This window comes from Paraburkholderia sp. GAS199 (assembly GCF_050436585.1).
Classification (GTDB): domain Bacteria; phylum Pseudomonadota; class Gammaproteobacteria; order Burkholderiales; family Burkholderiaceae; genus Paraburkholderia.
On sequence record NZ_JBNDMM010000005.1, the window covers coordinates 55,272 to 112,942 of the forward strand.

Genomic DNA, 57,671 nt, shown 5'->3' on the forward strand with positions numbered 1-57,671 from the left:
GGTCTGTCGCAGTCCACCGTGTCGGCGCATCTCGCCGCTTTGCAGCGCGCGGGACTGATCAGTTCGACACGGGTCGGGCAATGGGTGTTTTTCAAGCGCAACGAGGCCGTGATTCAGGCGTTTCTCGAGCATATGAACTCGCAACTCTGAGCACGGCTGCACGCGTTTCGTCCGCCATTTCGCGCATTTCATCACGCTGTCTTTCGTGGCCCGGGCTCGCGCCCGCCAACCAAGGTGAACATTTATGCCGACTCTTTTCGATCCGCTGCAAATTGGCGATATCACGCTGTCCAATCGCATCGTCATGGCGCCACTGACGCGTCAACGCGCTGAAGAAATCCGCGTGCCGAACGCGCTGATGGCGAAGTATTACGCCGAGCGCGCCAGCGCCGGCCTCATTCTCAGCGAAGCCACGTCGGTCACGCCGCAAGGCATCGGCTACGCGGACACGCCGGGCATCTGGTCGCAGGAACAGGTGGACGGCTGGAAGCTCGTCACGCGGGCCGTGCATGACGCCGGCGGCAAGATCTTCCTGCAGTTGTGGCACGTGGGCCGCATTTCCGATCCGGTGTTCCTCAACGGCGAACTGCCGGTCGCGCCGAGCGCGATCGCCGCGCAAGGCAACGTGAGCCTGGTGCGTCCGGAACGCGCGTTCGTCACGCCGCGCGCGCTCGAACTCGACGAAATCGCCGGTGTGGTCGACGCGTTCCGCCAAGGCGCGGAAAACGCCAAGGCAGCCGGCTTCGACGGTGTCGAAGTGCACGGCGCGAACGGCTATCTGCTCGACCAGTTCCTGCAGGACAGCACCAATCAGCGCACCGACGCATACGGCGGCCCGATCGAAAATCGCGCCCGTCTGCTGCTCGAAGTCACGGACGCCTGTATCGACGTGTGGGGTGCAAGCCGCGTCGGCGTTCATCTGGCGCCGCGTCGCGACGCGCACAACATGGGCGACTCCGCGCCGGCCGAAACCTTCGGTTACGTGGCGCGCGAACTCGGCAAACGCAAGATCGCTTTCATCGCCGCACGCGAAGCGCTCGGCGACGACCGTCTGGGCCCGCAACTGAAAAAAGAATTCGGCGGCGTCTATATCGCCAACGAAGCCTTCACGCCGGAAAGCGCGCAGCAAGTGCTCGACGCAGGCGAAGCCGATGCCGTGGCATGGGGCAAGCTGTTCATCGCGAATCCGGATCTGGTGCGCCGCTTCGCCACGAATGCGCCCTTGAACAAGCCGAATCCGGCAACGTTCTACGCACGCGGTGAAACCGGTTACGTCGACTATCCGGCGCTGGAAACGGCCGAACAATCGGCGCAATAAGCGGCATCGGCAGACAGCGGACAAACCGCACGAAACGTGCGGCGTCAGCGGAGGGTCGAGCCCGGCACGAAGCCGCAACACAATAACGGCTGCACCGGGCCAGATAGAAGTACGCGGCGGGCGTGAGCGGATTGAAATATCCACTCACGCACGCCGTTTTTTTTTTGCGCTCGCATTTGCAGGGCACATCACACGGCGCATCACACGGCGCACTCACAGCAGATCGCGTCGCATGAAGACGCGCTTCGATTCGTCGAGTCCACGCGCGATGTGCGCATCGCGCCGCGCGATCAATGTTGCGTCGAGTTCATGTTCTTCGATGTCGCGAAAGCCGAGCCGCCGATAATACGGCGCGTTCCACGGCACAGCGCGATAAGTGGACAAAGTGAGTTGCGTCACCCGCTGCGCAAGCGCCGTTTGCGCCACGCGTTCGATGAGCGCCGCGCCGATTCCCTGGCCGGCGTGCGTGGTGAGCACGTCGAGTTCCTGCACGTAAAAGCAGGTGGCCTCCGGCTCGAACATCACGAAGCCGACGCAGATTTCGCCCTGAGCCACCGCCACGATAATTTCGCGCGCCGCAATCTTGCGGCCGACGAGCTCGAGCGCCATCGGCGGCGCATCGGCAATGCCCACCATGCCGACTTCGGCGAACCGCTGACCGGCTTCGAATTCGATTGCACGGATGGTCTGCGCCTCGCCGGGCGCGGCAAAACGGAACGTGATGGACAAAGCGCATTGCATGAGCGTGCGGAATCGGCAAACATGAAGCTTCGATATTGACATCACCGTGACGAAATAAACAGGTGTGCGCGCCGTCACAGGACTAAACTGCTGAACATCTGAATTTCCTTCGACACGCAATGGATCTGATGCATGTCCTGCAGGTCGCGCTGCATTTCGACCGGCACCTGAGCGGTTTGATCGTGCAATACGGCACGGCCGTCTACGCGATGCTGTTTCTCGTGATCTTCGTCGAGATCGGTTTCCTGCCGCTGTTCTTTCTGCCGGGCGATCCGCTCATTTTCATCTGCGGCGGTCTCGCCGCCACCGGCGCGCTGAACGTGTGGCTCGTCGTGCCGGTGCTGTTCGCGGCCACCGTGGCGGGCAGCATCGTCGACTACGCGATCGGGCGTGCCATCGGCGAGAAGGTCTATACCGCCAACTATCGCTGGCTCGACAAACAGGCGCTGCGACGCGCGCATGCGTTTTACGAAGCGCGCGGCGGCCTGACCTTTCTCGCGTCGCCGTTCATCGCCGTGGTGCGAACCTTCGCGCCGTTCGTCGCTGGCGTCTCGCGCATGACGTTCGCGCGCTTCGTCGCCTTCGTGAGCGCCGGTGCGGCGTTGTGGATCGTCTCGCTGGTGGCCGCCGGTTACCTGTTCGGCAACGTGCCGCTGGTGCGCGACCACATGAGTTCGATCGTGCTGCTAGGCGTCGGACTCGGCGTCGGCTCGCTGGTGTTGAGCGCGCTCTGGCGTTTCGTCAGCCGGCGCCTGCGTGCACATTGAGTGCATAGCTGACACATACCGGCCGCGCATTTCACCGCCTGTTCTGCGGCCTTTTTACATCACTGGCCGGCATGCGCCGAGCGCGCCTTCTGCGCGAGCAGCGCTTCGATGGCCGCTTCGTCGGTGGATGACGCCGGCGTGAACACGACCATGCTGAGTCCCTCTGCGCTGTCGACGGCGAAGGCCGAATATTCGAGCGTCAGCGGACCGGCCTGCGAATGCACCATGCGCTTTCGTCCGACCCAATGGCTGCGCACGTCGTTCTCGGCCCACAACTGCCGGAAGTCGGCGCTGGTCGCGAGCAGTTCGGCGGTCAGCGATTCCGCTTCCGGGCTGCCGCCCGTACGCGCGATATCGATGCGAAAGACCGCTACCGCAAGACGCGCGCTCTCTTCCCAGTCGGGCTGGCACTCGCGCAGAAGCGGGTCGCCGAACACGCGCCGCAACACATTGCGCTCGCGCGCCGGCACTGCCGCATAGTCGCCCAGCACGGCCACCGCCGCCGCGTTCCAGGCCACCACGTCCCACGTCGGCGTCTTGATGATCGCCGGGCTGCATTTCATGCCGTCCAGCACGCGCTGCAAAGCGGGCGTGACCGGCGGCGGCGCGACCGGACTGAGCGGCGGCGGCCGCTGCTGCGCGAGCAGAAACAGCAGTTCGCGACCGGCCGCGTCGAGTTCGAGCGCGCGGGCGAGCCGCTCCACCACCTCGCTCGACGGCGGCCCGCCGCGTCCCTGTTCCAGCCACGTGTACCAGGCCACGCTGACGTTGGCGCGCGCCGCCACTTCCTCGCGCCGCAGACCCGGCGTCCGGCGACGGCTGCGCGCCTCGGGCGCCGGCTGCAAACGCGAGCGGCGGTCGCGCAGAAAGCTGCCGAGCGACAGACAGTCCGATGCGACGGGCGGGTCCTGCAGGGTGTTAACTGTCATAACCGTATACGCTCCCAGCTTTTACTGTGCCTGGCGGTCCGGGACAATCGGCATTCATCGCTCATGGGTAGCTCATCTTCAAAGGAGTTCGGAATGCGTGTATTCGTCACTGGAGCCACGGGCTTCATCGGTCAGGCCATCGTACACGAGCTTGGCTCGGCCGGTCATACGGTACTTGGACTGGCTCGCAACGACGCCGCAGCCGATGCGCTGACGCGCGCGGGCATCGAAGTACATCGCGGCGAGTTGTCGGACACGGCCAGCCTCGCCGCCGCCGCGCGCGTTTGCGACGGCGTGATCCACACGGCGTTCATCCACGATTTCAGCGCTTTTCAGGCCTCGGTGGAAACCGACCGGCTCGCGGTCGCGGCACTCGCCGAGGCGCTGAACGCGTCCGGCAAGCCGCTCGTCATCACGTCCGGAACGGCCCTGCTCGGACACGGCCGCGACGGCACGGCGACCGAACACGACGCGGCCATCAGCGGCGCGCCGCGCTCCGCGTCGGAAGAAATCGTGCTGGCCGCCGCCGGCCGCGGTGTGCGCTCGAGCGTCGTGCGTCTGGCGCCCTCCGTGCACGACGCGGGCGATTACGGCTTCGTGCCGCGGCTGATCGACATTGCCCGCCGCACCGGATTCGCGGCCTATATCGGCGACGGCGAAAACCGCTGGCCCGCCGTGCATCGGCTGGACGCGGCGCGCCTTTACCGGCTGGCGGTGGAAAAGGCGCCGGCCGGTTCGCGTCTGCACGGCACGGGCGAAGCGGGCATTCCGATGCGCCAGATTGCGGAGACGATCGGTGCCGGACTCGGCCTGCCCACGCGCAGCCTCACCGAAGATCAGGCAGCCGCGCACTTCGAGTGGCTGGCCCGTTTCGTCGCGATCGACAATCCGACCTCGAGCGCGCTGACCCGCGAATCGCTAGGCTGGCAACCGCGCGAAAAAGGCTTGCTGGCCGACATGCGTGAAGGCGACTACTTCATGCCGAAGCCGCCGCGTTGACGATCGCCGCGTCGCCGCGCCGACACGCGGCGACTATCGCAACGGATGCGATGCAACGGCGTTGGACGCGACTTCCGCAGAGCGCGATCGAGCCTGCCTGTCCGCTGCTATAAACATCATTACGCGGCAAAATGCGGGGCGGCGATGCTAGAATTCCGGCGTCCTTCCGCTCATCATCATGACTCTACGCGCCCGCAACCGCATGACCGCATGGCTTGGCCTCGTCGCCATGTGGCTCGTCGTGTTCGCGCCGGTCGTGAGTCAATTGCTGGTGTCGAACCGGGCGCACGAGCCGATCGCCATTCTGTGTTCGGCCTTGCAATCGCCCGATTCGAACCCGGGCGCACATGCCGCGCCGGGCCAACCCGCGCCGGTTCATCTGAGCCATGACGACGCCTTCGGCGCCTGCGGTTATTGCCACCTGCTCGAACATCATGTGCCGATACCGGGTGTCGCCGTGGTCGCCACGCCGGCCGCGCTCGCGCTGTCCGGTGTCGCGCCGCCCGTTCTCTCCACCCGCTTCACGCCGCTCGGCGCATTCCCTTCCGGACGTCCCCGAGACCCGCCTGCCGTTTCCTGATCGCCGTTGTTCCTGATCGCGCCCGTCGTCGCATCCGTCGAGGTGCGCGCGATCGTTCGTTCAATGCATCGAGGAAACGTTCATGCCTCTCTTCGCTTCGCGAAGGCTGTCCCGTCGCGCGCGCCGTGACGCTCGCCCCATCACGTCCACGCGTTTTTCGATCACGCGCTTTTCGATTACTCGCCTTACCACGCTGCCGTCTGCCGCGTTTTTGCCCACGTGCTTGCCAGCATGTCTGCCAGCGCTCTTCGCCGCGCTCGCGCCGGCCACCGCCCATGCCGACAACCCGGCCGCCGACGCCACGCTCCCTGCGCTCAGCATCACGGCGCAAACGAGCGCCGCGCCGCGCGCCGTCGATCCCAATCTGCCCGCCACGGTCGAGACCGTCACACGCGAGCAGTTCGACAACTGGAACGTGGTGAACACCGAAGACGTGCTGAAGTATTTGCCGAACCTGGCCGTACGCAAGCGTTTCATCGGCGACCTGAATTCGATCATCGCCGTGCGCGGCACCAGCAATTCGCAAAGCGCGCGCGGCCTCGTCTATGCGGACGGTTTGTTGCTCAGCAACCTGCTCGGCAGCAGCTTCTCGTTTCCGCCGCGCTGGTCGATGGTATTTCCCGATGAGATCCAGCAGGTCGATGTGATCTACGGGCCGTTTTCCGCGCTGTATCCGGGCAATTCGCTCGGCGCGACGGTACTCATCAGCACGCGCATGCCGAAGCAGTTCGAAGCGGACGCGGACCTCAAGGCCTTTACGCAGCACTTCAGCCTGTTCGGCGTGAATCAGAACTTCAACGGCAGCGAGGCCAGCGCGACCATCGGCGACAAGATCGGCAAGTTCTCGTGGCTGCTGGGCGTGAATCATCTGGACAACACCAGCCAGCCGCTGCAATTCGCCACGCTCGGCCAGTCCACGACACCTGCGAAAGCCGGCGACACGCCGGTCACGGGCGCATACGTCTACAACAACCAGACGAATGCACCGACCGTGGTGCTCGGCGTGAACGGCGAAGGTATCGAACACACGGTACAAGACCAGTTCAAGCTGAAGACACAGTACGACTTCACGCCCACCTTGCAGGCCGGCTTCACGCTCGGCTACTGGCATCAAACCTACAACAGCCAGACCTCGACCTTTCTGCGCGACGCCAACGGCAACCCCGTGTACAGCGGCCGGGTATCGATTGGCGGCTACGAGTACACGATTCCCGCCGCCGCGCTGGCGCCGAGCCTCGGCTACAGCGAGAACTGGTTGTACGGCGTGTCCCTGAAAACGCGCAACGCGACCGGCTGGAACGGCGAAGCCATTGCTTCGTACTACGACGTGAGCAACAGCGTGGCGCGCACCGCGAATTCGGGCGCGCCGGGCAACGGTCCTGGCACGGTGATTTTCGGCGACGGCACCGGCTGGAAGACGCTCGATCTGCGCAGCACCTACACGCCCGCGTCTCCCACGGCGGGCCTCGCGAATCACGCGCTCAGCTTCGGCTACCACTACGACAACTATTTCCTCGACAACCAGAGCTACAACACGCTGAACTGGCGGGACGGCGCGGCCGCCTCGTTCGCCAATGCGTTTGCGGGAAAAACGCAGACCCAGGCGTTATACGCGCAAGACGCATGGCACTTCCTGCCGCGCTGGAAACTGGTCTACGGCGTGCGTTACGAAGACTGGCAGGCGTACGGCGGCACGCAGTCGCTCGCGGGCACCACGCTGCCGTATAGCGACGTGAGCCAGCAGCATTTCTCGCCGAAAGCCTCGCTCTCGTTCGACGTGAGCGACGACCTCACGTTGCGCGCGTCGGTCGGCAAGGCGTATCGCTTTCCGACGGTGAGCGAACTGTTTCAAGGGCAGATCAATGGCTCCTCGATCGTCAACAACAACCCGAACCTCAAGCCCGAAGACGACCTCTCGAAAGAGTTGAGCGCCGAATGGGCCCACTGGAACGGCGTGTTCCGCTTCTCGCTGTTTCAGGACGACGTGAAGAACACAATCTTCAGCCAGACCGATACCACCGTCATTCCCAACGTGACGAATTTCCAGAACATCGGCAAGGTACGCTCGCGCGGCGTGGAAACGAGCTACTCGGGGCAGGACGTGTTCATGCGCGGACTGGATCTGCTGGCGAGCGTCGCCTACACGCAGTCGAAGATCGTCGCCAATGCGCAGAATCCGGCTACCGTGGGCAAGTACTTCTATCGCATTCCGCTGTGGCGCGCCGATCTCGCCGCCACCTGGCATATCGACGAGCGCTCCGCGCTCACGCTCGCCGCGCGTTATTCGGGACGTCAGTACAACACGCTCACCAATACGGACACCAACCCCGACGTGTTCGGCGGCACCAGTTCGTACACGGTAGCCGACGCGAAATTCACGTTCAGGCCCACACGTCTGAGCGAGATCGGCGTCGGCGTCGACAACCTGTTCGACGCGCGCTACTTCGTCTATCACCCCTATCCCGGCCGCACCTTTTATGTCGAAGCAAAGCTGCGCATGTGAGCCCGCCGCGCTCGCCCGTCGACCCAACACTCCAGGAGGATGACATGTCCACCCTAACGAACAGCAGCGCCGGTTATCGCACGCTCTGGCGCTGGCATTTTTACGCGGGCCTCTTCGTGATGCCGTTTCTCGTCGTGCTGGCGATCACCGGCACGCTCTACTGCTTCCAGCCGCAGATCGAGCCGCTGCTGTATCCGCGGCTTCTCGAAGTCGCGCCGCAAGCCGCGCCCCGCCTGCCCGACGACGCGCTGCTGGCCAAAGCACGCGCCGCGATGCCGGCCGATGCGCGCGCCGTGACCGCGTCCATCGAGCGCGCGCCGGATCGCAGCAGCGAGTTCGTGTTTCGTCTCGCGGACGGCGAGAAGCAGAGCGTCTATGTGAATCCGTACAGCGGCGAAGTACTCGGCACGCTGAGCGTCGAGCATCGCTTCATGCAGATCGACCGCATGCTGCATCGCAAACTGCTGCTCGGCAAACCGGGCGAACTGCTGATGGAACTCGCCGCATGCTGGACGCTCGTGATGATCGGCACCGGCGTCGCGCTATGGTGGCCGCGCGAGAAAACCACGCTGCGCGTGGCGCTGCTGCCCCGCTTCGCGCTCAAGGGACGTCCGCTGTGGAAGAACCTGCACGCCGTGATGGGCATCTGGCTCGCGCTCGGCGCGCTTGCCTTCGTGCTGAGCGGACTGCCGTGGACCGGGTCGTGGGGACAGCAGTTCAAGGCGCTCGCCAGCGCCGCGAATCTCGGCGCACCGCCCGGATCGTGGGGCGGCCTGCCCCTGCGCTCGGTACTGCCCGGCGCCACGCCGTCGCAACCAGGCGCCGGCGACCCCACGCAACACCAAGGCCACGAAACGAAAGACAACTCGATGCCCGGCATGGTGATGGACGATCTGCCCTTGCCGCTCACGCCGTGGGCGGTCGGCAAATCGCCGGTGCCGCAGTCCGCGGCAAGTTCGGCCGAACCCCAGCCACTGCCGCTCTCGCAAGTCGTCGCGCAACTCGCTTCGCTCGGTCTCGTGGACGGCTATGACATCGTGCTGCCCGCGTCGTCGACGGGCGTCTACACGGTGTCGTATTTCCCCGCCGATCCGAAAGCGGAACGCACGCTGTACATCGATCAGTACAGCGGCAAGGTGCTGAAAGACATCCGCTACGGCGACTACGGCGCGGTGTCGAAAGCCGTGTCGTATGGCACGTCCTTGCACATGGGCCGCTACTTCGGCGTGGCCAACCAGATTGTTTGCGCCGCGATCTCGCTCGGACTCGCCGGCATGGCGTTCACCGGATGCGTGATGTGGTGGAAGCGCCGTCCCAAACAGCAGCCACGCTCGCTCGGCGCGCCGTCGCGCGAACGTGCCGCGCCGCCCATGCGCGGCTGGAAAACCGGCCTCGTGCTGCTCGGCGTCGTTTTTCCGCTGATGGGCGCGACCCTGCTCGCCGTCTGGATCGCCGATCGCGCGATCGTCGGCCGCGCCACCCAACGTACCGCCTGATCTCAACCACATTTCACCAACCAGAGAGACTTCCGATGAAAAACTCCTACTCCATGCTGCTCGCTGCACTGCTGTGCGCCGCGTCGGTTCAGGCAAACGCGGCCGGCGTTGCCAATGCGGCTATTTCAGACTGCTGGATCCGCGCATTGCCGGGCGATCTGCCTTCGGGCGGCTACTTCAAGGCGAGCAATCGCGGCGACCAGCCCGTGAATCTCACGGGTGTCGGCTCGGACGCTTTCGGCATGACCATGCTGCATCAGACGCAAAGCCAGGGCAGCACGTCGTCGATGGCGATGATCGGGCAGGTCACGGTGCCCGCGCACGGCTCGCTGGTGTTTGCGCCGGGCAACTATCACGTCATGCTCGAACATCCCAAAGCGGCGCTGAAAATCGGCTCCACGCTGCCCCTTACATTCTCCTTCAGCGACGGCGAGAAGATAACCGCGAACTGCACGGTAAAAAACGCGGGGTCGATGAGCCATTGAGTCGCGCGATACCTGTTGCGCGCGGCGCTAGCGGCATAGAATGGATCGTCGACGCCGGACGCTCCGGCGTCCGGTCCAGCGCCGCGGCAAGCGGGCGCCGCCTCACCAGGAGAATCGCCATGAACTCGAAATCTGGCCGCTCGGCCTTGGTCGCCGCCGCGCTCGCGGGTCTGGCCGCTGCGGGCGTCAGCGCGGCGCAGGCCGACCAGACCGTGCAGTGCTACGGTGTCGCCAAAGCCGGTCAGAACGACTGCGCGAGCAAAACCGGCGTGCACGGTTGCGCAGGCGAAGCGAAAGTCGATCATGACAAGGGCGACTTCAAGACCATGCCGAAAGGCGCGTGCGAAAAAATGGGCGGCACGCCCGACGCCTGAGCCGCCGTGAAGCTCGTTCGTCCATTGGCCTGCGCGCCGCCGGGAACCGGCATCGGGCTGCGTCATGCGCACTATGCGAACTTCCTCGCGACCACGCCCGCCGTCGACTGGGTCGAAGTACACAGCGAAAATTATTTCGGCGACGGCGGTTTCGATCTGCACGTGCTCGACACCGTGCGACGCGACCGGCCGGTCAGTCTGCACGGCGTCGGCCTGGGACTCGGCTCGGCGACGCCGCTGGATGCGACGCACGTCGCGAAACTCAAACGGCTAGTCGAGCGCGTCGAGCCGGCCGTGGTGTCCGAGCATCTGTGCTGGGGCGCGACCGCCGCCGGTCACCTGAACGATCTGCTGCCCATGCCGCTCACCGACGCGGCACTCGCCCTGCTCGCCTCGCGTATCGACGCATTGCAAAACACGCTGGGCCGAGCGGTTCTGATCGAAAACGTCTCGACGTATGTCCGTTTTCGCGACGATCAGTATGGCGAAACAAATTTTCTCGCCGAACTCGCGTCGCGCACCGGCTGCGGCATCCTGCTCGACTTGAACAATCTGTACGTCAACCAGTGCAATCACGGCGAAGACGCCGTGGCCGCCATGAACGCGCTGGCCGTCGACACGATCGGCGAAATGCATCTGGCAGGGCATCGCGTCACACGCACGGCGGTCATCGACGATCACGGCTCGCGCGTAGCCGATGCAGTGTGGACCTTGTACGAGTACGCGCTGCAGCGCTTCGGTGCGGTCCCGACGCTCATCGAGTGGGACACCGACGTGCCGCCGCTCGAGGTGCTGCTCGACGAAGCGCAACGCGCCCGCGCCATGCAGGAACGTGCGAGTTCAGCGGCGCAAAACCGACCGGAGACTCACGGTGCGCGCACAGCCTGAACCGCTCGACACGCTCACCTTGCTGCAGCGCGAGTTCGCCGAGGCACTGGACACGTCCACGCCATTCCCGCAGCTCGCCGCGCCTCACCACGCACATCGCGAACGACTCGACCTCTATCGCAGCAGCGTGCATAGCCATCGGAATACGGCGCTCGCGGGTGCTTATCCGGTTCTGCTCGCGCTCGTCGGCGAGACGTATTTCGACGCGCTCGGCGCGGCCTATGCGCGCGTGCATCCTTCGCAAAGCGGCGATCTGAACGCCTTCGGCGCTTCGCTTGCAGACTTTATCGCCGGATACGAACGGCAGCCACGCTTGCGCTATATCGCGGACCTCGCACGTCTCGAATGGGCGCTGCATCGCGCGCATTTCGCCGCCGATGCACCGGCGCTCACGCCGCGAGCATGGGCCGCCATCCATCCCGACGATCTGCTCGACGCGCGCGTCGCCATCCATCCCGCTTGCGCGTTGGTCGCTTCGCCGTATGCCGTCGGCGACATCTGGTCCGCGCATCGAACCGGCGCCCCGCTTCCCGCCGACCCCGATACGCCGAACCGGGTGCTCGTGGTGCGCCCGCGATGGCACGCCGAAATCCGTCTGCAGACCCCGGCCGCGCACGCGGCATTCGAGCGGCTGATGAATGGCGCCAGATTGAACGACGCGCTCGACGCGGCCTTCGCTCTCGACAGCGCATTCGACTTCGTGGCGCAATGGCGCGTGTGGATCGAAGCGTCCGCGATCACCGGCCTCGCAGGTTGAGCACGGCCGCCGACCGGCCCGCGGATTTGACTTCGTCGAAATACGAAGGTAACCTACGAAGGTAACCTTCACATCTCGGCAGCATGTCCACTTCAGAGCCGCAGTTGCAAGACGAGTCCCTGCACGCCACCGCTGAAGATTTGCGGGTGCTGCTGGGCAAACTGCGCCGGCGTTTGCGCGAGCAGTCGCACGTGGGCGATTTCACGCCGTCGCAAGTTCAGGTGCTGCTGCTGCTCGAACGCGAAGGACCCGCCACGGTCAGCGCGCTCGCGCGTGCGCACGGCATGCGGCCTCAATCGATGGGCGAGACGCTGTCGGTGCTCAAGGCGGCCGGACTCGTCAGCGGCGCGCCCGATCCGAACGACGGCCGGCAAACCGTGCTGTCGCTAACGCCCGCGTTTCGCAAGAAGGTCAAAGCCAGCCGCGCGGCGCGCGAAGACTGGCTGTTTCGCACCATGCAAAGCCGCTTCACGCCGGCCGAGCAGCAACAACTCGCCACTGGCGTCGCCCTGCTCAAACGTCTGATCGATTCGTAACGCGGCACGCTCGACGCGTGCCGGATGCGTCTTCCACCGCGCAGCTTCGCCTCTCTTTCCGCCCATCCACACGTAGGAGTTCACCATGCCATTGACCACGCTCGACGCAAAAACCGCTCTCGTCGTCATCGACCTTCAGCAAGGCATCGTCGCCTTGCCGACCGCGCATCCCACCAGCGACGTGGTGAAACGCTCCGCCACGCTGCTGGATGCTTTCCGCAGCCGCGGCCTGCCGGTGGTGCTCGTCAACGTCGCGGGCGGTGCGCCGGGCCGCGCGGAGCAGGCGCGTCCCGCAGGCAATTTCCCGGCGGAATTCACGGTTCTGGTGCCCGAACTGAAGCAGCAGCCCTCCGATCATCTGGTGACCAAGCACACGTGGGGCGCCTTCACCAACACCGATCTCGAAGCGCATCTGCGCAAGGAAGGCGTCACGCAGATCGTGCTGGTCGGCGTGGCGACCAGCATCGGCATCGAGTCGACCGCGCGCTTTGCGAACGAACTCGGCTTCAACGTTACGCTGGTGATCGACGCCATGACCGATATGCACGCGGACGCTCATCACAACAGCGTCACGCGCATCTTTCCGCGCCTCGGCGAAACCGGCACGACGCAGGACGTTCTCGACCTGCTCGCACGCAGCCACGCATGATCCCCGTGAACCCATGCACTGACCGCCGCGCCGTGAAGATCCCGACGGGAAACCGCTCGTGACAGGCACGTTCCGTTCGCTGCGCAATTTCAACTACCGGGTCTGGGCGAGCGGCGCGATCGTCTCGAACGTCGGCACGTGGATGCAGCGCACGGCGCAGGACTGGCTCGTGCTCACCGAACTCACGCATCACAACGCCACCGCCGTGGGCATCGTGATGTCGCTGCAGTTCGGACCACAAATGGTGTTGCTGCCGCTCACCGGCTACGCAGCCGATCACTTCGATCGCCGCAAGCTGCTGTTCGCCACTCAGGCGGCGTCGGGCGCGCTTGCGCTGGGTCTTGGTCTGCTCACGGTTACGGGGCTTGTGCAGTTGTGGCAGGTGTACGTCTTCGCGCTGCTGCTCGGCTGCGTCACGGCGTTCGACTCGCCCGCGCGTCAGACCTTCGTGTCCGATCTGGTCGGCGAAGACGATCTGTCGAACGCGGTCGCGTTGAATTCCACGTCGTTCAACGCGGCGCGCATGATCGGGCCGGCCGTGGCCGGCGTGCTGATTGCGTCGGTCGGCACCGGCTGGGTGTTCCTTATCAACGCACTCTCGTTCTGCGCCGTGCTCGGCTCGCTGCGGCTGCTGCGCGTGAGCGAATTGCGCCTGAAGCCGCTCGCCATCCGCACGCGCGGCAGCTTCCTGGAAGGCTTCAAATATGTCTGGAAGCGGCCCGACCTGAAGGCCGCGATGCTGATGCTATTCCTGATCGGCACGTTCGGGCTCAACTTCCCGATCTTCATTTCGACCATGTCGGTCACCGCGTTTCATGCGGGCGCGAGCCAGTATGGGCTGCTCAGTTCGATCATGGCGATCGGCTCCGTCACCGGCGCGCTGCTCGCCGCGCGGCGCTCGAAGCCGCATATGGCCTTGCTGCTCGGCGCAGGCGGCGCGTTCGGCGTCGGCTGCACGGCCGGCGCGCTGATGCCGAACTACATGCTGTTCGCCGCGGCGCTCGTCCTGATCGGCATGTCGACGCAGACCTTCACCACCTCCACCAACAGCCTCGTGCAACTGTCCACGGAACCGGCGATGCGCGGCCGCGTGATCGCGATCCAGCTCGCCATCGCGCTCGGCGGCACACCGCTCGGCGCGCCCGTGGTCGGCTGGGTTGCCGATCGTTTCGGACCGCGCTGGGCACTCGGCGTGGGCGCCGCCTCAGGCTTCGCGGCGGCGCTGGTCGGCCTGCTTTATCTCGTGAAGTACCGGCATTTGCGCGTCTACGTCGAAGCAGGACGCGTGCGCTACAGCATGGACGAACCGTATCGCGCGCCGCTCCAGGTGTCGCCCGTCACTGCCGTGCGCAACGCGGTGCTGAACGAAGCTGAAGAGGAATAGCGAGAAGAGTCGGCCGATTGAACAACCAATTGAACGGCCAATAAAAAAAGCCGCACCTGAACGAATCAGGTGCGGCTTTTTTCATGCGTGCTGCAGATGCCGAAGCGCGTCTGCACTTCGGTACTGGAGCGGCTTACTTCGCGACCGGCATCGTGAATTCAGCGCCCTTCGCGATGCTGTCCGGCCAGCGCTGCATGATGCTCTTGTAGCGCGTGTAGAAACGCACGCCCTCTTCGCCGTACGCATGATGGTCGCCGAACAGCGAACGCTTCCAGCCGCCGAACGAGTGCCACGCCATCGGCACGGGAATCGGCACGTTGATGCCGACCATGCCCACCTGAATCTGCCGGCCGAATGCACGCGCCACGCCGCCGTCCGACGTGAACAGCGACACGCCGTTGCCGAACTCGTGCGCGTTGATCAGTTCGACCGCGCTCGCGAAGTCGGGCACACGCACCACCGCCAGCACCGGTCCGAAAATTTCGTCCTGGTAGATCTTCATGTTGGTCGACACCTGATCGAACAGCGTGCCGCCGATGAAGAAGCCGTCCTCTTTCGCCACCGGATGCGCGCGGCCGTCGACGACCAGCTTCGCGCCTTCCGCCACGCCCGAATCGATGTAGCCGGTGACCTTGGCCTTGTGCTCGGCGGTCACGAGCGGGCCCATTTCCGCGTCGAGGTTTTCGCCGTTCTTGATGACGAGCGACTTCACGCGCGGCACAAGGCGCTCGATCAGTTCGTCGGCCACGTTGCCCACCGCGACCGCCACGGAGATCGCCATGCAGCGCTCGCCGGCCGAGCCGTAAGCGGCGCCGATCAGTGCGTCGACGGCCTGGTCCAGATCGGCGTCCGGCATCACCACCAGGTGATTCTTCGCGCCGCCCAGCGCCTGCACGCGCTTGCCGCGTTTCGTGGCTTCCGTGTAGATATATTCCGCAATCGGCGTGGAGCCGACGAACGACAGCGCCGCAACGTCCGGATGCTCGATCAGCGCGTCGACCGCGACCTTGTCGCCGTTCACCACGTTGAACACGCCGTCGGGCAAGCCGGCTTCCTTCAGCAATTCAGCGAGCCGCAGCGACGCCGACGGATCGCGTTCGGACGGCTTCAGCACGAAGGTATTGCCGCAGGCGAGCGCGACCGGGAACATCCACATCGGCACCATGACCGGGAAGTTGAACGGCGTGATACCCGCCACGACGCCGAGCGGCTGACGCAGATTCCAGTTGTCGATGCCGCCGCCGATCTGGTCGGTGAAATCGGTCTTCAGCAGGTTGGGAATGCCGCACGCGAATTCGACCACCTCGATGCCGCGCACCACTTCGCCTTGCGCGTCGGTGAAGACCTTGCCGTGCTCGCGCGTGATGAGCATCGCCAGTTCGTCGTGGTGCTGGTTGAGCAGTTCCTTGAACTTGAACAGGATGCGGGCCCGCTTGATCGGCGCCGTTTCGCTCCATGCCGGGAACGCGGCCTTGGCGGCCGCTACCGCGGCATCCACTTCCTCGACCGACGCCAGCGCCACCGAACCGCTGACCTTGCCCGTGGCCGGATTGAACACGTCCTTGAAACGGCCGCTCGACGCCGCCACGGCCGCGCCGCCGATGTAGTGGCCGAGTTGCTGGACAGCCAGCCGGGCTTGTTCGTTTGCTGCATTCATGTCGTTACCTCGTGTTCGGGATGGGCCGCCGCTCGTGATGCGGCGGCTCGTCGGCAAAAGAATCGGGCTACGGCGCACGGCGTCGGGAGCGGTGGAACGCTCGGCGGCCGGCGTCGTCGGAACCTGCCAACTGTATCGACGGCACCAGGCATATTCCCGATACAGCACAATAAAACCGCGCCTCACTGTATTGTTTTTTGCGCGACAACTGTACTGGCCCCAGCGCAATCGACGCGACGCTGCCGGCTTATTTCCCGGCCCGCTTCTCCGCGGCCCGGCCATTCATACGTTCGATTGAAGAAAATCGTGCAAATCGTCGCGATCCCCCATTCTTCGCCCAGCAACGTGTTGCGTTCCGTCACCGTTTAAACCTGTCGAAACGCGGGAAAACCCGCTCTCCGGTTTCTTATCGATGTGCCGTAGACGAACTCAGGTGCTGAAAAAATCAGCACTTTTATAACGACACACGAGAGCCGAGGGCCACATGAAGATTCAAACGACGGATGTTGTTTTGCGCAGTACCTTGATCGCGGCGTCGGTGGCCGCGATGCTTTCTCTCGCAGCCTGCGGCGGCTCAGGCGCGCTCAGTTCGGGCACCGGCGCCGGCAGCAACGGCGGCGGCAACGCGCTGAGTTCCAACAGCGGCGCGGCGGGCTCGACCGCCGCCACCGGCGGCTCGGGTTCGGGCGGCGGGTCGGGCGGCAATGCGCCGACCACGAATGCGCTAAGCCAGACCGTCGCGCAGTCCGGCAACGTCGTCACGGACGCGGGCAATACCGTTTCCGGGGTCGGCACGGTGATCGGTTCGCAGAACCTGCCGGTCGTCGATTCGCAGACCACGCAGGCGGCGGGCGGCATCGTGCAGAACGTGGGCGCGGCGGTCGCCACACTCGGCACGGGCGTCTCGCAAGGCATCGGCCAGCTTGGCTCCGGCAGCGACGGCGTCGGCACCACGGTGGCGAGCGCGGGCGGTGCGGTGAGTTACGCGGGCCGTGCCGTGACCAGCACGGGCAACCTGATCGGCAGCCTCGGGACCGGCGCGCTGGCGCCCGCCTCGGCGCTCACCACGCCGCTGGGCGGCGCCGTCGATGCGCTCGGCAATGCGGTCACGCAGGGCGGCGGCACGCTCACCACGGCGTTGTCGACGGGACCGGTGCAGCAGCTCACGAGCCAGACCAGCGCGTCCATCGTACCGATCGAGGTCGCGCTGGTGCAGACCACGCAGGCCGTCGGCACCAGCACGGGCATCGGTGCGCCGGTCAACGGCGTGCTGGCGACGGTCGGCGGCACGCTCGAAAAGAGCGGCGCGACGCTCGCTGGCAACGGCGGCAACCCGGTCACGGGCGGACTCGGCGCCGTGGTTGCCGACACCGGCAAGACGGCGGCCACCGCCGGCGGCCTGCTGACGGGCGGCGGCAGCCTCGCCGCGCCGTTATCCAGCGTGACGGCGCTGACCGGCGGCACCGGCATGACGGGCACGGCGGCCAACAACCCGGTCGCGGCGCTCGCTTCCACGGTCAGCAGCACGCTCGGCAGTCCGCTTAGCAGCCCGCTGGGCGGATCGACGAGTGCCGGTAGTGGCGCGGCGTCGCCGCTCGGCGGACTCGTTTCGACTGTCGCCGGCACGCTTGGCGGCGTGAGTTCGGCCACGGGCACCTCGGGCAAGACGTCGGGCGGCTCATCGTCCGGCGCCACGACCGCCATCTCGGGAACCGCGGGTGGCACCAGCGCGGTGGGCGGCGTCCTGTCGCCCGTCACCGGTGCGGTGGGCGGCCTGCTCGGCGGACTCGGCAAGAAGTAAGCACGCGGCCACCGCCGCGTCATGGCCCGTGACGGGCGGCGCATCGCCGGCCGTCCGTCATGGGCCGTCACGCGATGCGGCCGCCCATCGCATCTGAATACGCCTTACCTTGCTCGTGAACCGCTCACTGAGAAATTCGATGCGCCCGTAAGTTTTCGCGCAGCCGTTCGACTTTGCGCCGACTGGCGGCGATGTCTTTGATCACACCGCAACGGTGCCTTGCTTATTCCACCACCGGCTCGCTGAAAGCCGACTCAACCGCAACGGTTGATTCTCACGCCCGTCAACGTGTAGAACGCGCGTGCAAACCCGCCCTCACACAAAGTTTTGGATAGCCAGGCAACGATCAGGCTATGAATGCGCGTTCAGACACGCCGATAAGCACAGCCATCCGAACACCAGCCAACTTGCCGGTAAGCACACCGATAACTGCGCCGACAGCGCACAGTGCAACCCACCCAAAACCGTCGCCGACTTTTGTTGCTCCCCTGTAAGCCCTGGCTTGCAAAAACTCACGTTAAGCACGTCAATGACGAAGCAGCCAGAGACGCATAACAAAGCGCCGGCATCCACCGTTGCCGTAGAAGCCGGGCGGACATTTTCAGGTCAGGAGACGATATGCAAACAGACGCATTGGCCGGCGCTCAGGAGCATCGCACGCAGGCGCGCAAGGCGACCGCGAGCGGCTGGATCGGCTCGGCCCTCGAGTACTACGACTTCTTCATCTACGCGCAGGCCGCGGCGCTGATCTTTCCTCAACTGTTCTTTCCGTCGGGCAACCCGAAGATCGCCATCGTCGCCTCGCTCGCGACTTACGGCGTGGGCTACGTCGCGCGTCCAATCGGCGCATTCGTGCTCGGGCATTGGGGCGACACGCACGGCCGCAAGAACGTGTTGCTGGTCTGCATGTTCCTGATGGGTTTTTCGACCATGGCGGTGGGCCTGCTGCCCACCTATCAGCAGGTTGGGCTGCTGGCGCCAGGGCTGCTCGTCGTGTTGCGACTGATTCAGGGCTTCGCCGTGGCCGGCGAGATTTCGGGCGCAAGCTCGATGATTCTCGAACACGCGCCGTTCGGCCGACGCGGCTATTACGCGAGCTACACCTTGCAAGGCGTGCAGGCCGGTCAGATTCTCGCGGCAGCGGTGTTTTTACCACTCGCCTACTACATGGAAGAAAGCGCCTTCAATTCGTGGGGCTGGCGCATTCCATTCCTGCTGAGTTCGGTCGTGCTGATCGCGGGTTACATCATCCGTCGCGAGGTGCATGAAACTCCGGCATTCACGAAAGAAGACGCCAGCGGCGGCGTGCCGAAGTCGCCGATCGCGGAAGCATTCCGCTATAACTGGGGCGACATGCTGCGCGTAATCGGCTGCTCGCTGATGAATGTGATTCCGGTTGTCGCAACCATTTTCGGCGCGGCGTATGCCGTGCAGGCGTCGTATGGAATCGGCTTTCACAAGAGCGTGTACCTGTGGATTCCCGTGATCGGCAACATCGTCGCGGTGCTGGTGATTCCGTACGTGGGCAATTTGTCCGACCGGATCGGCCGCCGTTTGCCGATCATCGTCGGCGCGCTCGGTGCGGGGCTGCTTTCGTTCGGCTACCTGTACGCGATCAGCATTCGCAACGTCCCGCTCGCCATGGTGATGTCCATCCTCATGTGGGGCATCGTCTATCAAGGCTACAACGCGACGTTCCCGAGCTTCTATCCGGAACTCTTCCCCACCCGCTCGAGAGTTTCCGCCATGGCAATCGGGCAGAACGTCGGCACCACCATCACGGCACTATTGCCGGCGCTGTTCGCTTACGTCGCGCCGCCGGGATCGCAGAACGTGCCGATGACCATCGGCACCATCACGTTCGCCATCACCATCGTCGCGGCAGCGACCGCATGGAGTTCGCGCGAACCGTTCCGCGTCAAACTGAGCGATCTGGGCGAACCCAATGCCGTGCCGATCGACAAACACAGCTACGATCTGATGCGCGCCGAAACCATGGCCCACGCGAAGAAAGTCACGGTTTGACGGAAGGCAACGAAGCGCTCCGTTGCGTGGACGCGCAACCGCTAATGCATTCGCGCCGTCGCGATGGTGGACGTGCACATGTGGGACGTCCACGCGCGCGAAGCATTCCAGCATGTTTCAGCGGCATCGACCATGCCGGACGACGCAACGCGAACCAACGAATCAGCGCCACGGCTCGGTCAATTCGTTCGCGAGCACCATTTTCTGCCGCAACGTTTCCGCCCATTCCGCGCTTACGCCGCTCTGCGCCTTGATGAATTTCAGCGCCGCCGAGTGCACGGTGCGCATGGCGCCGCCGTCGATGCCCTTCATGCGCGGCGCGCTGCGCTTCGTTTCTTCGACCAGATCGCGCGCGCCGGCGAAGTCGGGCGAGACGCCGCATTGCGCGTGAATCGCGGCGCGCATGGTGGCTGCCTCGTCGCGCGACTGTCCGATCCGGTCCATGTCGATCAGCAGATCGACGCCGCCCGTCATCCGCAGCGCGCACAGTGCCCACAGCGCGACGAACGCCCGATACGCGTTGTTGCCCTCGGCGGTTTGCGCGTACTGCTCGCAGGCCATCGCATAAGCGTCGTGAGAACCCGGCGGCACCGCAGGCAAACTGACGCCGCACGCGTCGATGGCCTGCTTCACGAGCGGCTCGGACTGATTCAGCCCGAGCACCCGGAACGGCGCGGCGACAAAAAACGGATTGCTCCATTGCTGCTTGAGCAACCAGCCCGACGCGAACTGCGAAGCGGGATTACGCAACACGGCCGCGTGCATGATGTGTGGAAACGCCTGCTTCAGCCAGGGCAGCCGGCCCGACGAGCGGCAGAATTTGAACACCGGCACGCGCTGCTGGTCCGCGCCCAGCTCGATCAGACTCTGCAAATAACGCTGTAATGCCGGAAATTCGGCATCCGGTTCGGCCGCAAAGCGGTCGGTGCCGAAGCGCCGGTCGTAACCCGCGACACCGCGCACACCCTCGCGCAGCAGCGGCCGGTATTCCTCGAAATAAGGTTTGGCAAGCGGCGGATGGCCCGAGGTGAGCGTAGGTGCGCAAGCGGACACATCCGCCAGACTCAGATCGGCGAGCACGTTACTCAATGGTTCGTAAAAACCCGTCACGGTATCGAGCGCGCGCAGGCGCGACCAGACCCACGTTCCGCCGCTGCGCCAGCCGGTGTGCAGAAACAGGCCTTTTTTCAGGGGCCCATTCGAGGTTTCATTCGACGAACCGGGTAACGACACCATGGCTTCTCTCTTCCAATGACAGTGCTTTGAAAACAATCGCAAGCGACAACGACGGACGAACCGCATGTTCAAGCCGATACTTTAGCGGCTTCGGCCTGCCTGCGCCCACTGGAACCGCGCACTCAAACGCATTAAGCTGCCGGATTCCCGACCTCGCCTCGCTGACATGAACCATTCCGCCGACATCCGCTTCCTGCTGACGATCCGCGAAAGCGGCAGTCTGATTGCCGCCGCGCGCAAGCTGGACCTGTCGCCCTCGGCGGTGACGCAACGCTTGCAGCAACTCGAAAAGAAGCTGGGCGCGCAGCTGGTGAATCGCAGCGCCCGCCGTCTGCAATTCACCGAGGAAGGCACGCTGCTGTGCGAGCGCGGCGCCGAACTGATCGAGCAGTTCGACTCGCTCTTCGACGACCTTCAGCAGCGCCGCAGCGGTCTGGTCGGTACGCTGAAGATCAACGCGCCGCTCGGATTCGGCCGGCGGCACGTTGCGCCCGCCATCGCCGGCTTCCAGCAGAGCAATCCGGATGTCGACGTTGCGCTGACCTTGAGCGATCAACCGCTGACCGAAACGATGGACCGCTTCGATATCGTCGTGCATATCGGCGAATTGCCGCTGTCGAACCGGGTTGGCTACACGATTGCACCGAATGCGCGCCTGCTGTGCGCCGCACCGTCGCTCGTCAAACGAATCGGCGAACCCGAATCGCCCGACGATCTCGTGAAGCTGCCCTGCATCGTACTGCGCGAAAACAACGAAGACGTGAGCCTGTGGCAGTTCAGCAAGGGCCGCACGCGCTGCAACATACGCGTGAGGCCGCATCTGAGTTGCAACGACGGCGACGTGATCCGCCAATGGGCCTGCGAAGGCCGTGGTGTGATTCTGCGCTCCGAGTGGGACGTGGCCGAAGATATCGCAAAAGGACGACTGGTCCGGCTGCTGCCAGCCTGGAAAACGCCGGACGCCGACGTGGTGGCGCTCACTCACCATCGCGCCGGTTTGCCGGCACGCACGCGCCACTTCATGCAGTACCTGCAAGCTCGCTTCAAGCCTGCACCGCCGTGGCGACGTTGAATTTCTCGACCACATCGATTCACTTAAAATGAATCTTAGAATCAATCCGGCTTAACTCACGAGCAAGTCCGAAACTTTATAATTTGCGCATTGCTACCGTGGGTTACATCATGACGTCAGCCACCTACCCCAAAGCCGTCCTCTTCGATCTGCTCACTGCACTCCTCGACTCATGGAGTTCGTGGAATCGCGCCGCCGGCTCCGAAACCGCGGGCCGTGCCTGGCGCGCGGCATATCTGCGCCTCACCTACGGCTGCGGCCGCTACGTCGCCTACGAGCAACTGGTGCGCGACGCTGCCGCCGAAGTGCAGTTGCCGTTGTCCGCCGCCGAGGCGCTCGAAGCCGACTGGCTGCAACTCACGCCGTGGAGCGGCGCGCTCGACGCCTTGCAAACGCTCGCGCCTCATTGCAAGCTCGCGGTCGTCACGAATTGCTCCATCCGTCTCGGCACGCAGGCGGCCAATCTTCTGCCCGTCCGCTGGGATGCCATCGTCACCGCGGAAGAAGCGGGCATGTATAAACCGGACCCCCTGCCTTACCGCCTCGCGCTGGAAAAACTCGGTGTTCACGCGCACGAGGCCGCTTTCGTGGCCGGTTCCAGCTACGATATGTTCGGCACGGCGGCAGTCGGCTTGCGCACCTACTGGCATAACCGCATCGGCCTGCCGCTCGTCGCGGGCGCGCAGCCGCCGGAAGTGGAAGCGCCCACACTCGCTACACTGGTGCCATGGCTCAGCGGTTTTGGCTCCAAATCGAGCCCTACTCTTTCACGGTGACAGCATGAAGCTCGAACATCTGGAAACGCCCGCCGCGCTCGTCGATATTGCACGTATGCAGAAAAATATCGCGCGTATGCAGGGGCATATGAACACCCTGGGCGTGACGTTCCGCCCGCATGTGAAAACCACGAAATGCCTGGACGTCGTGCGCGCGCAGATCGCGGCGGGCGCTCGCGGCATCACGGTCTCCACGCTGAAGGAAGCCGAGGCGTTTTTCGCGGCCGGCGTCACGGACATTCTTTACGCCGTCAGCATCGCCCCGTCGAAATTGCCGCGCGCGCTCGCGCTGCGCCGTCAGGGCTGCGATCTGAAACTGGTGGTCGACAATCCCACCGCCGCGGCCGCACTCGCGGGATTCGCCGACCAGCACGGCGAAAGCTTCGAAGTTTGGATCGAAGTGGACACGGACGGGCATCGCTCGGGCATCACGCCCGAGCAGGACACGCTGCTCGAAGTGGGCCGCATCCTCCATGAAAACGGCGTGAAAGTGGGCGGCGTGATGACTCACGCGGGATCGAGCTACGAGCTGGATACGCCGCAAGCCCTCGCCGCGCTCGCCGAGCAGGAGCGCGCCGGTTGCGTGCGCGCGGCGCAGCGGCTGCGCGACGCGGGCATTCCATGCGAGGCGGTCAGCGTCGGCTCGACGCCCACCGCGCTCGCCGCGCAGTCGCTCGAAGGCGTGACGGAAGTCCGCGCGGGCGTCTACGTGTTCTTCGACCTGGTCATGCATAACGTGGGCGTGTGCGCGCTGGAAGACATCGCACTCAGCGTGCTCGCCACGGTGATCGGTCATCAGGAAGACAAAGGCTGGGCCATTCTCGACGCGGGCTGGATGGCCATGAGCCGCGATCGCGGCACCTCGAAGCAATCGCACGATTTCGGTTACGGACAGCCGTGTCTGCTGAACGGCACACCGTTGCCCGGTTTTGTGATGAGCGGCGCGAATCAGGAGCACGGCATTCTCTCCCCCGTGGAAAACAGCACGCCGGTTCACGACATCGCGCAGCGCTTTCCGATCGGCATGAAGCTGCGCATTCTGCCGAATCATGCCTGCGCGACCGGTGCGCAGTTCCCCGAATATCACGCGGTCTCGGCGAGCGGCGAAAGCGTCGAATGGCGACGCTTTCAGGGCTGGTGAACCGCTACGCCTGACCGGCCGCGAAACGGCGCACGACCACTCACCCGCACCCGACGCGGCATTTACTCTTCATCTTCGCCGAGGCCTTCGAGCAGATCGTCGACCGCGCGATACACGCGCTCGACGATCTCCGGCCCCACCTTGCGCTCCAGTTCGCGATAGTGCGCTTCGAGATCTTTCGAAATCACGCGCACCAGGTCCACGCTCGTCTGCGTGAGCGACACCAGCACGCGGCGCTGGTCTTCCGCGAAACGCTCCTTCGTCACCAGTTCCATGCTTTCCATGCGGGCCAGTACGCCGGCCATGCTCGGGCTCGAAATCGTGCAGATATCGGAGATGTGACGCGGCTCCATCGGACCATGTTCGTTGAGCGCGCGAATCACACGCCACTGCTGTTCGGTGAGTCCGTGCGCGGTGATCAGCGGACGGAAACGCTCCATCATTTTTTCTCGTGCGCGCAATAGCAGCATCGGCAAATTGCGGTGCAACACTCGGGTAGAAGCAGAAGCGGACATTGGCGAAAGATCAGTAAAAAGGCAGCCGTCGAAACTTAAGGGAAAACCCGCGATCAGCCGACAGGCTATTGACCATGGATCATATCAAGCGCAATACTACTAACATGTTAGTGTTTTCGCTAAGAGACCGCCAGTTTATGTTCGCACTTGCCGATCACCTGCTTCACGCCGAAGGCGACGCGCTGCCCCGCGAAATGGACGCGAGCGCCGTGGCGGCGCTCCTCGCGCGCGGCGTGGCCTGCCGCGCGCCGGTCACAGGCGCGGTGTACGGCACACTCCTCAACGACCGCGCCACGCTGGCCGCGTTGGGCAACGCCGTGCATGCCGCGCCCTACAAGGCGCCGCCCAAGGCTCCGGTTCTATACCTGAAGCCGCGCAACACCCTGGCAGGACATCGCGCACGCGTGCTCGTGCCGGATAACGAAACCGGCGTCGAGGTCGGTGCGTCGCTCGGCATCGTGATCGGCCGCACTGCAACACGCGTGAGTGCGGCGCGTGCGTTCGATTACATCGCGGGCTATGTCCACGTGGCCGACCTGAGCGTGCCGCATGCGAGCGTGTACCGTCCTTCGGTGCGTTTCAGGGCGCGCGACAACTTCTGCGTGATCGGTCCCGCGCTGGTTGCGGCGCAACATATCGCGACGCCGGACAACCTGCCGATTCGCGTGTCGCTGGGCTCCGGCGAAACCTTCACGGCTTCCACGGCGGCGTCGGTGCGCGGCGTTGCTCAATTGCTCGCGGACGTGACCGACTTCATGACACTCAACGCAGGCGACGTCATCACGCTCGGCGTGCCGCACGGTTCGCCGGTCGCGCATATCGGCGACACGGCCACGCTGTCCATCGGCGGCATGCCGCCGCTTGAAATTTCGTTCGTCGGAGAACAGCCATGATGCGCGCTCGCGTGGCGTATGCGGGCGCCATTCACGAAGCCTCACCCGACGCGCAAGGCGTACGTCTCGCCGACGGCCGCGTGCGCCGCGAAAACGAAGTGGTCTGGCTCGCGCCGTTCGACGTGGGCACGATCTTCGCGCTCGGTCTGAATTACGCCGAACACGCCAAAGAATTGCAGTTCGGCAAGCAGGAAGAACCGCTCGTTTTCCTCAAGGGACCGGGCACGGTTATCGGTCATCGCGGTTTCACACGCCGCCCCGCCGACGTCACCTTCATGCACTACGAGTGCGAGCTGGCCGTCGTGATCGGACGCACCGCGCAAAACGTGACACGCGAGCAGGCCATGCAGCACGTCGCGGGCTACACGATAGCCAACGACTACGCGATCCGCGACTATCTGGAGAACTACTACCGCCCCAACCTGCGCGTGAAAAATCGCGACGGCGGCACGGTGCTCGGCCCCTGGTTCGTCGACGCGGCAGATATCGGCGATGTCACGCAACTCGAATTGCGCACCTTCGTGAACGGCACGCTGCAACAGCGCGGCAACACGCGCGATCTGGTCACCGACATTCCGGCGCTGATCGAATACCTCAGCAGCTTCATGACACTCGCGCCCGGCGACGTGATTCTGACCGGCACGCCGGAAGGCGTCGTCAACGTGAATGCGGGCGACGAAGTGGTGTGCGAAATCGACGGCCTCGGCCGTCTCGTGAACACCATCGCCACGGACGCGGATTTCGGCCGCGGCTGAACGCAAGCGGCGCGGCAAAAGCACCGCAAAAAGACAAGGACACGGGAAAAGGACAAGGCAATGCGAATCGAACATCTGATCAACGGCGAAACGCGCACGGCGAACGAATACTTCGAGAGCGTCAATCCGGCCACGCAGGACGTGCTGGCCGAAGTGGCGCGCGGCGGCGCCGGCGAAATCGACGCTGCCGTACGCGCCGCGAAAGACGCGTTTCCCGCCTGGGCCGGCAAGCCCGCCGCGGAGCGCGCCAAACTGATCCGCAAGCTCGGCGAGCTGATCGCGAAGAACGTGCCGGATATTTCGGAGGCCGAGACGAACGACACCGGCCAGACCATCTCGCAGACGCGCAAGCAACTCGTGCCGCGCGCCGCCGACAACTTCACGTACTTCGCGGAGATGTGCACGCGCGTCGACGGCCATACGTATCCCACTGACACGCATCTGAACTACACGCTGTTTCATCCGGTCGGCGTGTGCGCGCTGATTTCGCCGTGGAACGTGCCCTTCATGACGGCGACGTGGAAAGTGGCACCCTGTCTCGCGTTCGGCAACACCGCCGTGCTGAAGATGAGCGAACTGTCGCCGCTCACCGCCTCCATGCTCGGTCAACTCGCGCTCGAAGCGGGCATTCCGGCGGGCGTGCTGAACGTGGTGCACGGCTTCGGCAAGGAAACCGGCGAACCGCTGGTGGCGCATCCCGACGTGCACGCCGTGTCGTTCACCGGCTCCACGGCAACCGGTAACCGCATCGTGCAAACCGCGGGCCTCAAGAAGTTTTCCATGGAACTCGGCGGCAAATCGCCCTTCGTGATTTTCGACGACGCCGATTTCGAACGCGCACTCGACGCCGCCGTCTTCATGATCTTCTCGAACAACGGCGAACGCTGCACGGCGGGTTCGCGCATTCTCGTGCAACGCTCGATTTACACGCGTTTTGCCGAGCGTTTCATCGAGCGCGCAAAACGGTTGACGGTAGGCGATCCGCTCGCCGACAGCACCATCGTCGGCCCGATGATCAGCCAGGCGCATCTGGCGAAAGTGCGCAGCTATATCGAACTCGGCCCCAAGGAGGGTGCGACGCTCGCATGCGGTGGCCTCGACACGCCCGACCTGCCCGACGCGATGCGCAAGGGCAATTTCGTGCAGCCCACGGTATTCGTCGACGTGGATAACCGCATGCGTATCGCGCAGGAAGAAATCTTCGGACCGGTCGCCTGCCTGATTCCCTTCGACGACGAAGCCGACGCGATCCGCCTCGCCAACGACATCTCCTACGGACTGTCGAGCTACATCTGGACCGAGAGCAGCGGACGCGCGCTGCGCGTCGCGGCCGCGGTTCAGGCGGGCATGTGCTTCGTGAATAGCCAGAATGTGCGCGATCTGCGGCAGCCGTTCGGCGGCACCAAGGCGTCGGGCGTCGGGCGCGAAGGCGGTACGTGGAGCTACGAGGTTTTTCTCGAACCGAAGAACGTCTGCGTGTCGCTCGGCTCGCATCACATTCCGCGCTGGGGTGCATGATGGGCAAACTCGCGCTGGCAGCAAAAGTGACTCATGTGCCGTCGTTATATCTGTCCGAACTCGACGGTCCGCATAAAGGCTGCCGTCAGCCCGCCATCGACGGGCATCATGAAATCGGCCGGCGTTGCCGCGAACTCGGCGTGGACACCATCGTCGTGTTCGACGTGCATTGGCTCGTCAACAGCGAATACCACATCAATTGCGCGGCGCAATTCGAAGGCGTCTACACCAGCAACGAGTTGCCGCACTTCATCAAGAACATGCCGTACGCCTATCCGGGCAATGTCGGACTCGGCAATCTGATCGCCGAAGTGGCCAACGAAATGGGCGTGAAAAGCCGCGCGCACAGCGAAACCACGCTCGAACTCGAATACGGCACGCTCGTGCCTATGCGCTACATGAACGGCGACCAGCACTTCAAGACCGTTTCAGTGGCGGCCTGGTGCATGTGGCACGACCTCGAAACCAGCGCGCGTTTCGGACTCGCCGTGCGTCGCGCGATCGAAGAGCGTTACGACGGCACCGTGGCGATTCTCGCGAGCGGCTCGCTCAGCCATCACTTCGCCAACAACGGCACCGCCGAACAGTTCATGCACAAGGTATGGAGCCCGTTCCTCGAACAGATGGACCGCAGCGTGGTCGAGTTGTGGGAAGCGGGCGACTGGTCCACCTTCTGCGAAATGCTGCCGCTCTACAACGAAAAATGCTGGGGCGAAGGCGGCATGCACGACACCGCCATGCTCCTCGGCGCACTGGGCTGGGACCGCTACGACGGCAAGGTCGAAGTCGTCACACCGTACTTCGGCAGTTCGGGCACCGGGCAGATCAACGCGATTTTTCCGGTCACGCCCCTGCCCGCCTGATCGCCTGATCGCCGCATCACCCGACATCGCAACAAGGAGTTCATCGTGCCGCATCTGATACTCGATTACAGCGCCAACCTGGCAACCGAAAAGAGCATCGGCCGGCTATGCGCCTCGCTCGCCGAATGCCTCGCCGCGCAGCGCGAAAACGACGAGCGCGTGTTTCCGCTGGGCGGCATCCGCGTGCGTGCCATGCGCTGCGACCAGTACAGCATCGCCGACGGCCGCGCCGACGCCGCCTATCTGCACGCCAACCTGAAGATCGCGGCGGGCCGCTCCGAGGCCGCGAAAAAAGCCGCGGGCGACGCGCTGTTCGACGTGATCAAGCGTCACTTCGCCACGGAATTCGAGGAACAGGGACTGGCGTTGTCGCTGGAGATCAACGAATTCAGCGAAGCCGGCACGTGGAAGCACAACAACCTGCACGCGCGGCTGAAGGCCGGCAGTCAACCCTGAACCCTCGCGGCACGTGAGCGTGCAACCAGAGAATCCATCATGCTAGACGAACAGACCATCCGCGATCTCGCCGCGCAACTCGACCACGCCGAGAAAACGCGCACGCAACTACGCCATTTTTCAGCGGCTTATCCGCACATGACGGTCGCCGACGGCTACGCGATCCAGCGCGAATGGGTCAAGCTGAAACTGGCCGAAGGACACGTCATCAAGGGCCGCAAGATCGGGCTCACGTCGCGCGCCATGCAGCGTTCGTCGCAGATCGACGAACCTGATTACGCGCCACTGCTCGACAGCATGTTCATCGAGAACGGTCAGGACATTCGCGCCGACCGTTTCATCGCGCCGCGCGTCGAGGTGGAACTCGCCTTCGTGCTGAGCCGGCCGCTCAAAGGACCCGGCGTGACGCTGTTCGACGTACTGGACGCGACCGCGTACGTCACGCCGGCGGTGGAAATCATCGACGCCCGCATCGAGCAGTTCGATCGGGAAACGAAGGCGCCGCGCAAGGTCTACGACACCATCTCCGACTTCGCGGCGAACGCGGGCATCGTGCTCGGCGGGCGGCCCGTGAAACCGCTGGATGTCGATCTGCGCTGGGTCGGCGCGCTGCTCTATAAAAACGGCGCGGTGGAAGAAAGCGGACTCGCCGCCGCCGTGCTGAATCATCCGGCTACCGGTGTGGCGTGGCTCGCCAACAAGATCGCGCCCTACGACGAAAGCCTGAATGCGAACGACGTGATTCTGAGCGGCTCCTTCACGAGCCCGATTCCCGCGCGCGCGGGCGACACCTTCCACGTCGACTACGGGCCGCTCGGCGGCATCGGCCTGAACTTCATCTGAGCACACTCATGAACCTTCCGCAGAACAGCTTCAAACGCGCGCTGCAAGAGGGCCGTCCGCAGTTCGGCCTGTGGGCCGCGCTGGCCGACGCCTACGTGACCGAATTGCTGGCGACGGCCGGCTTCGACTGGCTGCTGATCGACAACGAACACGCGCCCAACGACGTGCGCAGCACGCTCGCGCAATTGCAGGCCGTGGCCGCCTACGCATCGCATCCGGTCGTGCGGCCGGTACGCAGCGACAGCGCCCTGATCAAGCAACTGCTGGACATCGGCGCGCAAACGCTGTTGCTGCCGATGATCGACACCGCCGCACAGGCGGCCGAAGCAGTGGCCGCCACGCGTTATCCGCCGCACGGCATTCGCGGCGTGGGCAGCGCGCTGGCGCGTGCGTCGCGCTGGAATCGCGTCCCGGACTATCTGAACGCGGCGGCGCAGGAATTGTGCGTGCTGGTGCAGGTGGAGTCGCTGGAGGGGATGCGCAATCTGCCGGATATCGCCGCAGTGGAAGGTGTCGACGGCGTGTTCTTCGGTCCGTCGGATCTGAGCGCGTCGATGGGTTTGCTCGGCAAGCCTGGCGACGCGCGCGTGCGCGAAGCGATCCGCAACGGCATCCAGAGCGTGCGCGACGCAGGCAAGGCCGCCGGCGTGCTCGCGCCGGATCGCGACATCGCCATGGACTATCTGTCCGCCGGCGCGAGCTTCGTCGCGGTTGGCACCGACACCGGCCTGCTGAGCCGCGCGGCGGCCGATCTCGCCGCCTCGTATCGAGCCGGCGCGAACATGGCGGCGCCAGTCCGAGGCGGTTACTGAGAGCCGCTAACCAGGCAGACGAACCCGTTCAGTCGCTTGCCGGCCACGGCAACCCGACCACCGACCAGTCCAGCTCCACGCCCACCACCGAGCGTTCGTGACCCAGCTGAATCGCCAGCGTGACCGCGATGCACGGCCGCCCGCTCGCCAGCGACAGATACGGATTGCTGGTGACCGGCACGCCCGGCAACAGCACCGCGTTGCGGAAATACGGCCGATGGTCCCAGCGCGCGTCGCGCGGATTGGCCACCGGCTGCAAGGACGCGCCGTCGTTGCTCCATGCCGGACCGGGCAACTCCTGCCCGACCTGACGGCCCGAATCGTCGAGAATGAAGCAACTGATACTGCGCTCGAACGCGGCCAGTTCCGCGAACGCCGTCTGGAACGCAACGCCGCGCAGCAGCGCATCCGCAGCGTCACGCAAACCGGTGCGGTAAGGCTCCACTTCGGACTCGAACAGCGCATGCTGATGCGCCCGTCCCTGCGCGATGACGTCGAAAGCGTCGTCGATGCGGCGATGCACCGAGTCCGGCGGCGCGATCTCCGCCGCCGGCCGCCCGAGCAGATAGCCCTGCGCAAAGTCCACGTTCGATTCGACCGCGAGAATCAGTTCTTCGGTGGTCTCCACGCCTTCCACCACCACCAGCATGCCCGCCTGATGCAGCAACGACACGAGCTTCGGCAGGATCGGCTGCTCGGAGCCGGGGCTGGTGGCGCGAATCAGTTCGCCGTCGAGCTTGACGATGTCCGGCCGGATACGCAGCAGACGGTCGAGGTTCGACTGGCCCGCGCCGAAATCGTCGACGGCAATCAGGAAGCCGTGCTGGCGATAGAGCGCCGCCGCCTGCGACATATCGTCGACGCTGCCGCCGTGCGACTCCAGAATCTCCAGGATCACGCGCTCGGGTTCCAGACCGACTTCCCGCACGATCGCGGCAAGCTGATCCGCGTAACCTTCGGCGATGAAAGTCGCCGGCAGAATGTTGAGGAACAGCCATGCGTCGTCCGGCAGCGAGCGGCGCGCATTGCCCAGGTGCACGGCATGGCTCACGCGGTCGAGCGCACCCTCGTCGCTCGACGGCTTGGGCGCGAACAGCACCATCGGCGGCACCAGCGAACCGTCGTCCTGCTCGCCGCGCAGCAGCGCCTCGAAACCGACCTGCTTCTGATGCGAAAGGCTGTAGAGCGGCTGGAAGTGCGAGGTGAGGTAGTACTCGTCCCAGCGGTGGCGCGTCGCCACGCCGCCATCCAGTTCATACGTTTCCGACGTGACGAGCCGCAGCGCATCGGCAGGCAACGCGCGTTCGGCGCAGACGCGGTTGCGGCCCGAATGCTTGGCGCGCAGCAAGGCTTCGTCGGCGCGATCGAGCAGCACCATGATGCTTTCGCCGCCGCGATGCTCGGCCACGCCGAAGCTCGCGGTGAGGAAACCGTCCGGCCGCGCGATCGCGGCAATCGCGCCGCGCAGGCGTTCGGCCAGCGCCAGCGCGCCCGCCAGACCGTCGCGCAGCAGCACCGCAAACTCCTCGCCGCCGATGCGGCTCACGCTGTCTTCGGCGCCGGCCTCTTCCATCAGCACCTGCGCGACCTGATAGAGCGCGTGATCGCCGACGCCGTGGCCATAACGGTCGTTCAGCGATTTGAAGTTGTCGATGTCGAGAAAGATCGCACTGACCGGCGCGTCGGGCGTCATGGTTTCGAGGCGGCGCTCGGCCTGCTTGACGAACGAGCGGCGGTTCTGCAAACCGGTCAGCGGATCGGTCGCCGCCAGTTGCGCCAGCTGGCTTTCGAGCAGGAAGTGATTACGCCGGAAACCGTAGAAGCCGAAGTGGAACACGGCGGAGGTTGGCATGCCGATTGCCGCGATCCACATCCACACCACCACGTCGACATCGTGCGGATGCGGCTTGCCGAACAGCAACCCGAGCGCGGCGGCATAAAAGAGTCCGGTGCCGACGAAGTAATGCGTCGGCGTGAGCCAGAGCGGCGCCGCGCAGATCGGCACCACCACCACGGCGGGCAGCGCCCACAGCAAAGGCTGCTCGACGCCGACGATGTTCAGCGCAAGGCCGCCGATCAACACCAGCGAATACAGCACGCCGATCGCCCCGAAGGTCCAGGTCGATTTCGCGTGCGGGATCGCCATCACGAGCAGGCCGAGCACGAGCGCGCAGGCGAGCCGGTACGCCAGCGGCGCCGTGGGTCCGTCGACGAAATTGCGCGCGCCGACGAAGCACAGGAACGCGACGACCGTGAACGCCATCGTCACGGTGGACAGTGGTCGTTGGTGTTCCAGTGATCGTCGATGAAAGCGGTCGCGCAATCCGGGATCGGACAGGTGCTTCGTAGTTGTGGAAAGCATATTGATAGATATCAGGCTGGTTCCGTGCACTCGGCCTATGTATAACGGCATCCATCAGACAAATGTTTATGCCTTTTCCACGATTAGCAAGCAGTTTCGACGCGCACGGCGCAATGAAATCCATTCGTAAGCGACCCCGACGACCTAAAAAAGTTTGACGTCTTACCAATTGGTGGGATTAAGCGTCGCGCTTGAGAAAGACTGAGGAAGAACTCGGAAGAGTGGCGAGCTATGCGTATTGAATAGGTGTCATCTTTACCTGGCACTCCGGCCGTTTTTTTTCAACGCGAAGTTCGAAGCGCGGTCCATCAACGTTGCATTTACGACGAACGAAAGGGCTCAAATCTTTCCGCATTTTGCGACGTTAATTCGATCGAATCCACGGCACGAGCACCGAAAATCAAGGCTCGGCCGCGACACGCGCGTTTCAATCAGGAAAAATTACAACACTCAGATGCATCCAAACGAAACGTTTGCGCGTAAGACGCAAACGATTGGAAAGTGGCTAAAAGTTAATGTCTTAAGTAGACTCGTCGAAAGTGTGACGGAGACACTAGACAGATTCGGTAAAAGTAGCCTAGGGCGCGTGCAATGCGAGCCTTCCCGTAACACTCCTGGTATTGAGTCGTTGTGCGACTGCTTTGGCGGACTGCTAGCAACGGCTATTTCTGGAAAACATGGTCCCAACTCTCGATTACCTGCTGGAACGCCAGATCTCGCCACAGTGGCGAGGCATGCTCACCGCTCTGGCGACCGAGTTCGAAGCGCAGATCGGGCGCACCGAATTGCGTCAACTCATGTATCGCGTCGGTTGCCGCTTTGCCGCCGCGCATCAGTTGCCGGCGTGCGGCTCGACCGCCGAACTCGCGCATGCCCTCAACCTGATCTGGCATGAGATGGACTGGGGTTTTGTCGAGCTTGCCGACGAAGCGGACAGCCTGCGCATCGTCCATTACTGCGCGCCGCTCAAGGCATTCGGCGACGCCGCGCTGGACTGGACGCCCGCGCTGCTCGAAGGCGTCTATCAGACGTGGTTGAGCGCGCTGGGCGCGCAGGGTCTGTCGGTTGCGCAAACAAGTGGACTCGACGCGCAGGGTGCGGTCGAATTCCGGCTTGGCCGGCACGCCGGCTAGGCGCCGCCGGGGCTCAAAAACTGAGGAATGAAACCCGGCTCGGGACTTATACCAGGCTGCCGGTTTCGGACCTTCAGCGTACGGCCCCGCGACCGTAAAACAAACAGGCATCACGCAGTAGAGGAACGCGCCAGACCGGTGCGCGTGCAGTGACAGCATCAGCGTTTGAGCGCCGCGAGCAGGTGGAAGGATCGGGGCAAGGCCAGTCATGTATAGGACGGCAGCAATATGAGTTCATCGAGCGACATCGAAAAACTATTCGATCACTTTGGTGGGGACGCCAACGCGTACCAGGAAATCGGCCGCGAGAACGAGGCGCGCTCGGCGCGCACGCGCTGGCCTTTACTGGTCACGCTGGATCTCACCCAACCCACGATTCCGGCGGTGGGTCAGCGCCGCGAATCCGCGCCCGAACAGGTTCGCGAGATCGCGCCGGCAATCGACCGCGAAGACACCACGCCTAAAGACGCCGCTTCGGTGACGCGTGCGAAGGCGCCGTTGTTCACGCGCTCGCATCGCCGCGACATTCCGCCGGTCGCCGCACCGGCGAAGCCGGGCGTGACACCGGGCGCGTCGCGCTTCGGCGTGTTCGCGAGCACCGACGAGACGGCCGAACCGGACGCCTCGGCATCCGCGACGCCGGCTTCAGCGCCGGTTGCTTCGGTGCGACCTGCAGTGCCACCCGCGGTGCCACCCGCGATGCCGCCCGCCACGCCGTTCACACCGCAACCGGTCTTGCAGCCAATCGTCGCGGCGGCGGCGCCCGCGCAGTTCGCGCCGGTGACGGCAGCGCCGCCGGTTGCCGCGATACCGCCTGCCTACGTGCCGCCGCCGGCGGTCCAGTACCGCGCACCGGCAGCGCCGTCGGCGCAGGCCCAACCCGCCACGCAGGCGTGGGCACCGGCGCCCGCCCGCAGCGCGCCGCCGTCCTACGCCACACCGACTGCACCGATCGCACCTGTCTCACCCGTGGCGCCCGCGTCGATTCTCGGCAAGCTGTTCGCGCCCGAACCAGCCGCCGCCGCGCCGCAGGCGCCTGCGCCGTCCGGCGAAGCCGCGCCGCTGCAATCGGTCTTCGCGCGTCTGCGCGGCACCTCCGGTCAAACGGCCACGGCACCGGCGGACGCGACCAGCGCCGCCGCGCCCGCGGCCTCCAACTCGTGGCTGGTCAACGGCCCTCGTCGCTCATGAAAGTCATCGCGGTGGTGTCCGCCAAAGGTGGGGTCGGCAAGACCACCCTCGCCGCCAATCTCGCTTCCGTGCTCGCCACCAGCGGACGGCGCGTGATCGCTCTCGACCTCGACCCGCAGAACGCGCTGCGCCTGCACTTCGGCGTGCCGCTCGACAGCATCGACGGCCTCTCGCGCGCCACGCTGTCGGGCGACGCCTGGCAGTCGGTGATGTTCGACGGCGTCGACGGCGTCACGGTGCTGCCCTACGGCGCGGTGCTCGAAGACGACCGCCGCCGCTTCGAGGCCTACATCGACCAGGAACCGATGTGGCTCGCGCGCTCGCTGCAGGCGCTGCGCCTCGATGCGTCCGACGTCGTCATCATCGACACGCCGCCGGGTTCGTCCGCGTACGTGCGCACGGCCTTGTGCGCCGCCACCTTCGCGCTGAACGTGGTGCTGGCCGACGCCGCTTCGTACGCGGCCATTCCGCAAATGGAACGCATGATCGCGGCCTACGCGTCGCCGCGTCCCGAGTTCGGCGGCGAAGGCTACGTGATCAACCAGATCGACACCTCGCGCCAGTTGACCAAGGACGTGCTGAAGGTCTTGCGCCAGATGCTCGGCGATCGCCTCTTCCCCGGCGTGATCCATCTCGACGAAGGCGTGAGCGAAGCGCTCGCCTGCGACACCACGCTGATTCACTACGATCCCGTCAGCCAGGCCGCCGCCGATGTCCGCGCGTGCGGCAACTGGCTGATGGCGGCGATCGACGCGATCGCCCTTTCGCCGAGGAACGTCGCATGAGCTCGCCATCGCAAGGACTCGAAGGCGCCGCGCCGTCGCGGCTCGAACGTTTCGCCGACGCGCGCTTCTGGAATAGCCGCATCGTCACCGTACTCGTCACGCTGTTCGCGCTGACGATGCTCTACTTCGTGTTCACGGTGCCGCTCGCGTTCTACGAACAGCTGACCTTCGCCAGCTGCTGCTTCATCACCGCGCTGTGGTTCCGCCGCCTGCCCGGCCGTTACGCCACCATGGTGATGATCATGCTCTCCGTGGTCACGTCGGGGCGCTATATGTACTGGCGGCTCACCGCCACGACCTACTGGGAACATCCGCTCGACGCCGCCTGGGGTTTGCTGCTGGTGTCGGCGGAAGTCTATTCGACCATCGTGCTGCTGCTCGGCTACTTCCAGACCGCCTGGCCGCTCAAGCGCACGCCGATGCCGCTGCCCACCTCGCGCGACCAGTGGCCGACGGTCGACGTGTTCATTCCGACCTATAACGAGCCGCTCTCGGTGGTGAAGCCGACCATCTACGCTGCGCTCGCGCTCGACTATCCGGCCGAGAAAATCTCGATCCACGTGCTCGACGACGGCCGCCGTCCCGAGTTCAAGGCGTTCTGCGAGGAAGTGGGCGTCAACTGGACGATCCGCACGCACAACCGTCACGCCAAGGCCGGCAACATCAACGAAGCGCTAAAAATCACGCAGGGCGAATACCTCGCGATCTTCGACTGCGATCACATTCCGACCCGCTCGTTCCTGCAGATCGGCCTCGGCTGGTTCCTGCGCGACAAGCTGCTGTCGATGCTGCAAACGCCGCACCACTTCTTCTCCGCCGATCCGTTCGAGCGCAACCTCGGCACCTTCCGCAAGGTGCCGAACGAAGGCGAACTGTTCTACGGTCTCGTGCAGGACGGCAACGACCTGTGGAACGCCACGTTCTTCTGCGGCTCGTGCGCGCTGCTGCGCCGGACCATGGTCGAGGAGATCGGCGGCATCGCGGTCGAAACCGTGACGGAAGACGCGCACACCGCGCTCAAGCTGCACCGTCTGGGCTACACCACCGCGTATCTGGCCATCCCGCAAGCGGCGGGTCTCGCCACGGAAAGTCTGTCCGGTCACATCGGCCAGCGGATTCGCTGGGCGCGCGGCATGACGCAGATTTTCCGGATCGACAATCCGCTCACTGGCAAAGGCCTGAAGCTCGGTCAGCGGCTCTGCTATCTGAACGCGATGATGCACTTCTTCTACGGCATCCCGCGTCTGGTGTTTCTCACGGCGCCGCTGTCGTACCTGTTCTTCAACGCGCACGTGATCGAAGCCGCGGCCAGCACGATCGCGATCTACGCGCTGCCGCACATGATGCACGCGAGCATCACGAACTCGCGCATGCAGCGCTCGTTCCGTCATTCGTTCTGGGCCGAAGTGTATGAGTCGGTGCTGGCGTCGTACATCACCGCGCCGACCCTGCTTGCGCTCATCAACCCGAAGCTCGGCAAGTTCAACGTGACGGCCAAGGGCGGCCAGATCGAGAAGAACTACTTCGACTGGGCGATCTCGCGGCCGTATCTGTTCCTGCTGCTGCTGAACCTGATCGGCTTCGTGGTCGGCATCGTGCACATCTATCTGAACTGGCACATCCGCAGCGTGGTCAATACGACCGTGCTGAACCTCGGCTGGACCGTCTACAACATGCTGATTCTCGGCGCGAGCGTGGCTGCAGCGAGCGAGCGTCGTCAGATTCGCGCGGTGCATCGCGTGGCCATGCAGATGCCCGTCATGCTCAAGTTCTCGACCGGCCGCACGCTCGCCTGCGAAACCATCGACTACTCCGAAGGCGGCGTCGGCGTGGCGCTGCCCGGCAAGATCGAAGTGCCGATGCACGAAAAGGTCACCGTGTCGCTGTTTCGCGGCGACGAGGAATACGCGTTCCCCGCGACCGTCGGCTTCACTGCGCCGGGCCGCGTGGGTCTGCGCTTCTCGGCGCTGTCGCGCGAGCAGGAGTACGAGTTCGTCAAGACCACGTTCGCACGCGCCGATGCCTGGACCGGCTGGGCCGAAGGACGTCAGCAGGACACGCCGCTGCGCGGTCTGTCACACGTGCTGACGGTGGGCGCGCGCGGCATCGCCGGTCTGTTCGAGCATCTGTACGCCGACCTTCGCACCTCGATGAAAAGCCGTCCGGTGGACGTCAAGAAGCTAAAAACCAAAGACTGATCTATGGGCAACAGGATGGCGAAGGGAAACGTCGAACGCTCGAATCACGAGCGCAGGGGGACGGGGTCGAACGCGCTGTTTTCGGCGCGCCCCGCTTCAAAACGGATCATGCGCGGCATCGCCTGCTGGCTCGCCTTGCAGACGGCGCTGGCGGCACCGCTGGCGTCGGCGGCGGAAGTCGTGGCCGCTGCGTCGGCCGCGGGCAGCACGAGTGGCGGTGCGACCGCCGCCACTGCCGCGAACGCCACGTCGGGCAATGCGCAGGTGGCGCGCGGCGTAGGCAGCGTGCCGCCGCCGAGCGCTGCCGTGCCGCTCGATCCGAATGCGATCCAGCAAGCGCCGCTCGCCACGCCGACGCCGGCGCTCGCCGCTTCGTCGGTGAAGGCGCTCGGCATCAGGACGCCGACCACCGCCGAGCCGGGCACGCTGGTGCCGGGCGGCCGTCGTCAGACGCTTACGTTCGCCGACCTCGGCGCGCTCGATCCGCTGCAATTGCGCGGCACCGACGGCCAGAACGGCGTCGCCTTCTCGGTGCGCGGCGACGAAGTCGTCACCGGCGCGATCCTGCATCTGATCTACAGCTACTCGCCGGCACTGCTCGCCAACATCTCGCAGCTCAAGGTGCTGGTGAACGGCGAAGTGGCCGCCACGCTGCCCGTGCCGCACGACCAGGCCGGCATGCTGGTGGCGCGCGACGTCTCGATCGATCCGCGCTTCATCACCGAGTTCAACCATCTGAACGTGCAGCTGATCGGTCACTACACGACCAGTTGCGAAGACCCGGCGAATTCCTCGCTGTGGGCAACCGTCAGCAATGCGAGTTCGCTCGATCTCACTTACGCCTCGCTCGCGAGCAAGCCGGATCTTGCCGCGCTGCCGCAACCGTTCTTCGACCGCCGCGACGTCCGCCGGCTCGAGCTGCCCTTCGTGTTCCCGCAAAAGCCGAGCGCCGCGACGCTTGAAGCGGGCGGCATCGTGGCCTCGTGGTTCGGCGCGCTCGCCGGCTACCGCGGCGCGGTGTTCCCCGCGCAGCTCGACAACGCGCCGCTGTCGGGCAATGCCGTCGTGTTCGCCACCTCCGACCAGCGTCCGGAAGGCGTGACGATTCCCGCCATCTCCGGTCCGACCATCGCCGTGGTGGATCGCGACGCACCGGCGCGCGGCAAGCTGCTGCTCGTGCTCGGCCGCACCGACGCCGAACTGAAGACGGCCGCCCGCGCACTGGGCATCGGCCAGAACACCCTGACCGGCCCGAGCGCAACCATCACGCAACTCAACGAGTTGATGAAGCGCGCGCCGTACGATGCGCCGAACTGGCTGCCGACCAACCGCGCGGTGCGCTTCGGCGAACTGGCCGACGCGCGCGACCTGACCGTGTCCGGCTACGACGCCGACGCCGTGCGCGTGAACCTGCGCGTGCCGCCCGATCTGTTCATGTGGCACACCAAGGGCGCGCCGATCGACCTGCGCTATCGCTACACCGTGCGTCCGCTGCGCGACCGTTCCTCGCTGAACGTGAGCGTGAACAACGGCTTCGTGCAGGCACTGCCGATTCCCGCCGAATCGGCCTCGGTGTTCGAACTGAGCCATTACTTCGCGCGCGTGTTGCCGGACAAAACCGCCGAAGCGCGCCGCACCGTCTATATTCCACCGCTGCTGCTCACGCCGCGCGCGCAGGTGCGTCTGCACTTCTACTACGACATCCCGAACACCGGCGAATGTCACGGCCGTCTGCTCGACAACGTGGTGGGCGCGATCGACCCGAACACCACCATCGACCTGTCGGAATTCCCGCACTACATGGCGCTGCCCGACCTCGCGGCATTCGCCAATAGCGGCTTCCCGTTCACGCGCATGGCGGATCTCTCCGAGACCGCCGTGATCCTGCCGAACGACGCCGATTCCAGCGACTACAGCCTGTATCTGCTGACCATGGGCCGGATGGGCGCGTCGACCGGTTATCCGGTGATGGGCGTGACCGTCGGCACCGCCGACAACGTCGACAGCTACGCGAACAAGGACCTGCTGATCTTCGGCGCGCCGGGCAAGCAACCGCTGTTGCAACGCTGGGCGAAGTCGATGCCGTTTTCCAGCGACGGCGACTCGCGCACCTTCCAGCTCTCCGACATCGTCTTCAAACTCGAAGACTGGTGGCACGGCGAACGCGGTGTCGAACGTTCGCCCGCGCGCGCCGACCTGACGCTCGTGAGTTCGAACGGCGACGCCCTGCTGACCGGCTTCGAATCGCCGCTGCAGAAAAACCGCAGCGCGGTGGCGCTGGTGAGCGCGGCCGGCCAGTCGGACGCCGATCTGTCCACGGCCCTGCTCGACGCCGACGTGCTGCCGGCCATTCAAGGCGCGATGGCCGTGATCCACGGCCGCACCGTGACCATCACGTCCAATGGCGAAGCGTATTACGTCGGCCATCTGTCGCCGCAGGAGTATCTGCGCTGGGCGCTGTCCTCGCATCCGCTGCTGCTGATGATCGGCGGCGTGCTGGCCGCGCTGATCATCGCGGCTCTGTTCTACCGGACGCTGCGCGGTATCGCCGCACGCCGCCTGAGGGACTAACAGGACTGATATGCGGGTTCGAATCGACAAGACATACGCGGCGTTGACGGTCGGGCTCGGCCTCGGCCTTGCCGCCGCCACCAGCTTCGCCGCACTCGCGAAGGTTTCGCAAAACACCGCGCCGCCGGGCGCCTGCGGCGACTGGAGCGGTTATCGCAGCTTCGTCGCCAAGTTCGTGCAGGCGGACGGGCGCGTGATCGACTATTCGTCGCCGCAACTGAAAACCACGTCCGAAGGCCAGTCGTACGCGCTCTTTTTCGCGCTGGTCGCGAACGACCGCGCCACCTTCGACCGGCTGCTGAACTGGACCCGCTCCAACCTAGCGGGCAACCAGTTCGATCCGCAGAACGTGCGGCTGCCGTCGTGGCTGTGGGGCAGGAAGCCGGACGGCTCGTTCGGCGTGATCGACGGCAACTCCGCCTCCGACTCCGACCTGTGGATCGCCTACGATCTGCTGCAAGCCGGACGCCTGTGGAAAGAGCCCGAATACACGCAACTCGGCCAGGCGCTCGCCGCGCAGATCGCGCGTGAAGAAACGACCACGCTCTCCGGCGTCGGCCCAATGCTGCTGCCCGGACCGCAGGGCTTCAAGGAAAACGGCGTCACGCGTCTGAACCCGAGCTATCTGCCCTTGCCGGTGCTGCGCGCGCTTGCGCGCGAGGTGCCGAACGGCCCGTGGGGCAAGCTCGCGGAGAGCGCCTACAAGCTCATCAAGACCACTGCGCCGCGAGGCTTTTCGCCCGACTGGGCAGCCTGGCAGAACGGCCAGTTCGTGGTCGATCCGAAAGAAGGCGACACCGGCAGCTACGACGCGATCCGCGTCTACCTGTGGGCCGGTCTCGCCTCGCCGGCCGATCCGCTCGCACGGCCCTGGCTGGCGGCGCTCGGCGGCATGCGCACGCGCGTCGCGCAGAACGGCTTTCCGCCCGAGAAGGTGTCGTCCACCTCGGGCGCGTCGAGCGGCGAAGGTCCGTTGAGCTACTGGGGCGCGCTCGCGCCGTATTTCAAGGCACTCGGCGACGACCGCGGCCTCGGACTCGCGCGCACCCATCTGGCCGCGCTGGATGTCAGCGTGCCGGGCCATGAACCTGTCTATTACGATCGTGTGCTGGGCTTGTTCGGCACCGGATTTATCGACGGCCGCTATCGCTTCGACGAAGCCGGCCGTCTCGTGCCGAGTTGGAGAAACGCATGCGATTGAGTGCCCTCGCGTTGTCATTGCGCGTCGCGCTGAGCCTCACGGCCGTCTGCACTGTCGCGACGGCGTCGCCCGACGCGCTGGCGCAGGCGTCGAAAGATCCCATGAGCGTGCTGATCGATCAGGGCAAATACTGGCAGTCGCATCAGCGTGGCGATCTCGCCGAGCAGGCCTGGCAAAAAGTATTGCGCATCGACCCGAAACAGCCGGACGCGCTGTACGGCATGGGCATGGTGCTCGCCGACCGCAAGGACGGCTCCGGCGCGCAGCAATATCTGGCGCGCCTGAAGGCGGTCGCGCCGACCTATCCGAATCTCGATGAACTCGGCCGCCGTCTCGGCGAGTCGAGCGTGCGCGATCAAACCGTGAACGACGCGCGGCGTCTCGCGCAAAGCGGCCAGAGCGCAAGCGCGGTGCAGGAATATCAGCGCGCGCTCAACGGCAAGCCGGCCACGCCCGAATTGCAGTTGGAGTATTACCAGGCGCTGTCGGCCACGCCGCAGGGCTGGGACCAAGCGCGCCGCGGCCTCGAACAGCTCGCGCGCGACAACCCCGACGATCCGCGCTACGCCCTCGCCTACGCCCAGCATCTGACTTATCGCGACGTCACCCGCCGCGACGGCATCGCGCGTTTGCAGAAGCTCACGGGCGACAGCACGGTCGGTGCGTCGGCGAAGAAAAGCTGGCGTCAGGCGCTGTTGTGGCTCGACGCGCGCCCTTCCGACTCCGCGCTTTATCAGGCGTATCTGGACAGCGCGCCCGACGACGCCGCCGTCAAGGCGCGCTTCGATTCGATGGTGCAGCAGGACAAGACCGCGCGCGACCGTGCCCAGCAAAACGCGGCGGTCGATGCACGCGGACGCTCGGTTGCCGACGGCTTCAACGCGCTCGACCGCGGCGATATCGCCACCGCGCGCGCGAAGTTTTCCGCGGTGCTCGCCAACAGTCCGAACGACACCGATGCGCTCGGCGGCATGGGTATCGCCGCGCTGAAGCAGGAACATTTCGCGGAAGCGCGCAACTACCTGGAACGCGCCTCGCGCAACGGCAATCCCGCGCGCTGGAAAACCGCGCTCGACAGCGCCACCTACTGGACCTACACCAGCGACGCGATCGGCGCGCGCAGCAACGGCGAGTTCGCGAAGGCGAAGTCGCTGTTCGAGCGCGCCATCGCGATGAATCCGTCGGACGTCACCGCGCAGGTGCTGCTCGGCGAGATGCTGCTCGCGAATCACGACGCCGTCGGCGCCGAGCAGGCGTATCGCATGGCGCTGCGTCGTCAGGCCGACAATCCCGACGCGATTCGCGGACTCGTCGGCGCGCTCGCCGCGCAAGGCCGTGGCGACGAAGCGCTGCAATTCGCCAATCAGCTGAACAACGAGCAGCAGTCGAAGGCCGGCGGCATCAATCGTCTGCGTGGCGAAGCGCAGGCTGCGCAGGCACGCGCAGCCGAAGCGCGCGGCGATCTCGGCAGCGCGCGCAGTCTCTTCGAAGACGCCCTGCTCAACACGCCGGACGATCCATGGCTGCGCCTCGACCTCGCGCGCATCTACGTGCGCCAGGGCGCGGTGGCGAATGCCCGCAGCATAATGGACGGTCTGCTCGCCGCGCATCCGGACATGACCGACGCGTTGTATGCGAGCGCGTTGCTGTCGGCGGAAACGCAGGACTGGAGCACGGGTCTCGCGCAGCTCGATCGCATTCCGGTCGCGCAACGCACCGACGCGATGACCACCTTGCAGCACCGTCTGTGGGTACATCAGCAGGCGGATCTCGCCACGCGCATGGCACGCGCCGGACAGAACCAGCAGGCGCTCGCCACCCTGCACGCCGCCGAGCCGGTGGCGGGCACGAGCCCCGAACTGATCGGCGTGATTGCCGCGGCTTACCAGCAGGCCGGCGACCCGACCCGCGCACTCGGCCTCGTGCGCAGCGCGATGAACGCCGCGCCGGGCAACACCGACCTGCTGCTGCAATACGCCGGCATTCTCTCGGCCACGCAGCAGGAAAACGAACTCGGCATGGTGATGCGCCGTCTCGCGTCGATGCCGCTCACGCCGCAGCAGCGCACCGATTTCGGCAATCTGAATCTGGGCATCGTCATCAAGCAATGCGACACGGTGCGTCAGCGCGGCGACCTCGCCAGCGCCTACGACGTGATCGCGCCGTGGCTTGCCGCGATGCCCGACAATCCCGATCTGCAAGCCGCGCTCGGCCGTCTCTACACGACAGCCGGCGACGATCGCGACGCGCTCGCGAGCTATCGCGTCGCGCTGCAACGCAAGCCCGACGACCTGAGCCTGTTGCAGGCCACCATCCCCGCGGCCGTCGGCGCGAAACAGTACAGCTACGCCGAAACGCTCGCGAAACAGGCGCTCGCCGCAGCACCGGGCGATCCCGGCGTGCTCGCGACGGTCGGGCGCATGTATCGCGCGGAAGGCAAGCTGTCGCTTGCGTCCACGTATCTGCAACGCTCGCTGGTCGCCGCCAACACGCCGTTGATGGCCAACGCGCCGCGCGCCGGTTCGCCGGGCAACGTGCCGCGCGGCTGGGAAGTCGCGATGCGCCGCATCGGCGCGACGCCGCTGCCCGGCACCAATCCGTTCGAAGGCAAAACCGCCACCGTCACGCCGTCCGATGCCGATAACGCCGCGTTTGCCGGCGGCAGCACGAATGCCGCGCGCACTTCGCTTCCGTACTCGCAGTCCTCCTTGCCGACACAGACCGTGCCGAACTATCCGCCGCCCTCGCAGCCCGCACCGTACGTCGCGCCTTATACGACGCCTTCGCAGCCGTACGCGCCGAATGCCGCGCCAACGGCCGTGCCTTATAACGCGCCGGTTCAACGCGGCAATTCGGGCGGCAACTCCGGCGGCTATGGCCAGGAAAGCTACGGATCGAGCCAGTCGGGCGCGCCGTTGCAGCCGTATCCGGGGCAGAGCGGGCAGCCGGTGCAGCAGCAGTACAACTCGGGGTATGCGCAAGGCGGGTATCCGCAGCAGCAGGCTTATCCGCAGGGTGGCTATCCGCAGCAGCAGGCTTATCCTCAGGGTGGCTATCCGCAGCAGCAGGCTTATCCGCAGGGTGGTTATCCGCAGCAGCAGGCTTATCCGCAGCAAGGTGGCTATCCGCAGCAGCAGGGCTATCCGCAGGGCGGCTACCCGCAGCAGGCGCCGTATGGCGCGCAGGATGGATATGCCGCGACGCCCTGGCCGATGTCGCCGGCTTCGCGTCAGGCGCAGGCCTATCCCGGCGCGATGCCGCAGCAGGGTTATGCCAGCGCGCCGGCCAGCACGAAGCGCACGACTAGCAAGAAGGCCACGACGACTACCACGGCCAGCAGCAAGCGCAGCACGCAGAACTACGCGCGCGCGCCGTACAACTCGCAGCCTTATCAGCGGCCGCCGGCGAACACAGGCTATTACGCGCAGCAACCGTATCAGCCGTATCCGCAGCAGCAGCCGTATCAGCCCTATCCGCCGCAGCAGGCGAATACCGGCTACTACGCGCAGCAGCAACAGCCGTACATACCGCAGCCGCCGACTGGCTACGCGCAGCCGTACTATCCGCAGCAGCCTGATGCGACCGGCAACACCTACGGTCAGCCGAATGTCGCCAACGCGCAGACGCTCGGCGTGGCCGAAGAACTCGCACAGGTGAATCGCGAGCAGTCGAGCAGCGTGTCGGGCGGCATCGTGTTCCGCAATCGTTCGGGCGAAGACGGCCTGTCGACGCTCACCGATATCGAAGCGCCGGTGCAGGGCCGCATCAAGGCCGGTGACGGTCACATCGTCGTGACCGCGACGCCCGTGACCCTCGACGCCGGCACCGCGTCGGGCAACGTCTCCACGCTTGCGCGCTTCGGCGCGGGCTTGTCCAACAGCACCTCGGAGACCGCGGCGATTGCCGGCAACAACACCTACGGCAGCCAGACCGCGAGCGGCGTGGGCCTGTCGCTCGGCTACGAAGGACGCAGCATCAGCGCCGACGTCGGCGTGACGCCGATCGGCTTCCGCGAGACCAACATCGTGGGCGGCGCGCAGTACAACGGCGGCATCACCGACAAGGTGTCGTACTCGCTCGCCGTCGCACGACGCGCGGTGACCGACAGCCTGCTCTCGTATGCCGGCGCCCGCGACGCGGGCTCGGGCCTCGAATGGGGCGGCGTGACATCGAACGGCGGCCTCGGCAGCCTTGCCTGGGACGACGGCACGAGCGGCCTGTACGTAAATGCCGCGTACCAGTTCTACCAGGGTACGAATGTCGTGAGCAACAATGCCGTGAAGGGCGGCGGCGGCGTGTACACCCGTCTGCTGAAGGATGCCGACCAGACCTTGACCGTTGGCCTGAACACGACCTTGATGCGCTACGACAAGAACCTGTCGTACTACACCTATGGTCAGGGCGGCTACTTCAGTCCGCAGCAGTACGTGATCCTGAACTTGCCGGTGGAATGGAGCGGCCGCAACGGCGCCTTCACGTACGACCTGAAGGGTTCGATCGGCGTGCAGCATTACCGGCAGGACGCGTCGAATTACTTCCCGCTCAACGACAATTCGGGACGTCAGGGCGCGGCGGCGGCGAATGCGGCGTTCGTCGGCACGGGCGTGGATAGTGGAGCGGTGTATCCTGGTCAGAGCAAGACCGGCGTGTCGTATTCGCTCAGCGCGGTGGGCGAGTATCAACTCGCGCCGCAACTCGCGTTTGGGGCTACCGCATCGCTTGGGAATGCGTATGAATATCGCGAGTGGCTCGCGGCGGTTTATGTGAGGTATAGCTTTAACAAGCAGACGGGCTTGCAGCCGTTTCCGCCGACGCCGCTCAGTTCGCCGTATTTGTCATTGTCGAATTGATTTTGTCCGCCTTTGGCGGGGTGGGGTTTTTGTTCTTTCTGTTCTCTGTTTTTTGGTTTTTTTGCGGCGGCGGCGTTTCTTTTGTTTGTGGTTTATTAGTGTTGCCCCTGTGCGGGGCGGCACTTACTTTCTTTGCCGCGGCAAAGAAAGCTAAGCAAAGAAAGCCGCTCAAACCGCTAACCCTAAGCGGGCACCTCTCATAACAACAGGGAGTGGCAGCCGATAGGGCCGACCGTGGATCGTCATTTCTAGTGGTACAGCAGTCATCCGTTCCGGCGACGCTGCGCGCGCCGGAGCGGTACTTCATTCAAACCTTCACTTCGCTTTTGGTTGGTGGGAGCCGTCGGCTTCGCCTCGGCGAAACGCTCAATGGAAACCTTCGGTTTCCCTTTATGTGCCGCTCGGCGCGCGAAGCGCCGCCGGAACTGATGACGGCCTTGTCACTCACGCGGAGTGTGCGACGCGCCGGACGCTCCGGGGCCACTGCGGTAGAGAAGTGCCGCTGATAACGAATAGCATTAGCGGTGTAAGCGGCTTTCTTTGCTTACCTTTCTTTGCCGCGGCAAAGAAAGTAAGTGCCGCCCCGCACAGGGGCAACACTAATAAACCAATAAGAACAGAAACACCGCCGCCGCAGGCAAACAATAATAAACACCACCGCCGCAGGCAAAAAACCCCATCACTTCCCTTCTGAATACCGCCGACAATGCTCCAAATACCCCGCAGCATGGCTGCTAACCAACTCCACTATCCCCTTCCACAACCACCCCGGCGCGTCGAGCGTCTTCGACCGGTTCCTCCGTAATTCGGCAAGCCAAGCCTTGCGTGTCCCATCATCCATTTGCCGCGCATGCGCCCGCCCCACCACCAGCGCGAGAAACCGCGCCGCCTTCATCGCTTCGTCGCGCGTCAATTGTTCGATGGTCAGCTTCATATCCTGCGGCAACAATTCACGTATGACCACCGCGCGCTCCTGCAGGCGCGCCGATCGCATCCGCTCGCCGAGCGACGGCGACAGGTGTCGCGCGCCCTCCACTACCCGCTCCGCGTTGTCGCGCGGCATGCGGGCGCCGGCGTAGCGCGGCGCGGCGGCTTGCGCCGCTTCCTTGATGTCGATCAGACACAGGTCGTCGCCTTCGACGGCGGCACCGTCGATGTCCAGCAGCACGGCGTAACGCAACCGGCCGAGCGAACTGCATCCCTTCACCCAGTAAGCGGCATCGAGCACTTCGACATCGACACTGTCGTCACCGCCGCGCCAGACCGTAGCGAGTCGCGCGAGCGAACTCTTCTCGAACAACGCCTCGATCTCGCGGCGTTCGCTCTTCGCAAGCGGCCAGAAACGCGGACCCAACGGTATCGACGGCTCGAGATCCTCGATGCGCTCCTCGGCCAGATGACGCCACGAACGACGCACCGCTTCCTTCATCACGACTCGCACCGCCTCGGGTTTTTCAGCGCGAATGTCGGCGTCGCCGGCGGCATCGTCGAAAGCGCGTTCGTAGCCGTCCGCCAGCGCTTCCATCATGCGTACCGTGGTCACACCCGGCAGGTCGGAGCCGCGTGCGGCGGTGGCCAGAGACAGGCCGAGGCGGATCAGGTCGTGCGCCGGATTGCCGATGACCGTCTGGTCGAGATCGCGAATCTGGATTTCGACGCGGCCCTGGGCGTCCGCCACCGGACCGAGATTGCCGGTGTGGCAATCGCCGCAAATCCAGACCGCGGGACCCTCGGGCAACGCGTGTCCCTCCATGCCGTCGAGCCATTCGTAGAACTTGCTGGTGTTGCCGCGCACGTAGGCGTGGGCGGAGCGCGCCATGCGCGCGTTGCGGCGCGAAGTCAGCAATGCCTGACGGGCGTCGGGCTTGGGCAGCTTTCGTGTGAGGTCTTTTTTAGTCATCGTAGCAGTCCGCGTTTTTTTGAAGTTCGGGTCCGGCGTGGCTGTGCGCCTGTCTGCGCTCACGGGCAAACAAGCCCAGTCAGCAGGAAACGCGCCTGAAATCATTCTGAAATCTAAGCGGCTTGCGAGCCAATGCCCACGCGGACACCGCTTCGTCCACCCGCGCTACACTGAAAGCGACATCCCCGGCGAGCGAGTTCATGGATATCCGATGCGGCACTGCGGGCTGGACCGACAAGACGCTGATTGCGTGCAAGCGCTTCTATCCGCGCGGCAGCAGTAGCGCGGAAGCGCGGCTGCGTTTTTACGCGTCGCAGTTTCCGCTGGTGGAAGTGGACTCGGCGTACTACGCCATGCCGTCCGCGAGCAATGCGCAGTTGTGGGCCGAGCGCACGCCCGACGGCTTCACCTTCAACTTCAAGGCGTTTCGCCTTTTCACGGGCCACCAGACTTCGCCCGACGCGTTGCCGAAAGACATCGCGATGGCGCTGCCCGCGGGCATCACCGGTCCGCGCAAGAAAAACCTCTATTACCGCGACATACCCGTCGAGATTCGCGACGAGTTGTGGCGCCGCTATCTGGAAGCCCTCGAACCGCTACGCACGAGCGGCCGGCTCGGCGCGGTGCTGTTTCAATTCGCGCCGTGGATCACGCGTGCCGCGGACGGTATCGCGCAAGTGGAAGAATGCCGGCTGCGCATGACGGGTTACACGATGGCCGCCGAGTTTCGCCATCAGTCGTGGTTCGACGAAACACACGCATCATGGACACTCGATTTTCTACGCGAGCGCGCACTCGTTCATGTAATCGTCGACGCGCCGCCGGACGTCACGAATCGTGTGCACACGGTCTGGGAGATCACGCATCCCGATCTCGCGATGGTGCGTCTGCATGGCCGCAACACGCAGACGTGGAGCGCCACCGGCGCGGCCACCGCCGCGCAGCGCTTCGATTACGACTACGACGACGCGGAGCTCACCGAACTATCCATCCCGATTCGCGCGATTGCAACGCGCGCGGGCCGCACGCATGTGATTTTCAACAACTGCTTCGAAGATCAGGGGCAGCGCAATGCGCGGACGTTGATGAATATTCTTGGTGGGGAGTCGGTGTGAAAACGGTGGTTAAAGACAACGCGCAAACAGCAACGCACACGCGTTCACGCAGTTCGCCGCAGGAACATTGCGAACGGCCGCACACCCTCAACGTGGCAACGCGAGCGCGAGCCGCACTTCCTGATACGCGGACACGAGCGCGTCGAGACTGAACGAACGGTTCAGTCCGCTCGGATTGGGCAGGACCCACACGTGCGCGCCACCGAATGGCAGCGCTTGCCGTCCCCATTCGATCTCACGCTTGCCGCACAACGCCGCGAATGCCATCTTGCCGAGAAAGGCGATGTTTTGCGGCGCGTAGTGTTCGATCTTCTGTGTGAAGCTATCGGCTGCGTTTTGAATTTCCGCGCGCGAAAGTTCCGCCGCGCTTACCGTCGCGCGCGGCACCACGGCCGTAAGACCGAGGCCGAACTGCAGGATCGTGCGATCGTGTTCCGGAGCGATCTGCGTAGGCGTGAAGCCCGCCAGATGCAGAACCCGCCAGAAACGATTTCCCCTGCCCTCGAAGTGATGACCTGTCGCGACCGCGCGCATGCCCGGATTGATGCCGCAAAACACGAGCGACAGATGCGGCGCGAGAATGTCCGGCAGCGAGCCAGGAATATCGGCGGGCTTCATCAACGAACGCGCCCACGTACGAAATCCTGCTGCACGCTCGCTTCGGCGAACAGGTTGAACGCCAGCAGACTGTCGGATAGCTTGATGCCAGCCTTCATGCTTCACCTTTGAATAGTAGATACACGCGACACCGGCTTCGACGATAAAACACGCGCATGCGTGCATCGACGTGCGGTCCGGCAGCTTACAGCAGCGACGAAAATCGTGACGCCTCACCGGGCTTCCGAGTCCACGTCATGAACGGCGCGCGTCGAGACAACGCGCCGGCGCTTCCGCGAAACGGATCGGTGGGTCTCTCTAAGCTCCGTTACCCATTGCGACATCGTTGTTGCGAATGCACAATCCCGGCTACGATTGCATTGCGGTCACCGTCCACCGTACGGGCGCCGCTCATGCAAGCTCAAACCGCGAGAACCGTCATGCCAGCCCCTCGAAACGATGTCCCCGCTAGCGGCAAGCCGCCGGAAAAGGCCGCGCGCAAGTCCATGCCGGTCACGGCGCGCAACCTGCTGATGGTCGCCGTCGGCTTTATCGTGTTTGCGTGCGTCTCGGGCATCGTGCTGTACCAGCCCATCATGTACGGCGACCCGATCAACAACTTCGGCATCATCCTGATGCTCACCGTGCCGGTGATCGCGGGCGTCGCGTTCCGGGTCGGTCTGGATGCGTGGCTCGACCGGAACTGACGCTCACGCCGCTCGCGGCAGCACCACCCACACCTCCAGTCCGCCGCCCTCGCGCGCATGAAACTGCACGCTGCCGCCGTGCAAACGCGCAATCCGCTCGACGATCGCCAGTCCGAGCCCCGTGCCGCCGCTGTGCGAGCGTGCATTGCGGCCGCGCTGGAACGGCGCCTTCAATTGCTCCAGTTCGTCGGCGGACAAGCCTTTGCCGCGATCGCCGACCGCCACGCAGATCGCGTCCGCGGTCGCCCAGCTTCGTACGGCCAGCCCGCTGCCACCGTAGACGATCGCGTTCTGCATCAGGTTCATCAACAGCCGCATCATGCTGATGGGCCGGAAAGCGAACGCAGGCAGTTTGCCGGGCGATAGTTCGAACATGTGTCCCAGACCCGCAAAATCGCCCGCCAGCCGTTCGATGAGCGCGTTAAGGTCGCCGGGCTCGGGTGCCTCGCGCTCGCCGCTGCCCGCGTAATCCATGAACTGCTGCAGGATCGTTTCGATCTGGTCGAGGTACGACTCCGCCGCCACCACGAAGCTGCTGTCGCTGCTGTCCGGCATCGCCATCGCCATGGAAAGACGTAGCTTGGTGAGCGGCGTACGGATGTCGTGCGAGATGCCGGCCAGCATCAGCGCACGCGTCGCTTCGGCCTGCTGCAAGGTCTGCGTCATCTGGTTGAAAGCGCTGCTCACCTCGGCAATTTCGGTGGGACCATCGGTGGGCAGCGGTGCGGGCATGTCGCCCGCACTGACGCGGCGCGCGGCGCGCGTGAGTTGCCGCAACGGCCGGTTGAGGTGGCGCTGGATCACATAGCCGGTCAGCGCGGCCAGCGCGCCCAATCCGAGCGACAGCAGGATCGCCGCGTCGAGCCCGTTACCTTGCGCGTCTTCGGGAATGGGCAGCGCGATCCAGTACGGCGCATGCGGCGCGTCGGCCGGCGCGTGCATGCGTATCCACAACCGCTGTCCGCCGATCGACTGCCAGCGCGCCGGCATGTCCTCCGGCAAATGCGCGCGCAGACTGGCGAGAAACTCGTTGCGCTGATAGGTGCGATACGCGCGCAGCAGATTCGGCGGCGGGCTCGTGGCGTCGTCGGCCTGCGCGGCCTCGGCGGGCAATTCGGTGCGTGCGTCGAGCCGCGCGGTCACGACGGCGCGCGCGTTGCCGGTGGTCGCTGCCAGCAGTTGATCGAGCGTCCCCACGTAAGTCGCGAACACCGCCGCGGCGCGCTCGACCCGAGGTCGCTGCACGTAATGCAGCAGTACGCCGATCGAACAGATCTGACTGAGCATGACGAGCGCGATCAGCAAGGCGATATTGCGCGCCAGCAGCGTGGACGGCAGCATGCGCTGCAGCAACGGGCGCGTCATGAATCGACGTCCGCGACCAGCATGTAGCCGATGCCCCACACGGTCTTGATGAAGCGCGGCTTCGACGGGTCGTCTTCGAGAATCTGGCGCAAACGCAGCACCTGCACGTCGATGCTGCGGTCGAGCGCATCGTGATCGCGCCCGCGTGCGCGCGCAAGCAGATTGTCGCGGCTCACGGGCCGGTTCGGCGACGACGCGAGCGCCACCAGCAGCAGCATTTGCGCCGAGTGAATCTCCAGCGCGGCGCCGTCGCGCGACAGCTGCTGCTTGGCGACGTCGAGCGTGAAGTCGCCGAAGCTCACGTTCTGCGAGGTCACGGTCACATCGCCGGCCGCCATTTTCTGCCGCCGCAGCAACGCATTGATACGCGCCACCAGTTCGCGCGGCAGGAAGGGCTTGGCGAGGTAATCGTCAGCGCCGGTTTCGAGTCCCACGACGCGGTCGAGCGGATCGCCCTTGGCGGTCAGCATGAGGATCGGCAGCGTTTGCCCTTGCTCGCGCAGCCGCGCGCAAATCTGCAAACCGTCTTCTTCGCCGATCATCAGATCGAGCACGAGCAGATCGAAGGGCTCGCGTTCGAGATAGCGGTCGAGCCGCCTGCTGTCTTCGGCGACGCGTACGTCGAAACCGTGGCCGCGCAAAAATCGCTGCAGCATGTTGCGCAGTTCGGCTTCGTCGTCGAGTACGATGATTTTTGCCGGGCGATCCATGTGGACACTCCTCGTGAATCAGGCGTCGGTGGGTTTGACGGACTCGGACGACTCTCGCGCCGCGCGGCGTGCCGCATGCCGCTCGGAAAGTCTTTGCAGCAGCACGTAGAACGACGGGATGAACAGCACCGCAATACACGTGGACGCCAGCATGCCGGAAAACACCGCGATCCCGAGCGAACGCCGCGCGCTGGCGCTGGCGCCCGTGGCGATCACGAGCGGCAGGACACCGAGTATGAACGCGAACGAAGTCATCATGATGGGCCGGAAACGCAGACGCGCGGCTTCGATCGCGGCCTCGGCGATATCCACGCCCTTGCCGCGCAAATGGCGCGCGAATTCGACGATCAGAATCGCGTTTTTCGCGGACAGCGCAATCAGCAGCACCAGTCCGATCTGCGTGTACAGATTGTTGGCCGTTCCGAGTGCGGCGAGTGTGCCGGCCGTGCCGAGCAGCGCGAGTGGCACGGCGAGCACCACGGCCACCGGCAGCAGCCAGCTCTCGTATTGCGCGGCCAGCACGCAGAACACCAGCAGCACGCCCACCGCGAAAATCCAGTACGCGGAATTGCCGACCAGTTTCTCCTGATACGACATGGCGGTCCACTCGTAGCCGATGCCCGCCGGCAGAATACGCGCGGCCTCCTGTTCGAACGCGGCGATCGCGTCGCCGGTGCTGTAGCCGTTCGCGGGATTGCCATTGATCGCGGCAGCAGGCGCCAGATCGTAGAGCGTCGCCACGGCCGGGCCGACGCTCGTGTGCGCGTCGATGAAGGTTCCTAGCTCGACCATATGCCCGCTATTGCTGCGGATCTGCAGACGGCGAATGTCGTCGGTGTCGCGCCGGTAGGTACCTTCGGCCTGCACGAATACGGGAAACGTATGGTTGAACGTAGTGAACTGGTTCACATAGCTGGAGCCGACGTAATCCTGCAGCAGATCGAACACGTTACCGACCGGCACCTGCAGCGACTCCGCCTTGGCGCGATCGAGCGTCAGCTCGACCGTCGGCACCGACGCACGAAACGGGCTGAAGACGCGCTGCAACTCGGGCCGCTTCGAGACGGCGGCGATCAGCGCGTCGGTGGCGTCCTGCAAACGCCGGTAGTTTTGCGAGCCGTCCGTCAGCATCACCTGCATCTGGACGCCTCCGCTGTTGCCGAGCCCCTGGATCGGCGGCGGCACGATGACCACCGAACGGATATCGGGCAGCTTCGCCAGTTCGCTGTTCATACGCGTATAGAGCGAACGCAGGTCTTCGCCCTTGCCGCGCCGGCTCCAGTCGTCGAGGGTCACGTAAATCAAGGCGGAATTCGGCAGCGAGGCGTTGTTGTCCAGCGGAGAAATGCCGCCGATCGACACCACATGACTCACACCCGGAATCGCGCCGATCCGTTTTTCGATCTGCGCGCTGGCCTCGCGCGTGCGGTTCAGCGAAGCGGCGTCGGCCAGTTGCGCGGCAATCAGTACGTAGCCCTGATCTTCGAGCGGAATGAAACTGGTCGGCACGCGGGTAAGCAGGAACGCCGACGCGCCGCCGAGCACCAGCGCGATGACGAGCGCGAACGCGCTGCGCGCCACGAACCACGACACCACACGCACATAGCCTCTTTCCACCGCCGCGTAGCCGCGGTCGAAAACGCGATACACGACGTTGGGACGGCCGGGCCGTGCGTGCCGCAGCCAGCGCACGCTTTGCACGGGTTTGAGCGTCACCGCATTGATCGCGCTGATGACCGTGGTTGCGACCACCACGAGGGCGAACTGGCGGTACATCTGCCCCGTCACGCCGCCGAGAAACGCCGACGGCAGAAACACCGAGATCAGCACGAGCGTAATGCCGACGATCGGGCCGAGCAGTTCGTGCATCGCGTCGATGGCGGCCTGTTTCGGTGTCTTGCCCTGCTCGATATGTTGCGTGATGCCTTCCACCACCACGATCGCGTCGTCCACCACGATGCCGATCGCAAGCACGATGGCGAACAGCGTCAGCAGGTTGATCGAAAAGCCCAGCATGTAGATCGCGCCGAACGTGCCGATGATCGTGACCGGGATCGTCGTGGCGGGCACCAGCATGGCGCGCCAGTTCTGCAGGAATAGCAGGATCACGGCGAGCACCAGCAAGGCAGCTTCGAACAGCGTCTTGTACACGTCGATCACGGACTGCCGCACGAACACGGTCGTGTCGAACGGCAACTGATAACTCACGCCCTTGGGCATGTTTTTAGCGAGCCGCGCCATGGTGGCCTTCACCGCGTTGCCCACCTCCAGCGCATTGGCTTCGGGCAGCTGATAGATCGCGATGCCAGCCGCCGGCTTGCCGTCGAGATTGAAGAACTGTCCATAGCTCGACGAGCCGAGTTCGGTGCGGCCCACGTCGCGAATCCGCACGAAATGGCCGCCGTCGTTCGGATCGGCCTTGACGATGATGTCGTCGAATTCACGCGGGTCGGAAAGCGCGCCTTGCAAGGTCACCGTGAGCTGGAAAGCTTCGCCGCCCGCATTGGGTTCCGAGCCGAGCTGGCCGGCGCTGACGTCGCGGCTCTGGCTCTGGATGGCCTGCATAACGTCGGCGGCGGTGAGATTGCGTTCGCTGAGCTTGTGCGGATCGAGCCACACACGCATGCTGTACTGTCCCGTGCCGAACACGGTCACGTCGCCGACGCCCGGCAATCGCGCGAGCGTGTCGCGCAAATAGATCACGGCGTAATTGCTGAGGAACAGCGAGTCGTATTTCGGATCCGGCGATTGCAGCGTATAGAGCTGCAGGATCGCGGTGGAACGCTTGCGCACGGTCACGCCCTGTTGCTGCACCGCCTGCGGCAGTAGCGCGGTCGCCGCCGACACGCGGTTCTGCACCAGCACCTGCGCCTTGTCGACATCGGTGCCGACCGCGAAGGTGACGGTCAGCGTATAGCTGCCGTCGTTGGTGCTGGTGGACTGCATGTAGAGCGCGTTTTCCACGCCGTTCACCTGCGTCTCGATCGGGAGCGCCACGCGGTTGATGAGCGTCGCGGCGCTCGCGCCAGGAAAGCGCGCCACCACCTGCACGGTAGGCGGCGTGATCGGCGGATACTGTGCGATCGGCAGATTGATGAGCGCCACTGCGCCGAGCAGCATCACGATCAACGCGATCACATTGGCGAGTACGGGACGCTCGACGAAGAAGCGGATCATGACTGTCCCTGCGCCGCGGCCGTCACCTGCACTTTCGTACCGGGCGCCACGGCGAGCGCCCCGCCCGTCACGACCTGGTCGTCGGCGCTCACGCCGGCGCTAATCGCGCGCAGCGAGCCGTACAGGCCGCCCGTCTGGACCCCACGCTTCTCGATCACGCCCGCACGGTTCACCACCAGCAGCGAGGCGCCGGCCTGGTCGCGCAGCAACGCCGTGTCGGGCACGAGCAGCACGTCGTGCGCCGCGCCGGCGGGAATGTGTACTTCCACGGACATGCCGGGGATCAGATGCGCGTCGTGGTTGGCAATGTCGGCGCGCAGTTTCAATGCGCCGCTGCCGGGATCGATACGCGTATCGACGAATTCGAGTGCGGCGTCTTCACCGGTATCGACGGGCGCGCCCAGCACATTGACGCGCACGGTGCGCGGCGGCTTCGAAAACAGACCGATACGATTGGCGTCGCGCTCGTTGAGCGTGAAATTGACGTACACCGGCTGGATGCGATCGAGCGTCGCGAGTTTGGTGGAGTCGGAACCGCCCACGAGATTGCCGACGTCGAATGCGCGCGCGCCGATCCGCCCTGCAAACGGCGCGCGAATCTCCGTGTACGCCAGATTGATACGCGACATGTCGCGCTTGGCGAGCGCCTGATCGCGCGTCGTCTGCGCTTTCTGCAAGGTCGATTCCGAGGTCGCGTTATCCGACGTGAGCTGCTTCTGGCGCACCAGTTCCTGTTCGGCGTTATCGAGCGCGGCCTGGTCGTACGTGAGTTGCGCGCGGTACGTGTCCGGTTCGATACGGAACAGCAGCTGGCCTTGTTTGACATACGCGCCGTCGACAAAACCGATCTGTTTGAGCACGCCCTGCACGCGCGCCACCAGCGTGACGGTGGCCGACGGCGCGACCGTGCCGCTCAGGTCGATCTGTTCGCGCACCTCTCGCGCCACCGGACGCGTCACGCTCACCTGCGGCAAGGCCGCGGCCTGCGCCGACTGCGCGCCGTCGCGGCATCCCGTCAGCACGGCGAAGCACGACACGGC

The 57,671-nt window shown here is 64.9% G+C and carries 47 protein-coding genes (2 of these 47 cut by a window edge); 35 read left to right on the forward strand and 12 right to left on the reverse strand.

The genetic code is table 11. The annotated features are described in order from the left end of the window. Positions 1-150, forward strand: partial view of an ArsR/SmtB family transcription factor gene (locus P3T18_RS19805; protein ID WP_429301657.1) — the final stretch only. It extends 153 nt beyond the left edge of the window; 150 of the gene's 303 nt are visible here — the last part of the coding sequence; the start codon falls outside the window, past its left edge; the stop codon is at positions 148-150. Between the two features lie 94 nt (positions 151-244). Next, a complete protein-coding gene (locus tag P3T18_RS19810; protein WP_429301658.1) occupies positions 245-1,318 on the forward strand; it encodes an alkene reductase in 1,074 nt (357 codons plus the stop codon). 213 nt (positions 1,319-1,531) lie between these two features. On the opposite strand, the gene P3T18_RS19815 is transcribed toward P3T18_RS19810, so the two are convergent. Continuing rightward, positions 1,532-2,059, reverse strand: a complete 528-nt coding sequence (locus tag P3T18_RS19815; protein ID WP_429301659.1) for a GNAT family N-acetyltransferase — start codon at positions 2,057-2,059, stop codon at positions 1,532-1,534. Between the two features lie 119 nt (positions 2,060-2,178). Between P3T18_RS19815 and P3T18_RS19820 the strand changes: the two genes are divergently transcribed. After that, positions 2,179-2,826: a VTT domain-containing protein gene (locus tag P3T18_RS19820; RefSeq protein ID WP_429301660.1), complete on the forward strand. Its 648-nt coding sequence runs from the start codon at positions 2,179-2,181 to the stop codon at positions 2,824-2,826. A 59-nt stretch (positions 2,827-2,885) separates the two neighbouring features. On the opposite strand, the gene P3T18_RS19825 is transcribed toward P3T18_RS19820, so the two are convergent. Further along, on the reverse strand, positions 2,886-3,755 hold the full coding sequence (locus P3T18_RS19825; RefSeq protein ID WP_429301661.1) for a helix-turn-helix transcriptional regulator: 870 nt from the start codon (positions 3,753-3,755) through the stop codon (positions 2,886-2,888). A gap of 93 nt (positions 3,756-3,848) precedes the next feature. Here P3T18_RS19825 and P3T18_RS19830 point away from each other — a divergent pair, with 93 nt between their 5' ends. The 11 genes from P3T18_RS19830 to P3T18_RS19880 all read left to right on the forward strand — a co-directional run bounded on the left by P3T18_RS19830 (position 3,849) and on the right by P3T18_RS19880 (position 14,406). Continuing rightward, positions 3,849-4,754 carry an SDR family oxidoreductase gene (locus tag P3T18_RS19830; protein WP_429301662.1) on the forward strand — a complete coding sequence of 302 codons (906 nt, stop codon included), beginning with the start codon at positions 3,849-3,851 and terminating at the stop codon, positions 4,752-4,754. 178 nt (positions 4,755-4,932) lie between these two features. Continuing rightward, complete coding sequence (locus tag P3T18_RS19835; protein WP_429301663.1) at positions 4,933-5,334, forward strand: DUF2946 domain-containing protein; 402 nt, start codon at positions 4,933-4,935, stop codon at positions 5,332-5,334. A gap of 82 nt (positions 5,335-5,416) precedes the next feature. After that, positions 5,417-7,837 carry a TonB-dependent receptor gene (locus tag P3T18_RS19840; protein ID WP_429301664.1) on the forward strand — a complete coding sequence of 807 codons (2,421 nt, stop codon included), beginning with the start codon at positions 5,417-5,419 and terminating at the stop codon, positions 7,835-7,837. A gap of 44 nt (positions 7,838-7,881) precedes the next feature. Beyond that, positions 7,882-9,333, forward strand: a complete 1,452-nt coding sequence (locus P3T18_RS19845) for a PepSY-associated TM helix domain-containing protein (protein WP_429301665.1) — start codon at positions 7,882-7,884, stop codon at positions 9,331-9,333. A gap of 35 nt (positions 9,334-9,368) precedes the next feature. Beyond that, on the forward strand, positions 9,369-9,818 hold the full coding sequence (locus P3T18_RS19850) for a copper chaperone PCu(A)C (RefSeq protein ID WP_429301666.1): 450 nt from the start codon (positions 9,369-9,371) through the stop codon (positions 9,816-9,818). A 119-nt stretch (positions 9,819-9,937) separates the two neighbouring features. Beyond that, a complete protein-coding gene (locus P3T18_RS19855) occupies positions 9,938-10,192 on the forward strand; it encodes a BufA1 family periplasmic bufferin-type metallophore (protein ID WP_429301667.1) in 255 nt (84 codons plus the stop codon). Positions 10,193-10,198: 6 nt separating this feature from the next. Next, entirely contained in the window at positions 10,199-11,080 is an 882-nt protein-coding gene (gene bufB, locus P3T18_RS19860; protein ID WP_429301668.1) for an MNIO family bufferin maturase, read from the forward strand. Then, entirely contained in the window at positions 11,064-11,837 is a 774-nt protein-coding gene (locus tag P3T18_RS19865) for an HvfC/BufC family peptide modification chaperone (protein WP_429301669.1), read from the forward strand. Before bufB ends, P3T18_RS19865 begins: the two co-directional genes overlap by 17 nt. An 83-nt stretch (positions 11,838-11,920) precedes the next feature. Next, a complete protein-coding gene (locus P3T18_RS19870) occupies positions 11,921-12,373 on the forward strand; it encodes a MarR family winged helix-turn-helix transcriptional regulator (protein ID WP_429301670.1) in 453 nt (150 codons plus the stop codon). Positions 12,374-12,458: 85 nt separating this feature from the next. Next, on the forward strand, positions 12,459-13,022 hold the full coding sequence (locus P3T18_RS19875; protein ID WP_429301671.1) for an isochorismatase family protein: 564 nt from the start codon (positions 12,459-12,461) through the stop codon (positions 13,020-13,022). Between the two features lie 58 nt (positions 13,023-13,080). After that, on the forward strand, positions 13,081-14,406 hold the full coding sequence (locus P3T18_RS19880; protein ID WP_429301672.1) for an MFS transporter: 1,326 nt from the start codon (positions 13,081-13,083) through the stop codon (positions 14,404-14,406). A 133-nt stretch (positions 14,407-14,539) separates the two neighbouring features. Here P3T18_RS19880 and P3T18_RS19885 read toward each other — a convergent pair whose 3' ends face one another. Further along, complete coding sequence (locus tag P3T18_RS19885) at positions 14,540-16,063, reverse strand: CoA-acylating methylmalonate-semialdehyde dehydrogenase (RefSeq protein WP_429301673.1); 1,524 nt, start codon at positions 16,061-16,063, stop codon at positions 14,540-14,542. 484 nt (positions 16,064-16,547) lie between these two features. Between P3T18_RS19885 and P3T18_RS19890 the strand changes: the two genes are divergently transcribed. Together P3T18_RS19890 and P3T18_RS19895 are read left to right on the forward strand one after the other, a co-directional pair. After that, on the forward strand, positions 16,548-17,864 hold the full coding sequence (locus P3T18_RS19890) for a collagen-like triple helix repeat-containing protein (protein WP_429301674.1): 1,317 nt from the start codon (positions 16,548-16,550) through the stop codon (positions 17,862-17,864). Positions 17,865-18,482: 618 nt separating this feature from the next. Further along, complete coding sequence (locus P3T18_RS19895; protein WP_429301675.1) at positions 18,483-19,889, forward strand: MFS transporter; 1,407 nt, start codon at positions 18,483-18,485, stop codon at positions 19,887-19,889. Positions 19,890-20,051: 162 nt separating this feature from the next. Here the strand turns inward: P3T18_RS19895 and P3T18_RS19900 are convergent, their stop codons facing one another. Then, complete coding sequence (locus P3T18_RS19900) at positions 20,052-21,122, reverse strand: hypothetical protein (RefSeq protein WP_429302081.1); 1,071 nt, start codon at positions 21,120-21,122, stop codon at positions 20,052-20,054. Between the two features lie 169 nt (positions 21,123-21,291). Here P3T18_RS19900 and P3T18_RS19905 point away from each other — a divergent pair, with 169 nt between their 5' ends. The 3 genes from P3T18_RS19905 (at position 21,292) to P3T18_RS19915 (ending at position 24,114) form a co-directional block, all read left to right on the forward strand. Next, a complete protein-coding gene (locus P3T18_RS19905; RefSeq protein WP_429301676.1) occupies positions 21,292-22,197 on the forward strand; it encodes a LysR family transcriptional regulator in 906 nt (301 codons plus the stop codon). A gap of 110 nt (positions 22,198-22,307) precedes the next feature. Continuing rightward, the gene (locus P3T18_RS19910) at positions 22,308-22,973 is read left to right on the forward strand and encodes an HAD family hydrolase (RefSeq protein WP_429301677.1); all 666 of its coding nucleotides are present in this window, start codon (positions 22,308-22,310) and stop codon (positions 22,971-22,973) included. 4 nt (positions 22,974-22,977) lie between these two features. After that, complete coding sequence (locus tag P3T18_RS19915) at positions 22,978-24,114, forward strand: DSD1 family PLP-dependent enzyme (protein WP_429301678.1); 1,137 nt, start codon at positions 22,978-22,980, stop codon at positions 24,112-24,114. A gap of 62 nt (positions 24,115-24,176) precedes the next feature. Here the strand turns inward: P3T18_RS19915 and hpaR are convergent, their stop codons facing one another. Beyond that, positions 24,177-24,584, reverse strand: coding sequence for a homoprotocatechuate degradation operon regulator HpaR (gene hpaR / locus P3T18_RS19920; protein WP_429301679.1), 408 nt, complete (start codon positions 24,582-24,584; stop codon positions 24,177-24,179). A gap of 182 nt (positions 24,585-24,766) precedes the next feature. Here hpaR and P3T18_RS19925 point away from each other — a divergent pair, with 182 nt between their 5' ends. From P3T18_RS19925 to hpaI, 7 genes are read left to right on the forward strand one after another with little or no spacing between them, the layout of a single operon-like run. Beyond that, the gene (locus tag P3T18_RS19925; RefSeq protein WP_429301680.1) at positions 24,767-25,522 is read left to right on the forward strand and encodes a fumarylacetoacetate hydrolase family protein; all 756 of its coding nucleotides are present in this window, start codon (positions 24,767-24,769) and stop codon (positions 25,520-25,522) included. Beyond that, a complete protein-coding gene (locus P3T18_RS19930) occupies positions 25,519-26,277 on the forward strand; it encodes a fumarylacetoacetate hydrolase family protein (RefSeq protein ID WP_429301681.1) in 759 nt (252 codons plus the stop codon). Before P3T18_RS19925 ends, P3T18_RS19930 begins: the two co-directional genes overlap by 4 nt. 60 nt (positions 26,278-26,337) lie before the next feature. Continuing rightward, positions 26,338-27,795, forward strand: a complete 1,458-nt coding sequence (hpaE, locus tag P3T18_RS19935; protein ID WP_429301682.1) for a 5-carboxymethyl-2-hydroxymuconate semialdehyde dehydrogenase — start codon at positions 26,338-26,340, stop codon at positions 27,793-27,795. Continuing rightward, positions 27,795-28,658, forward strand: a complete 864-nt coding sequence (hpaD, locus tag P3T18_RS19940; protein ID WP_429302082.1) for a 3,4-dihydroxyphenylacetate 2,3-dioxygenase — start codon at positions 27,795-27,797, stop codon at positions 28,656-28,658. The genes hpaE and hpaD overlap by 1 nt, the downstream gene beginning before the upstream one ends. Before the next feature lie 45 nt (positions 28,659-28,703). Then, positions 28,704-29,114: a 5-carboxymethyl-2-hydroxymuconate Delta-isomerase gene (locus tag P3T18_RS19945; protein WP_429301683.1), complete on the forward strand. Its 411-nt coding sequence runs from the start codon at positions 28,704-28,706 to the stop codon at positions 29,112-29,114. A gap of 39 nt (positions 29,115-29,153) precedes the next feature. Next, entirely contained in the window at positions 29,154-29,957 is an 804-nt protein-coding gene (hpaH, locus tag P3T18_RS19950; protein WP_429301684.1) for a 2-oxo-hept-4-ene-1,7-dioate hydratase, read from the forward strand. Between the two features lie 8 nt (positions 29,958-29,965). Beyond that, on the forward strand, positions 29,966-30,769 hold the full coding sequence (gene hpaI / locus P3T18_RS19955; protein ID WP_429301685.1) for a 4-hydroxy-2-oxoheptanedioate aldolase: 804 nt from the start codon (positions 29,966-29,968) through the stop codon (positions 30,767-30,769). A gap of 28 nt (positions 30,770-30,797) precedes the next feature. Here the strand turns inward: hpaI and P3T18_RS19960 are convergent, their stop codons facing one another. Then, positions 30,798-33,131 carry an EAL domain-containing protein gene (locus P3T18_RS19960; RefSeq protein ID WP_429301686.1) on the reverse strand — a complete coding sequence of 778 codons (2,334 nt, stop codon included), beginning with the start codon at positions 33,129-33,131 and terminating at the stop codon, positions 30,798-30,800. A gap of 677 nt (positions 33,132-33,808) precedes the next feature. Between P3T18_RS19960 and bcsD the strand changes: the two genes are divergently transcribed. The 7 genes from bcsD (at position 33,809) to P3T18_RS19995 (ending at position 47,060) form a co-directional block, all read left to right on the forward strand. After that, entirely contained in the window at positions 33,809-34,264 is a 456-nt protein-coding gene (gene bcsD / locus P3T18_RS19965) for a cellulose biosynthesis protein BcsD (RefSeq protein ID WP_429301687.1), read from the forward strand. Between the two features lie 228 nt (positions 34,265-34,492). Then, a complete protein-coding gene (gene bcsP, locus P3T18_RS19970) occupies positions 34,493-35,455 on the forward strand; it encodes a cellulose biosynthesis protein BcsP (protein WP_429301688.1) in 963 nt (320 codons plus the stop codon). Continuing rightward, positions 35,452-36,240 carry a cellulose biosynthesis protein BcsQ gene (gene bcsQ, locus P3T18_RS19975; RefSeq protein WP_429301689.1) on the forward strand — a complete coding sequence of 263 codons (789 nt, stop codon included), beginning with the start codon at positions 35,452-35,454 and terminating at the stop codon, positions 36,238-36,240. The genes bcsP and bcsQ overlap by 4 nt, the downstream gene beginning before the upstream one ends. Then, complete coding sequence (gene bcsA, locus P3T18_RS19980; RefSeq protein ID WP_429301690.1) at positions 36,237-38,438, forward strand: UDP-forming cellulose synthase catalytic subunit; 2,202 nt, start codon at positions 36,237-36,239, stop codon at positions 38,436-38,438. Before bcsQ ends, bcsA begins: the two co-directional genes overlap by 4 nt. Before the next feature lie 3 nt (positions 38,439-38,441). Continuing rightward, entirely contained in the window at positions 38,442-41,009 is a 2,568-nt protein-coding gene (gene bcsB / locus P3T18_RS19985; protein ID WP_429301691.1) for a cellulose biosynthesis cyclic di-GMP-binding regulatory protein BcsB, read from the forward strand. A gap of 10 nt (positions 41,010-41,019) precedes the next feature. Beyond that, complete coding sequence (bcsZ, locus tag P3T18_RS19990) at positions 41,020-42,210, forward strand: cellulose synthase complex periplasmic endoglucanase BcsZ (protein ID WP_429301692.1); 1,191 nt, start codon at positions 41,020-41,022, stop codon at positions 42,208-42,210. After that, positions 42,201-47,060 carry a cellulose synthase subunit BcsC-related outer membrane protein gene (locus P3T18_RS19995; protein ID WP_429301693.1) on the forward strand — a complete coding sequence of 1,620 codons (4,860 nt, stop codon included), beginning with the start codon at positions 42,201-42,203 and terminating at the stop codon, positions 47,058-47,060. Before bcsZ ends, P3T18_RS19995 begins: the two co-directional genes overlap by 10 nt. 679 nt (positions 47,061-47,739) lie before the next feature. Here P3T18_RS19995 and P3T18_RS20000 read toward each other — a convergent pair. Beyond that, positions 47,740-48,960, reverse strand: a complete 1,221-nt coding sequence (locus tag P3T18_RS20000) for a DUF2252 domain-containing protein (RefSeq protein WP_429301694.1) — start codon at positions 48,958-48,960, stop codon at positions 47,740-47,742. Positions 48,961-49,160: 200 nt separating this feature from the next. Between P3T18_RS20000 and P3T18_RS20005 the strand changes: the two genes are divergently transcribed. Then, positions 49,161-50,075, forward strand: a complete 915-nt coding sequence (locus tag P3T18_RS20005) for a DUF72 domain-containing protein (protein ID WP_429301695.1) — start codon at positions 49,161-49,163, stop codon at positions 50,073-50,075. Positions 50,076-50,162: 87 nt separating this feature from the next. On the opposite strand, the gene mug is transcribed toward P3T18_RS20005, so the two are convergent. Further along, positions 50,163-50,693: a G/U mismatch-specific DNA glycosylase gene (gene mug / locus P3T18_RS20010; protein ID WP_429301696.1), complete on the reverse strand. Its 531-nt coding sequence runs from the start codon at positions 50,691-50,693 to the stop codon at positions 50,163-50,165. A gap of 485 nt (positions 50,694-51,178) precedes the next feature. Here mug and P3T18_RS20015 point away from each other — a divergent pair, with 485 nt between their 5' ends. After that, positions 51,179-51,379 (forward strand): hypothetical protein, encoded by a 201-nt coding sequence (locus tag P3T18_RS20015; RefSeq protein ID WP_429302083.1) that lies wholly within the window; start codon positions 51,179-51,181, stop codon positions 51,377-51,379. 3 nt (positions 51,380-51,382) lie between these two features. Here P3T18_RS20015 and P3T18_RS20020 read toward each other — a convergent pair whose 3' ends face one another. The 4 genes in view from P3T18_RS20020 to P3T18_RS20035 are tightly spaced (at most 18 nt apart) and all read right to left on the reverse strand, a layout consistent with a single transcriptional unit that may run on beyond the window. Beyond that, the gene (locus P3T18_RS20020; RefSeq protein WP_429301697.1) at positions 51,383-52,744 is read right to left on the reverse strand and encodes an ATP-binding protein; all 1,362 of its coding nucleotides are present in this window, start codon (positions 52,742-52,744) and stop codon (positions 51,383-51,385) included. Beyond that, on the reverse strand, positions 52,741-53,454 hold the full coding sequence (locus tag P3T18_RS20025; protein ID WP_429301698.1) for a response regulator: 714 nt from the start codon (positions 53,452-53,454) through the stop codon (positions 52,741-52,743). The genes P3T18_RS20020 and P3T18_RS20025 overlap by 4 nt, the downstream gene beginning before the upstream one ends. An 18-nt stretch (positions 53,455-53,472) precedes the next feature. Further along, positions 53,473-56,631: an efflux RND transporter permease subunit gene (locus P3T18_RS20030; protein ID WP_429301699.1), complete on the reverse strand. Its 3,159-nt coding sequence runs from the start codon at positions 56,629-56,631 to the stop codon at positions 53,473-53,475. Continuing rightward, positions 56,628-57,671, reverse strand: the 3' portion of a protein-coding gene (locus P3T18_RS20035) for an efflux RND transporter periplasmic adaptor subunit (protein WP_429301700.1). The gene runs 60 nt beyond the window's last position; 1,044 of the gene's 1,104 nt are visible here — the last part of the coding sequence; its start codon lies off the right edge, out of view — the gene reads right to left on this strand; its stop codon occupies positions 56,628-56,630. The genes P3T18_RS20030 and P3T18_RS20035 overlap by 4 nt, the downstream gene beginning before the upstream one ends.

Excerpts from the sequence above, each read along its gene's own strand:
- P3T18_RS19810 (WP_429301658.1), top strand. The coding sequence starts at position 245 with ATGCCGACTCTTTTCGATCCGCTGCAAATTGGCGATATCACGCTGTCC.
- P3T18_RS19815 (WP_429301659.1), bottom strand. The coding sequence starts at position 2,059 with ATGCAATGCGCTTTGTCCATCACGTTCCGTTTTGCCGCGCCCGGCGAG.
- P3T18_RS19820 (WP_429301660.1), top strand. The coding sequence starts at position 2,179 with ATGGATCTGATGCATGTCCTGCAGGTCGCGCTGCATTTCGACCGGCAC.
- P3T18_RS19825 (WP_429301661.1), bottom strand. The coding sequence starts at position 3,755 with ATGACAGTTAACACCCTGCAGGACCCGCCCGTCGCATCGGACTGTCTG.
- P3T18_RS19830 (WP_429301662.1), top strand. The coding sequence starts at position 3,849 with ATGCGTGTATTCGTCACTGGAGCCACGGGCTTCATCGGTCAGGCCATC.
- P3T18_RS19835 (WP_429301663.1), top strand. The coding sequence starts at position 4,933 with ATGACTCTACGCGCCCGCAACCGCATGACCGCATGGCTTGGCCTCGTC.
- P3T18_RS19840 (WP_429301664.1), top strand. The coding sequence starts at position 5,417 with ATGCCTCTCTTCGCTTCGCGAAGGCTGTCCCGTCGCGCGCGCCGTGAC.
- P3T18_RS19845 (WP_429301665.1), top strand. The coding sequence starts at position 7,882 with ATGTCCACCCTAACGAACAGCAGCGCCGGTTATCGCACGCTCTGGCGC.
- P3T18_RS19850 (WP_429301666.1), top strand. The coding sequence starts at position 9,369 with ATGAAAAACTCCTACTCCATGCTGCTCGCTGCACTGCTGTGCGCCGCG.
- P3T18_RS19855 (WP_429301667.1), top strand. The coding sequence starts at position 9,938 with ATGAACTCGAAATCTGGCCGCTCGGCCTTGGTCGCCGCCGCGCTCGCG.
- P3T18_RS19870 (WP_429301670.1), top strand. The coding sequence starts at position 11,921 with ATGTCCACTTCAGAGCCGCAGTTGCAAGACGAGTCCCTGCACGCCACC.
- P3T18_RS19875 (WP_429301671.1), top strand. The coding sequence starts at position 12,459 with ATGCCATTGACCACGCTCGACGCAAAAACCGCTCTCGTCGTCATCGAC.
- P3T18_RS19885 (WP_429301673.1), bottom strand. The coding sequence starts at position 16,063 with ATGAATGCAGCAAACGAACAAGCCCGGCTGGCTGTCCAGCAACTCGGC.
- P3T18_RS19890 (WP_429301674.1), top strand. The coding sequence starts at position 16,548 with ATGAAGATTCAAACGACGGATGTTGTTTTGCGCAGTACCTTGATCGCG.
- P3T18_RS19895 (WP_429301675.1), top strand. The coding sequence starts at position 18,483 with ATGCAAACAGACGCATTGGCCGGCGCTCAGGAGCATCGCACGCAGGCG.
- P3T18_RS19905 (WP_429301676.1), top strand. The coding sequence starts at position 21,292 with ATGAACCATTCCGCCGACATCCGCTTCCTGCTGACGATCCGCGAAAGC.
- P3T18_RS19910 (WP_429301677.1), top strand. The coding sequence starts at position 22,308 with ATGACGTCAGCCACCTACCCCAAAGCCGTCCTCTTCGATCTGCTCACT.
- P3T18_RS19915 (WP_429301678.1), top strand. The coding sequence starts at position 22,978 with ATGAAGCTCGAACATCTGGAAACGCCCGCCGCGCTCGTCGATATTGCA.
- hpaR (WP_429301679.1), bottom strand. The coding sequence starts at position 24,584 with ATGCTGCTATTGCGCGCACGAGAAAAAATGATGGAGCGTTTCCGTCCG.
- P3T18_RS19925 (WP_429301680.1), top strand. The coding sequence starts at position 24,767 with ATGTTCGCACTTGCCGATCACCTGCTTCACGCCGAAGGCGACGCGCTG.
- P3T18_RS19930 (WP_429301681.1), top strand. The coding sequence starts at position 25,519 with ATGATGCGCGCTCGCGTGGCGTATGCGGGCGCCATTCACGAAGCCTCA.
- hpaE (WP_429301682.1), top strand. The coding sequence starts at position 26,338 with ATGCGAATCGAACATCTGATCAACGGCGAAACGCGCACGGCGAACGAA.
- hpaD (WP_429302082.1), top strand. The coding sequence starts at position 27,795 with ATGGGCAAACTCGCGCTGGCAGCAAAAGTGACTCATGTGCCGTCGTTA.
- hpaH (WP_429301684.1), top strand. The coding sequence starts at position 29,154 with ATGCTAGACGAACAGACCATCCGCGATCTCGCCGCGCAACTCGACCAC.
- hpaI (WP_429301685.1), top strand. The coding sequence starts at position 29,966 with ATGAACCTTCCGCAGAACAGCTTCAAACGCGCGCTGCAAGAGGGCCGT.
- P3T18_RS19960 (WP_429301686.1), bottom strand. The coding sequence starts at position 33,131 with ATGCTTTCCACAACTACGAAGCACCTGTCCGATCCCGGATTGCGCGAC.
- bcsD (WP_429301687.1), top strand. The coding sequence starts at position 33,809 with ATGGTCCCAACTCTCGATTACCTGCTGGAACGCCAGATCTCGCCACAG.
- bcsP (WP_429301688.1), top strand. The coding sequence starts at position 34,493 with ATGAGTTCATCGAGCGACATCGAAAAACTATTCGATCACTTTGGTGGG.
- bcsQ (WP_429301689.1), top strand. The coding sequence starts at position 35,452 with ATGAAAGTCATCGCGGTGGTGTCCGCCAAAGGTGGGGTCGGCAAGACC.
- bcsA (WP_429301690.1), top strand. The coding sequence starts at position 36,237 with ATGAGCTCGCCATCGCAAGGACTCGAAGGCGCCGCGCCGTCGCGGCTC.
- bcsB (WP_429301691.1), top strand. The coding sequence starts at position 38,442 with ATGGGCAACAGGATGGCGAAGGGAAACGTCGAACGCTCGAATCACGAG.
- bcsZ (WP_429301692.1), top strand. The coding sequence starts at position 41,020 with ATGCGGGTTCGAATCGACAAGACATACGCGGCGTTGACGGTCGGGCTC.
- P3T18_RS19995 (WP_429301693.1), top strand. The coding sequence starts at position 42,201 with ATGCGATTGAGTGCCCTCGCGTTGTCATTGCGCGTCGCGCTGAGCCTC.
- P3T18_RS20000 (WP_429301694.1), bottom strand. The coding sequence starts at position 48,960 with ATGACTAAAAAAGACCTCACACGAAAGCTGCCCAAGCCCGACGCCCGT.
- P3T18_RS20005 (WP_429301695.1), top strand. The coding sequence starts at position 49,161 with ATGGATATCCGATGCGGCACTGCGGGCTGGACCGACAAGACGCTGATT.
- mug (WP_429301696.1), bottom strand. The coding sequence starts at position 50,693 with ATGAAGCCCGCCGATATTCCTGGCTCGCTGCCGGACATTCTCGCGCCG.
- P3T18_RS20015 (WP_429302083.1), top strand. The coding sequence starts at position 51,179 with ATGCCGGTCACGGCGCGCAACCTGCTGATGGTCGCCGTCGGCTTTATC.
- P3T18_RS20020 (WP_429301697.1), bottom strand. The coding sequence starts at position 52,744 with ATGACGCGCCCGTTGCTGCAGCGCATGCTGCCGTCCACGCTGCTGGCG.
- P3T18_RS20025 (WP_429301698.1), bottom strand. The coding sequence starts at position 53,454 with ATGGATCGCCCGGCAAAAATCATCGTACTCGACGACGAAGCCGAACTG.
- P3T18_RS20030 (WP_429301699.1), bottom strand. The coding sequence starts at position 56,631 with ATGATCCGCTTCTTCGTCGAGCGTCCCGTACTCGCCAATGTGATCGCG.